53 protein-coding genes (1 of these 53 running past the window's edge) are annotated in these 54,746 nt (G+C 70.7%); 25 read left to right on the top strand and 28 right to left on the bottom strand.

All coding sequences use genetic code 11. From position 1 onward, the window contains the following. Positions 1-1,746 carry the 5' portion of an RNB domain-containing ribonuclease gene (locus ACLFRB_RS03660; protein WP_411067644.1) on the bottom strand. The gene continues 87 nt to the left of window position 1, outside the view, so the window shows 1,746 of its 1,833 coding nt (coding positions 1-1,746); the start codon lies at positions 1,744-1,746; its stop codon lies off the left edge, out of view. A 373-nt stretch (positions 1,747-2,119) separates the two neighbouring features. On the opposite strand from ACLFRB_RS03660, the gene ACLFRB_RS03655 reads away from it, so the two are divergent. Then, complete coding sequence (locus ACLFRB_RS03655; protein WP_411067643.1) at positions 2,120-3,031, top strand: phosphorothioated DNA-binding restriction endonuclease; 912 nt, start codon at positions 2,120-2,122, stop codon at positions 3,029-3,031. Between the two features lie 10 nt (positions 3,032-3,041). On the opposite strand, the gene ACLFRB_RS03650 is transcribed toward ACLFRB_RS03655, so the two are convergent. Beyond that, positions 3,042-3,419, bottom strand: a complete 378-nt coding sequence (locus ACLFRB_RS03650) for an HIT family protein (protein ID WP_411067642.1) — start codon at positions 3,417-3,419, stop codon at positions 3,042-3,044. Between the two features lie 70 nt (positions 3,420-3,489). Beyond that, a complete protein-coding gene (locus ACLFRB_RS03645; RefSeq protein WP_411067641.1) occupies positions 3,490-4,005 on the bottom strand; it encodes a hypothetical protein in 516 nt (171 codons plus the stop codon). Positions 4,006-4,264: 259 nt separating this feature from the next. On the opposite strand from ACLFRB_RS03645, the gene ACLFRB_RS03640 reads away from it, so the two are divergent. Further along, positions 4,265-4,471 (top strand): hypothetical protein, encoded by a 207-nt coding sequence (locus ACLFRB_RS03640; RefSeq protein WP_054965119.1) that lies wholly within the window; start codon positions 4,265-4,267, stop codon positions 4,469-4,471. Positions 4,472-4,532: 61 nt separating this feature from the next. On the opposite strand, the gene ACLFRB_RS03635 is transcribed toward ACLFRB_RS03640, so the two are convergent. Further along, complete coding sequence (locus ACLFRB_RS03635; protein WP_411067640.1) at positions 4,533-4,808, bottom strand: hypothetical protein; 276 nt, start codon at positions 4,806-4,808, stop codon at positions 4,533-4,535. A 373-nt stretch (positions 4,809-5,181) separates the two neighbouring features. On the opposite strand from ACLFRB_RS03635, the gene ACLFRB_RS03630 reads away from it, so the two are divergent. The 3 genes from ACLFRB_RS03630 (at position 5,182) to ACLFRB_RS03620 (ending at position 7,245) form a co-directional block, all read left to right on the top strand. Continuing rightward, positions 5,182-5,532 (top strand): encapsulin-associated ferritin-like protein, encoded by a 351-nt coding sequence (locus ACLFRB_RS03630; protein WP_411067639.1) that lies wholly within the window; start codon positions 5,182-5,184, stop codon positions 5,530-5,532. A gap of 3 nt (positions 5,533-5,535) precedes the next feature. Beyond that, positions 5,536-6,336 carry a family 1 encapsulin nanocompartment shell protein gene (locus ACLFRB_RS03625; RefSeq protein WP_411067638.1) on the top strand — a complete coding sequence of 267 codons (801 nt, stop codon included), beginning with the start codon at positions 5,536-5,538 and terminating at the stop codon, positions 6,334-6,336. 177 nt (positions 6,337-6,513) lie between these two features. Beyond that, on the top strand, positions 6,514-7,245 hold the full coding sequence (locus ACLFRB_RS03620) for a hypothetical protein (protein WP_411067637.1): 732 nt from the start codon (positions 6,514-6,516) through the stop codon (positions 7,243-7,245). Positions 7,246-7,260: 15 nt separating this feature from the next. Here ACLFRB_RS03620 and ACLFRB_RS03615 read toward each other — a convergent pair whose 3' ends face one another. From ACLFRB_RS03615 to ACLFRB_RS03600, 4 genes are all read right to left on the bottom strand, one after another. Then, a complete protein-coding gene (locus tag ACLFRB_RS03615) occupies positions 7,261-7,635 on the bottom strand; it encodes a DUF2237 family protein (protein WP_411067636.1) in 375 nt (124 codons plus the stop codon). A 137-nt stretch (positions 7,636-7,772) separates the two neighbouring features. Further along, a complete protein-coding gene (locus tag ACLFRB_RS03610; protein WP_411067635.1) occupies positions 7,773-9,638 on the bottom strand; it encodes a PAS domain S-box protein in 1,866 nt (621 codons plus the stop codon). A 348-nt stretch (positions 9,639-9,986) separates the two neighbouring features. Further along, positions 9,987-10,832, bottom strand: a complete 846-nt coding sequence (locus tag ACLFRB_RS03605; RefSeq protein WP_411067634.1) for a hypothetical protein — start codon at positions 10,830-10,832, stop codon at positions 9,987-9,989. Between the two features lie 467 nt (positions 10,833-11,299). Further along, on the bottom strand, positions 11,300-12,649 hold the full coding sequence (locus ACLFRB_RS03600; protein ID WP_411067633.1) for a M18 family aminopeptidase: 1,350 nt from the start codon (positions 12,647-12,649) through the stop codon (positions 11,300-11,302). 361 nt (positions 12,650-13,010) lie between these two features. Between ACLFRB_RS03600 and queA the strand changes: the two genes are divergently transcribed. Beyond that, entirely contained in the window at positions 13,011-14,045 is a 1,035-nt protein-coding gene (gene queA / locus ACLFRB_RS03595) for a tRNA preQ1(34) S-adenosylmethionine ribosyltransferase-isomerase QueA (RefSeq protein WP_411067632.1), read from the top strand. Between the two features lie 237 nt (positions 14,046-14,282). Then, positions 14,283-15,404 carry a tRNA guanosine(34) transglycosylase Tgt gene (gene tgt / locus ACLFRB_RS03590; RefSeq protein ID WP_411067653.1) on the top strand — a complete coding sequence of 374 codons (1,122 nt, stop codon included), beginning with the start codon at positions 14,283-14,285 and terminating at the stop codon, positions 15,402-15,404. A 16-nt stretch (positions 15,405-15,420) separates the two neighbouring features. Here the strand turns inward: tgt and rnk are convergent, their stop codons facing one another. Next, positions 15,421-15,834 carry a nucleoside diphosphate kinase regulator gene (rnk, locus tag ACLFRB_RS03585; protein WP_411067631.1) on the bottom strand — a complete coding sequence of 138 codons (414 nt, stop codon included), beginning with the start codon at positions 15,832-15,834 and terminating at the stop codon, positions 15,421-15,423. Between the two features lie 248 nt (positions 15,835-16,082). Here rnk and purU point away from each other — a divergent pair, with 248 nt between their 5' ends. From purU to ACLFRB_RS03565, 4 genes are read left to right on the top strand one after another with little or no spacing between them, the layout of a single operon-like run. Next, the gene (gene purU / locus ACLFRB_RS03580) at positions 16,083-16,943 is read left to right on the top strand and encodes a formyltetrahydrofolate deformylase (RefSeq protein ID WP_411067630.1); all 861 of its coding nucleotides are present in this window, start codon (positions 16,083-16,085) and stop codon (positions 16,941-16,943) included. Positions 16,944-16,980: 37 nt separating this feature from the next. After that, a complete protein-coding gene (locus ACLFRB_RS03575) occupies positions 16,981-17,946 on the top strand; it encodes an alpha/beta hydrolase (protein ID WP_411067629.1) in 966 nt (321 codons plus the stop codon). Between the two features lie 55 nt (positions 17,947-18,001). Continuing rightward, positions 18,002-18,508 carry a WbuC family cupin fold metalloprotein gene (locus tag ACLFRB_RS03570; protein ID WP_411067628.1) on the top strand — a complete coding sequence of 169 codons (507 nt, stop codon included), beginning with the start codon at positions 18,002-18,004 and terminating at the stop codon, positions 18,506-18,508. Positions 18,509-18,511: 3 nt separating this feature from the next. Further along, positions 18,512-20,053, top strand: coding sequence for a cryptochrome/photolyase family protein (locus ACLFRB_RS03565; protein WP_411067627.1), 1,542 nt, complete (start codon positions 18,512-18,514; stop codon positions 20,051-20,053). A gap of 85 nt (positions 20,054-20,138) precedes the next feature. On the opposite strand, the gene ACLFRB_RS03560 is transcribed toward ACLFRB_RS03565, so the two are convergent. Continuing rightward, entirely contained in the window at positions 20,139-20,720 is a 582-nt protein-coding gene (locus ACLFRB_RS03560) for a nucleoside deaminase (RefSeq protein WP_411067626.1), read from the bottom strand. Positions 20,721-20,906: 186 nt separating this feature from the next. Here ACLFRB_RS03560 and queG point away from each other — a divergent pair, with 186 nt between their 5' ends. The 7 genes from queG to queF all read left to right on the top strand — a co-directional run bounded on the left by queG (position 20,907) and on the right by queF (position 27,903). Continuing rightward, a complete protein-coding gene (gene queG, locus ACLFRB_RS03555; RefSeq protein WP_411067625.1) occupies positions 20,907-22,064 on the top strand; it encodes a tRNA epoxyqueuosine(34) reductase QueG in 1,158 nt (385 codons plus the stop codon). Positions 22,065-22,115: 51 nt separating this feature from the next. After that, complete coding sequence (locus ACLFRB_RS03550; protein WP_411067624.1) at positions 22,116-24,548, top strand: EAL domain-containing protein; 2,433 nt, start codon at positions 22,116-22,118, stop codon at positions 24,546-24,548. Between the two features lie 113 nt (positions 24,549-24,661). Next, the gene (gene queC, locus ACLFRB_RS03545) at positions 24,662-25,357 is read left to right on the top strand and encodes a 7-cyano-7-deazaguanine synthase QueC (RefSeq protein ID WP_411067623.1); all 696 of its coding nucleotides are present in this window, start codon (positions 24,662-24,664) and stop codon (positions 25,355-25,357) included. Between the two features lie 3 nt (positions 25,358-25,360). Further along, positions 25,361-25,888, top strand: a complete 528-nt coding sequence (locus ACLFRB_RS03540; RefSeq protein WP_411067622.1) for a 6-pyruvoyl trahydropterin synthase family protein — start codon at positions 25,361-25,363, stop codon at positions 25,886-25,888. Further along, positions 25,878-26,594, top strand: coding sequence for a 7-carboxy-7-deazaguanine synthase QueE (gene queE / locus ACLFRB_RS03535; protein WP_411067621.1), 717 nt, complete (start codon positions 25,878-25,880; stop codon positions 26,592-26,594). Before ACLFRB_RS03540 ends, queE begins: the two co-directional genes overlap by 11 nt. A 137-nt stretch (positions 26,595-26,731) precedes the next feature. Further along, a complete protein-coding gene (locus ACLFRB_RS03530) occupies positions 26,732-27,337 on the top strand; it encodes an outer membrane beta-barrel protein (RefSeq protein WP_411067620.1) in 606 nt (201 codons plus the stop codon). Between the two features lie 104 nt (positions 27,338-27,441). Further along, a complete protein-coding gene (gene queF / locus ACLFRB_RS03525; RefSeq protein ID WP_411067619.1) occupies positions 27,442-27,903 on the top strand; it encodes a preQ(1) synthase in 462 nt (153 codons plus the stop codon). Between the two features lie 87 nt (positions 27,904-27,990). Here queF and ACLFRB_RS03520 read toward each other — a convergent pair whose 3' ends face one another. After that, the gene (locus tag ACLFRB_RS03520; protein WP_054965096.1) at positions 27,991-28,182 is read right to left on the bottom strand and encodes a hypothetical protein; all 192 of its coding nucleotides are present in this window, start codon (positions 28,180-28,182) and stop codon (positions 27,991-27,993) included. Between the two features lie 204 nt (positions 28,183-28,386). On the opposite strand from ACLFRB_RS03520, the gene nhaA reads away from it, so the two are divergent. Continuing rightward, positions 28,387-29,778: a Na+/H+ antiporter NhaA gene (gene nhaA / locus ACLFRB_RS03515; protein WP_411067618.1), complete on the top strand. Its 1,392-nt coding sequence runs from the start codon at positions 28,387-28,389 to the stop codon at positions 29,776-29,778. A gap of 69 nt (positions 29,779-29,847) precedes the next feature. Here nhaA and ACLFRB_RS03510 read toward each other — a convergent pair whose 3' ends face one another. Further along, the gene (locus tag ACLFRB_RS03510; RefSeq protein WP_411067617.1) at positions 29,848-31,089 is read right to left on the bottom strand and encodes an MFS transporter; all 1,242 of its coding nucleotides are present in this window, start codon (positions 31,087-31,089) and stop codon (positions 29,848-29,850) included. A gap of 260 nt (positions 31,090-31,349) precedes the next feature. Between ACLFRB_RS03510 and ACLFRB_RS03505 the strand changes: the two genes are divergently transcribed. Continuing rightward, positions 31,350-32,072 (top strand): BPSS1780 family membrane protein, encoded by a 723-nt coding sequence (locus tag ACLFRB_RS03505; protein WP_411067616.1) that lies wholly within the window; start codon positions 31,350-31,352, stop codon positions 32,070-32,072. Here the strand turns inward: ACLFRB_RS03505 and ACLFRB_RS03500 are convergent. Next, the gene (locus tag ACLFRB_RS03500; protein ID WP_411067615.1) at positions 32,027-32,242 is read right to left on the bottom strand and encodes a hypothetical protein; all 216 of its coding nucleotides are present in this window, start codon (positions 32,240-32,242) and stop codon (positions 32,027-32,029) included. The genes ACLFRB_RS03505 and ACLFRB_RS03500 overlap by 46 nt on opposite strands. A 72-nt stretch (positions 32,243-32,314) precedes the next feature. On the opposite strand from ACLFRB_RS03500, the gene ACLFRB_RS03495 reads away from it, so the two are divergent. From ACLFRB_RS03495 to ACLFRB_RS03480, 4 genes are all read left to right on the top strand, one after another. Beyond that, positions 32,315-33,280, top strand: a complete 966-nt coding sequence (locus tag ACLFRB_RS03495; RefSeq protein ID WP_411067614.1) for an isoaspartyl peptidase/L-asparaginase family protein — start codon at positions 32,315-32,317, stop codon at positions 33,278-33,280. A gap of 589 nt (positions 33,281-33,869) precedes the next feature. Continuing rightward, on the top strand, positions 33,870-34,610 hold the full coding sequence (locus ACLFRB_RS03490; protein ID WP_411067613.1) for a BPSS1780 family membrane protein: 741 nt from the start codon (positions 33,870-33,872) through the stop codon (positions 34,608-34,610). A 119-nt stretch (positions 34,611-34,729) separates the two neighbouring features. Continuing rightward, a complete protein-coding gene (locus tag ACLFRB_RS03485) occupies positions 34,730-36,133 on the top strand; it encodes a hypothetical protein (protein WP_411067612.1) in 1,404 nt (467 codons plus the stop codon). Positions 36,134-36,276: 143 nt separating this feature from the next. Beyond that, positions 36,277-37,740, top strand: a complete 1,464-nt coding sequence (locus tag ACLFRB_RS03480; RefSeq protein WP_411067611.1) for a tetratricopeptide repeat protein — start codon at positions 36,277-36,279, stop codon at positions 37,738-37,740. Here ACLFRB_RS03480 and ACLFRB_RS03475 read toward each other — a convergent pair. From ACLFRB_RS03475 to ACLFRB_RS03460, 4 genes are all read right to left on the bottom strand, one after another. Further along, entirely contained in the window at positions 37,737-39,227 is a 1,491-nt protein-coding gene (locus ACLFRB_RS03475; protein WP_411067610.1) for a rhomboid family intramembrane serine protease, read from the bottom strand. The genes ACLFRB_RS03480 and ACLFRB_RS03475 overlap by 4 nt on opposite strands. Before the next feature lie 113 nt (positions 39,228-39,340). Further along, entirely contained in the window at positions 39,341-40,564 is a 1,224-nt protein-coding gene (gene glcF / locus ACLFRB_RS03470; protein ID WP_411067609.1) for a glycolate oxidase subunit GlcF, read from the bottom strand. Between the two features lie 2 nt (positions 40,565-40,566). Then, positions 40,567-41,640 carry a glycolate oxidase subunit GlcE gene (glcE, locus tag ACLFRB_RS03465; RefSeq protein ID WP_411067608.1) on the bottom strand — a complete coding sequence of 358 codons (1,074 nt, stop codon included), beginning with the start codon at positions 41,638-41,640 and terminating at the stop codon, positions 40,567-40,569. A 3-nt stretch (positions 41,641-41,643) separates the two neighbouring features. Further along, complete coding sequence (locus ACLFRB_RS03460; RefSeq protein WP_411067607.1) at positions 41,644-43,128, bottom strand: FAD-linked oxidase C-terminal domain-containing protein; 1,485 nt, start codon at positions 43,126-43,128, stop codon at positions 41,644-41,646. Positions 43,129-43,337: 209 nt separating this feature from the next. On the opposite strand from ACLFRB_RS03460, the gene ACLFRB_RS03455 reads away from it, so the two are divergent. Continuing rightward, the gene (locus ACLFRB_RS03455) at positions 43,338-44,522 is read left to right on the top strand and encodes a pyridoxal-phosphate-dependent aminotransferase family protein (RefSeq protein WP_411067606.1); all 1,185 of its coding nucleotides are present in this window, start codon (positions 43,338-43,340) and stop codon (positions 44,520-44,522) included. 237 nt (positions 44,523-44,759) lie between these two features. Here the strand turns inward: ACLFRB_RS03455 and hslO are convergent, their stop codons facing one another. From hslO to ACLFRB_RS03400, 11 genes are all read right to left on the bottom strand, one after another. Beyond that, positions 44,760-45,635, bottom strand: a complete 876-nt coding sequence (hslO, locus tag ACLFRB_RS03450) for an Hsp33 family molecular chaperone HslO (protein ID WP_411067605.1) — start codon at positions 45,633-45,635, stop codon at positions 44,760-44,762. 203 nt (positions 45,636-45,838) lie between these two features. Continuing rightward, on the bottom strand, positions 45,839-46,336 hold the full coding sequence (locus ACLFRB_RS03445) for an Hsp20/alpha crystallin family protein (RefSeq protein WP_411067604.1): 498 nt from the start codon (positions 46,334-46,336) through the stop codon (positions 45,839-45,841). A 135-nt stretch (positions 46,337-46,471) separates the two neighbouring features. Next, positions 46,472-47,077: a beta-class carbonic anhydrase gene (locus ACLFRB_RS03440; protein ID WP_411067603.1), complete on the bottom strand. Its 606-nt coding sequence runs from the start codon at positions 47,075-47,077 to the stop codon at positions 46,472-46,474. A 132-nt stretch (positions 47,078-47,209) separates the two neighbouring features. After that, on the bottom strand, positions 47,210-47,905 hold the full coding sequence (locus ACLFRB_RS03435) for a hypothetical protein (RefSeq protein WP_411067602.1): 696 nt from the start codon (positions 47,903-47,905) through the stop codon (positions 47,210-47,212). Between the two features lie 151 nt (positions 47,906-48,056). Beyond that, positions 48,057-48,869, bottom strand: coding sequence for an indole-3-glycerol phosphate synthase TrpC (trpC, locus tag ACLFRB_RS03430; protein ID WP_411067601.1), 813 nt, complete (start codon positions 48,867-48,869; stop codon positions 48,057-48,059). Beyond that, on the bottom strand, positions 48,866-49,918 hold the full coding sequence (gene trpD / locus ACLFRB_RS03425) for an anthranilate phosphoribosyltransferase (RefSeq protein WP_411067600.1): 1,053 nt from the start codon (positions 49,916-49,918) through the stop codon (positions 48,866-48,868). Before trpD ends, trpC begins: the two co-directional genes overlap by 4 nt. 26 nt (positions 49,919-49,944) lie before the next feature. Beyond that, a complete protein-coding gene (locus ACLFRB_RS03420; protein ID WP_411067599.1) occupies positions 49,945-50,541 on the bottom strand; it encodes an anthranilate synthase component II in 597 nt (198 codons plus the stop codon). A 151-nt stretch (positions 50,542-50,692) separates the two neighbouring features. Next, entirely contained in the window at positions 50,693-52,192 is a 1,500-nt protein-coding gene (gene trpE, locus ACLFRB_RS03415; protein WP_411067598.1) for an anthranilate synthase component I, read from the bottom strand. Between the two features lie 19 nt (positions 52,193-52,211). Continuing rightward, positions 52,212-52,922: a phosphoglycolate phosphatase gene (locus ACLFRB_RS03410; protein WP_411067597.1), complete on the bottom strand. Its 711-nt coding sequence runs from the start codon at positions 52,920-52,922 to the stop codon at positions 52,212-52,214. Continuing rightward, positions 52,922-53,593 (bottom strand): ribulose-phosphate 3-epimerase, encoded by a 672-nt coding sequence (gene rpe / locus ACLFRB_RS03405; RefSeq protein ID WP_054965073.1) that lies wholly within the window; start codon positions 53,591-53,593, stop codon positions 52,922-52,924. Before rpe ends, ACLFRB_RS03410 begins: the two co-directional genes overlap by 1 nt. A 591-nt stretch (positions 53,594-54,184) precedes the next feature. After that, a complete protein-coding gene (locus tag ACLFRB_RS03400; protein WP_411067596.1) occupies positions 54,185-54,454 on the bottom strand; it encodes a hypothetical protein in 270 nt (89 codons plus the stop codon). Positions 54,455-54,746 lie beyond the last annotated feature (292 nt).

Below are 54,746 nucleotides of genomic sequence, written 5' to 3'. Positions count from 1 at the left end.
CTGGGTGGTCTTGGGCAGGGTGACGTTGGTCTCCAGGGCCAGCTCAGGAATCAGCACCCGCCCCTTGGCCCCCTGGCGCTCCACCACCACGCCCTCGCCCTGCCACTCCCCGCGCTGCAGCAGGTACACCAGCTTGTAGTGCTGGTTGGAGAGGCGCTCCGAGCGCCGGAGGGCGCGGACCCGCTCGCCCACGCCGGCAATGCGCTGATCCAGGGTTTCCCGATCGGCGGGCCGGCCTCCGGTGATGTGGGCGCGCAGCTGCTGGTGGGCCACGAGGTCGTGGTAGCGGCGCAGGGGGCTGGTGGCCTGGGCGTAGGCGTGCAGGCCCAGGCCGCTATGGGGCTCGGGGGCCAGCTGCACCCGGGAGGGACGCATGAGCCGGCGCAGGGAATAGGCCCACAGCAGCCCCTCGCCCTCCGCTTCCCCCTTGGGCGGCTCCTGGGTAGCGAAGGGGATGGCGAGGTCCTCCGCCTGGGCGAACCGGGCCACCGCGTGGCCGGCCATGACCATGAGCTCGGTCACCAGCCGGCGGCTGGCCAGCTCCTGGATGGACCGGATGACCACCTCCCCCTCCACCAGGCGCACCACCACCTCGGGCAGTTGGAAGGCCACCGCGCCGTTGGCGTGGCGCCGCTCCCGGAAGCGGTCCGCCGCCTGCGCCAGGGCGGCCAGGGGGTCCTCCGCCATGCGCCCGTCGGCCTCCTCGTAGGAGAGGCGCGTCACCCGCACCCAGCTCGGCACCACCTCGATGTCGGCCAGCTCCCCGTCTTCCTCCACCCGGAAGCCCACGGAAAGGGCCGGGGAGGGGTCCGTTAGGCCCAGGCCCAGGCGCTCCACCGCCGCCGGGGGCAGCATGGTGCGCATGCCGTCGGGCAGGTAGAGGGTGGCCCCGCGCTCCCGGGCCTCCTCGTCCAGGGGCGATTCCGGCGGCGCCACGGCGCCCACGTCGGCCACGTGCACCCAGATCCGGTCGCCGTCCAGGCTGACGGCGTCGTCCGGGTCGGTGTTGCCGGCGTCGTCGATGGCCCAGGCGGCCAGATGGGTGAGGTCCCGGCGCTCCTCCCCGGCCAGGTCCGGCACCTCGCCCTCCGCGCAGGCCGCGGGGGCGTCCTGGCGGGCCGGGTGGGGGTTGGCGAGGTGGTCCCAGTAGCCGTTCTCCAGCAGCAGGCGATGCGCCTCCTCGGGGGTCTCCTCCCGGCCCAGCTCGCGCAGGATGAAGCTGGTGCGCGAGGTCCCCAGGGCGAGGCGCTCCACCTCGGCAAGGTCGGCCGCGTCCCTAGGCTCCATGGCCCCGGCGCCCAGCCGCTCCAGCAGCGCCTTGCGCTCCGCCGCCGCCTTCGCCTTGGTCTCCCGGCGCTCCCGCTCGGCGGCCACGGTGTCGGGATCGCGGGCCACCAGGGCGTCCGGCTCGCCCTCGAACAGCAGGCCGTCCGCCACGGCCCGCCAGCTCGACCAGGCCGTGGCCGGCGTGAACTCCCCGTAGGCCAGCTCCGCCAGGTCCGCCAGGGTCAGCGACTCCCCGGCGAAGGCCTCCCAGGCCTCCTCGATCTCCCCGGTCCCGGCGTCCAGGCCCCGCACATCGGCCACCGGCCCGGGATGCAGCACCGCCACGTCCTTGGGCCGCACCCGCTTGGTGCCGCCCTCCGCCAGCTGCAGGACGACCTTGTCCCCGTCCACGTCCTGGACGCGAGCGGGCTGCTGCTTGTAGAGAACCAGGTTTCCGGGGGTGGGGGAGGAAGGGTTCATGGAAACACCTGTTGGGGGGAACGTTCTTCGGGCCCGATCATCGGGTCCCTAGAGTGTACCTGTATGACCGCCTGTGCTCGACTCCGGGTACCGGGGTTCCGCTTCCGGATTAAAGTTGCGAAACCCTGGCCTGGGTTGACCGGAAAGGGCGCGGGCGGTACAAGCTTGTAACGATTGAAGATTACGGGGGGCGACGGCCGGAACAGTCCCTTTAAGCGCGGATCTCGCGTCTTTGCGAAACCGGTCCCCAGACCTTCGGGTAAACGGCAAGGTCTCAGGAGCGAGCCCGGCTGTTGCCGGGCTGGTCCTCGGGCTCACCCCTGGAACGCCCAGCCACCACACCCAAGTCCACAACCCAAGGAACAGGAGCGGCATGGACCGGGATCAGCTCACCGAGAAGTTCCGTGGACTGACTATCTGGAAGGCCAACGGCCAGCGGGCGCCGCACAAGCCCTTGCTGGTGCTTCTGGCCCTGGGCTGTCTGCAGCGGAAGGGGCAGCAGGAGCTGCCCTATGCCGAGATCGAGGGTCCCATGAAACAGCTCCTCGAGGACTTCGGCCCGCCTCGACAGACCTACCATCCCGAATACCCCTTCTTCCATCTCCAATCGGATGGCGTCTGGGAGCTGACAACTGAAGGCGGCATCCAGTTGCCGCTGGACCGCAAGCTACCCAACGCCGGGGTATTCCGAGAATACGGTGTGAAGGGCGGATTCCCCGAGCCGATTCTGGAGATCTTCCAGGAGGACCCGGAGGCCGTCCGGGTGGTGGCCGAACTGCTCTTAGGGGCCCATTTCCCAGCCACCTACCACGAGGATCTCCTCCAGTCCGTCGGCCTGGACCTGGAGATCGCCGGAACCGCGGAATCCACCACCCGGATCCGGGACCCCAAGTTCCGCCGGGAGGTGCTCCTCGCCTACGGCTACCGCTGCGCCGTTTGCGGGCTGAAGATCGAGATGCAGGACAAGACCGTGGCCATCGAGGCCGCCCACATCAAGTGGCACCAGGCCGGCGGCCCGGACCATACGGCCAACGGCTTGGCCCTGTGCACCCTGCACCACAAGCTGTTCGACGTGGGCGCTTTCACTCTGGACCCGGATTTGGTGTTGTCCGTCTCTAGCATGGCCCACGGCAACGAGGGGTTCCAGCGGTGGCTGCTCGATTTCAATGGCGACCGGATCCACAGGCCCGCCCTCTCCGAGCTCGCGCCGCAGCCGGATTTCCTGCAGTGGCATGTGCGGGAGGTGTTCAAAGGGAAGGGGCGATATGAACTGAATCTGAATTAGGCGGGACTTCTCACCAATACCTCGCCGTTTGCGGAAACAGCCAGCGAACCCCGCCCCGCGGATCCTCCGCATCCCCGGCGTACCGGGGCATCAAGTGGACGTGCAGATGGGGCACGGTCTGGCCCGCGGCCGGGCCGTCATTGATGCCGATGTTGAACCCATCCGGCTGGAAGTCTTGCTCCGCCAGCCCCTTGGCCGCGTCGAGGGCCGCGGCGATGGAGGCCCGCTCGGCGTCCGTGGTCTGGAAATAAGAGCCCACATGGCGCCGGGTGATAATGAGCATGTGCCCGGGCGTCACTGGAAACCCGTCGGCAACCACCCGGACATGATCGTCGGACCAGAGCACGCGGTCCGCGGCCAGCTCGCAAAAGGGGCAATCCTCAGGCACTGGGGTCCCACCTTTCCGAAGGGCTGGGGGCTTGCCGAAGCGGAGCCACCGCCACGGGAGAAGACCGGGCTCAGTCCTCCGGCGCCGGCTCGTAGATGATCTGGAACTTCTTCACCTTGTAGGTCTCGGTCAGCACCACCAGCCGGATGAGGGTGGGGCCGTCCTCCCATTCCGCCATGTACCCCTTGCCGCTGCTGTCCTTGCTCGCGGGCTCGCCGTAGGTCTGTGTGAGGGCGTCGCGCACCTCCTCGGTCAGCTTCAGGCCGCGGCTGAAGGGCATGCCCTCGGCGCGGGGCAGCTCCAGCACCACCCGGGCCAGGGCCCCGTCCAGGAAGTAGAAGCCCGCCTGGTAACGCTCGCCGGCGATCTCCACCTCGGGGATGCGGACCCGCTCCTTGCCCTGCTCGGGGCGCTTGGGCTGGTCGCCTTGGTCGGGGGCGAGGCCCTGGGCCTCGGGGAAGCGGGAAAGCACTTCGTCCCGGTTCATGCCGGTGGCGGCGTCCTCCCAGAGGGGCACCCCGGCGGGGACCGCCAGGGCGGCGGCGGGCAGGAACAGGGCGGAAAGCAAGAGAAGAGTGCGGATCACGGCGTTCTCCATCCTGGCCCCGGGCCGTCGCCCGGGCGCGGTTGGGCGGTTCGGGGAATCCTGGAGGCTGGGGATTCGGCCCCAGAGTCTAGTGGGGGCGGGAGTCGCCGTCCATGCTCCCGCCCATGGAGCAGACCCCATCCGGGCTGTGGCAGGCCGGGGCGGTATGTTGGGGTGGGAGGGTCGCCCGGGCCATGGGCGCGGGCCGGCAAACCTGCCAAGATCCGGATTCCCACTGGAACCGCACGGAGCATGCCCCATGGGCGACGAGGGAGCCGAGGACATCCGCCGCATCCTCTACGAGATCGCCGCCGAGCGGGGCGGCGGCAAGACCATCGACGCGCTGCGCGACGGCTACGCGGAGCTGCTTGAGGAGGTCCTGGAGGCGGCCCAGGATGACATCGGCCGGAGCGCGGCGGCCTCGGCCCTGCGGTCGGCCATGGTGCGGGCGGGGCTGGAGGAGTAGGCCTGGGGATGCGTTCCAAGGGTTTCGGAAGCGCCCGGGGTTGGGCCTCGGGGCCGGGGCTTCAGGGCTCCTCGCATTGGTCGCAGAAGGCCTGGGCGGCCTCGGAGAAGTCCTCCCCGTAGAACTTCTCGCCGTCCTCGCGCACGAAGCGGTTCCCCGCCATGCAGTAGGCGGACCAGCCCTTCCCGTCCTCTTGCTGGATCTTGCCCGCCTTGGATCCGTTTATGTACATGTCGTGGGAGCGCTCCCCGTCCAGGGGGGAATGACACATCCACGCCAGAACCGGCCCGGCCGGGGGCAGGAGCAAGGCCGCCGCCGTCAACAGCCTAGCCAGCATCTGCTTCCCCTTTTTGACTAAGGTGTTCCCTTCAAACCTATACCCGGTGTCCCTTACGGGCAACACCCCGCAACTTCCCCTGTGGGCGCCTTTTTGCCCCGCCGGGAATGGGGGTTTCCCGGCCCGGAAGGACGCCTTCCGGGCCCGTGGGCCTTGCGTCCAGGCGCAAGAGGCGCCGGAGCGGCCCGTTCCGCGCCTGTTTTCCAACGACCCGCCCCATCCTCCTGGGGATCTGGGACAATCCTATCGCCCCGCCCCAAGGAAGTTCCGCGCCCCCGGCATCGGCTCCCCGTAACCCTCCCGATGGACGCTGCCCGCCGGGTATGGCCCGTTGGGACTGGGGAACCATCAGCCAACGTCCCGGAGGAGCCCCATGGCCGGAGCGAGCGATTCCTTCCACGAGCCGCTGGAGCGGCTTTCGGAGCACACCCTGAACATGCACCGCGCCCTGGTCTCCCTCCAGGAGGAGCTGGAGGCGGTGGACTGGTACCAGCAGCGCGCGGAGGCCGCCCCGGACGAGGAGCTTGCCGGGGTCCTGCTGCACAACATGCGCGAGGAGGTGGAGCACGCCGCCATGGTGCTGGAGTGGCTGCGGCGCAACAGCGCCGATTTCGACAGCCATCTGCGCCAGTACCTGTTCACCGAGGGGTCCATCACGGAAGCCGAGGAGGGATCCGGCGGCGGCAACGCCCAATCCACCATTGGCCCCCTGAAAGGAGCGTGAGCCGTGCACTACCTGAACCGCGAGCAGGCCGCCCTTCCCCCGGACCTGTGGGAGGGCATCGACCAGGCGGCCCGGAGCGCCGCGCGGGAGCGCCTCACCGCTCGGCGCTTCCTGGACCTGGACGGCCCCTACGGCCTGGGGCTGACCTCCATCGAGGCGGGAACCGACGATTACTGCCGCACGCCGGAGGAGGGCGAGGCCGGGGCGGTGATGAGCAAGGCCATCTCCGTGCCCATGCTGCGCAAGAGCTGCCAGCTCTCCGTGCGCCGTATCCAGGCCTACCTGGACATGGGCCAGCTGCTGGACCTGTCTCCGGTGGAGGACGCCGCGGAGGCGGTGGCCGCCCGCGAGGAGGAGCTCGTCTACTACGGCCAGCCGGACTTCCACCTCTACGGTCTGATGAACGCCCCGCACCGCAACGAGGCCAAGCTCAGCGACTGGACCCAGAGCGACCAGGCCTTGAACGACCTCCTGGCGGCGGTGGAGAAGCTGGAGGGGTCCGGCTACCAAGGTCCTTACGCCCTGGTGGCGGACCCCACCCACTACAACAACCTGTTCCGCCGCTACGAGGGCACGGACATGCTCCAGCTCCAGCACCTGAAGAGCCTGTGCGAGCTGGGGGTGTTCAAGGCCCCCGTGCGCGGCGCGGCCGTGGTGGATGCGCACGTGGGCCGGCTGGTGCAGGGCCAGGACCTGATGGTGGGCTACGACTCCAACGACGGCATCCATTACCACCTGTTCGTCAACGAGAGCATCGTCCTGCAGCTCCAGGAGCCCGGGGCGGTGTGCACCCTGACCGCCTGAGCCTCCCCTCCCCGGGGCCTTGCCCGCCCTCCGGGCCCCGTTTTCCGGACACGCCCCCGATTTGACCCCGAACAGGTAGCCGGACACACCCGGTTGTCACCGGGTGTAAAGCGGACCAACGTGGACTTGTGTCCCATCGCCATTGCCACCCGGCCGAAGAGGGTGCGAGGGGGAGCCATGAAGGGGGAGCCTGCGCGTCTGGCTTTCATGCTTGGATGCCCCAAGCGTGCCGTCGCGGACAACGAGGAAGGGATCGTCGCCAATATGGACCACGCCCCGGAAGCCGCCGCCATCCGCACCCGACCCATCCGGCATGGGGATGTCTGGGAATATTCGGTGACGGGGTTCTTCGCCGGGGGGTTCCGGGTCCTGCCCGTGTCCGGGCGGCTCACCTACGCCGCGCTGGCCGGGGACGGAGAGGGGGAGGGCCTCGCCTTCGCCTACGCCTTGCACCTGACGGGCGGCGGACGGCCTTTCGCCGACCGCGGCGCCACCTACTTCCACCAGGAGGCGGACCGGTCCCTGGTGGAGCAGGGCACCGAGGCGGACGGCCGGCTGCGCCACGGGCCCGCGCGCTACCTGCCGGGCACCCCGTTCCCCGGCTACCGGGCGCAGCGGCGGCTGGAGTACGAAAGCGGCGCGGCGGAGGAAGGGACCATCGGCGTCATCGCCGCCCGCGCGCTGGAGACCGGGATGGGGGAGCACCCGGCGTTCAAGGTGGAGGACATCCATGAGCGGACGGAGGCGGACGGTGCGCGTGTGAAGTGCCACGACACCGGCTGGTTCGTGCCGGCGCTCGGCTTCTTCGCCCGGGGCACCGCCACCATCCGCATCTACGACCCCCGCGGGCGGTTCCGGGCCTTCCAGCTGCTGGGCTACGAGCTGGAGCGCGCCTACCCCGACCGGTGATGGGGGCGGCCCCGCCTATCCGTCGATGGCGTGGGCCCGGAGATCCGCCAGCCGCACCACCTCCAGGGCGTTCTCCTCGGTGGAGGCCAACCGCACCGGCGGCGCCTGCCCGGCCTCCAAGGCCTCCTGCCAGCGGGCCGCGCACAGGCACCAGCGGTCCCCCGGCTCCAGGCCCGGGAAGCCGAGCTCCGGCACCGGGCTGGCCAGGTCGTTGCCCCGGGCGGCGGTGTATTCCAGGAACTCCGCGGTCACCTCGGCGCACACCGAATGGTTGCCCAGGTCCTGGAGGCCCGTGTCGCAGCGGCCCGTGCGGTAGAAGCCCGCCGGCGGATCGATGCCGCAGGGCTCCAGCTCGTCGCCCAGGACGTTGCGCGCTTTCTGTTCGCTCATGGAATCCTCTTGGCTCCGCTTTTGGGGGCATCCTAGTCGCCCCGCGCGACCCCGCACAACCCGCAGGAATCCGCCGCGCCTTACCGAGGGCGCGCCTGGTCAGGGGGGCGGTGCGAATGGCTTCCCCCTGGAGGGTCTCAGCCTTCCACCGGCAGGGTGAGGTGAAAGGCGGCCCCCGGCCCCGGTCTGTTGGCCTCCACCCAGAGATCGCCCCCGTGGTTCCGCGCTACCGACCGGCAGATGGGGAGCCCCAGGCCGGTGCCCTCTTCCTTGGAGGTGAACAGGGGCTGGAACACCTCCTCCTCGAGACCGGGGGGGATGCCGGGGCCGTTGTCCCGGATCTCCACCTCCACCCGGGCGTTGCGCCATCGGGTGGTGACCCCTAGCAGGGCCTCGTCCCCCTGGTGCTCCCGGGCGGAATCCACGGCGTTGTTCACCAGGTTCAACAGGCATTCCTGCAGGGCGACGGGATCCCCGAATACCCGGGGCAGCTCGTCGGCCAGCTCCAGCTCTACACGGGGAGACGCCTCGCCACCGGCGGAATCCCTTCCCGGAAGCACCGAATGGAGGAGGGCGTTGATATCCGTGGGGCGGAATTCGGGGCGCTCCCCGCGCAGGTAGTGGCGGACATCGTCGATGATTCCTCTGGCCCGCTCGCCCTCGCTTCGGATCTGTTCCAGGCCGCCAGCCACCTCGTCGGTATCCGGCTCGTCCCGGCGCAGACGTCGCAGGCAGCCCTCCGCGTAGGAAGCGATGGCGGCCAGGGGCTGGTTGAGCTGATGGGCCAGGATGCGGCCCATCTCCCCCACCGCCGACGCCCGCCGTTGCCGCTCACCCTCCAGCAGCTTGCGCTCCGTGATGTCGGAGAAGGTGGCCACGAAATGGGCCACCTGCCCACTTTCGTTCCGCACGGCGGTGACGGTCTCCAATTGGGGATAGAGGCTGCCGTCCTTGCGGCGGTTCCAGATCTCTCCCTCCCAGTGGCCATGGGCCTCCAGGGTCTCCCGGAGGTTCCGATAGAAGTCCTCGCCGTGGACCCCGGATTGCAACAGCTCCGGGGTCCGGCCCAGCACCTCCTCGGCCCGGTAGCCGGTGATGTCACAGAACGTCTGGTTGACGCGCAGGATCCGCCCCTCGGGGTCGGTAATCATCACCGCGTTCCCGCTGCGGAACACCTCCGCCAGCAGGCACAGCTCCTCCAGCAGCTCGTGGTACTCGGTAACGTCCTCCACCAGCCCCAGGAACCAGGGCCCCTTGTCGCCGAACCAGCCCGGAAGGGCGGATGCGGCCAGCCGACCCCACACCACGTCCCCGTCCCCGGTCACGTAGCGCTTTTCCTGGCCATAGCCATCCCGCTCCCCGGAGACCAGCTCCTCGAAGGCCTGGCGGCCAGCCTCGCGATCCCTCGGATGGGTAAATTCCAGGAAGCTCTTGCCGTACAGCTCCGCCGCCGGGCATCCCAGCATGCGCTCCAGGGCCGGGTTGGCCGCCCGGATCCGCCCCTCGGGGTCGGCCACCCCGATGCCCAGGGCGGCCCGCTCGAAGATGGTCCGGAATCGTTCCTCGCTCGCCTCCAGGGCCGCCTCGGTCTGCTTCTTTTCCGTGACGTCGCGATAGAACCAGGCCCGGCCCCAATAGGTTCCCCGCTCGTCCCGGACCCCGCGGGAATGGCGCTCCAGGACCCGGCCGTCCTTGAGGCGGACCTCCACCCCGGTCTCCGGCTCCTCCAAGGCGTCGTACAACCGGAGGATCTCCCCGCGGAAAGCGTCCGGATCCGCCACCCGGTCCAGCACGGCCTGTATGGCGGCGAGGCCCTCCCCGCTTTCCATGACCGGCCGGGGGATGTCCCACATCTCCAGGAACCGCTGGTTCCAGGCCAGCATCCGGTTGTTCCAATCGGCCACCAGGATGCCGTCGGGAGACGTCTCCAACTGCGCCTCCAACAGGGCGTTGGTGAACAGCAGCTGCTCTTCCGAGTGACCCGCCTGATCCTTGCCTCGCACTACCGACCTCTTTCGGGGTGGGGATACATCCCCGGAGTAAACCTGCCTATTCCCTCAGAGATCCTTCCCCGGGCAAAGGTTCAGCGGCACGGGAAACGGATACTCCCGGCGCGTTACCGGGCAAGGCCCTCCACAGGCGCCGGGGGCATCCCCACCAGCCCGCCGACCCCGCACAAACAAAGGATTAAAAATACACGACTGTTTTTCAATGGTTTTTACTTGATCAAAGGGTGGGCAGGGCCCGATCAGGCCCATCCAATAGGGGTCGGAAGACCTTCCCTCCACATAGTTTTCCACAGGATAGGTGGAAAACTCCCTACCAGGGATAGGGGGGAACCCGAGAGGGTCTCAGTAAGCCCCCGCCCCTTCTTGGGCCACCTGCTTGTTGGCCTTGTCCAGGGCAAGCAGGGCCCGGGCGATGTGGGCGCGCCGCTCGGCGTCGAAGCGCAGCTCCAGGCGCTTCTCCAGGCCCGCGTTGCGGTAGGCGTTGCGGAAATCGGCGAACAGGGCGCGCACCACCAGAAGGTAGTGGGGCCAGCGGAACAGCAGTCCGGGGTCCTCGTCCGCCGTGCCGACGGGGAGGGCGTTGATGATGCGCCGCACGAACACCGGGTAGGGTTCGGCAGGCTCGGCGAACATGGGGGCGAGCTCGGCGGCGAAGCCGTTGGCCAGGTCCCGGGCGCGGGGGTCGCGGGCCAGGCGCACCCAGAGGCCCTCGCTGCCCCCCTCGGCGACGATCTCCTCGCACACCTCCCGGGCGCGCCGCCGGTATTCCTCCAGCAGCGCGGTGCCGGCCAAGTCCTCCAGGGCCCGGAACAGGCCCGGCAGGAGCCGGCGGGAGATGCGCGGCCCCTCGGGATCGTTGGGACCGGGTGGGCCGTCCGTCAGAAAGGCCTCGAAGCGCGCCACCAGAATCCGCTCGAACAGGAGCTGCCGGCGGTTCGACAGCATGCCCGTGCTGCCCATGGAGGAGAGGCAGTCTGGGCCCTTGAGGAAGGACAGCTCGTCCATGAAGGCGTTGGTGAGGCGGGCGATGTCCTCGGGGTCCAGGCGCCGGTCCGGCTGCTCCATGGCCGCTTCCTCCAGGCGGTTGCGCAGCATCTGCACGGCCTGGTCCGCCGTCTCGCAGCTGCTCAACGAAGGACAGTTGTCCGGAGGACAAAGCTGCTTGATCGGATAGTAGGAATGGCTCACGGCAACTTCCAGCCAGGACACAAGGGAACCGGAAGCCACAACTATACCGGAAAACCACCCCGTTCTGGACAGTCCCAAACGAGGTTTTGGTACATGCGGCGCAGTCCCATCCGGACACCCGTACCGGGTAGGCCCGTAGAGGATGCCCCCCGGCCCAGTCCACAACCCGGCCAGCGCTGTCAAGGGCCGCGGGGAGCCCGGCCACGCAAGGACTTACGAGTAAGTTACTGTTTTTAAAGAATCTGTTTTGATTAAAGATTAGGCAGGACGTCTTTCGTCCCCTTTCTCCTGGGAACCGACCCCTTTCTTCCACAAGGTTTTCCACAGGCTGCGTGGAAAACTTCGCAAAGGGCCTAGGGGGTTTCCCCAATCCCGTCAGGAATCGGCCCTACTCGGGAAGGCCCTTCGCCGGACCCCTTACCTGGACAGATTCTGGACAGACCGCCGGACACCCCGCCCGGGTCCGGCTAGGGCAGGATGTCCAGGGACGCGCCCGCCCCGCCTTGCCCCGTGGTGTAAAAGGTCTCCAGTACCCGGATCAGGGCGCCGTGGTCCAGGGCCCCCGCGCTCTCCCGCAGGGAGTGCATGGCCCACATGGGGTTGCCCACGTCCATCGTGCGCAGGCCGAGACGCGCCGCCATCATGGGGCCGATGGTGGAGCCGCAGGGCAGATCGTTGCGGTGGATGTAGCGCTGGTAGGGAACGCCGCTCGCCTCGCAAAGGTGGGCGAAGAAGGCCTCGCCCAGCTCGTCGGTTGCGTAGCGCTGGGCGGCGTTGATCTTGATCACCGGGCCCTCGTTGACCTTCACGGGGTGCTGGGGCTCGTGGTGGCCGGGGTAGTGGGGATGGGTGGCGTGGGCCATGTCCGCGGACAGAAGCCAGCTGCGCGCCAGGGCCGACCGGTAGCCGCCCTCGCTCAGCTCCAGCTCCTCGGCGATGCGCGCCAGGACGCTCTCCAGGAAGTTGCCGGCGGCCCCCTTGTAGGACTCGCTGCCCACCTCCTCGTGGTCGAACAGCGCCGCCACGGCCACGCCGGCATCGGCGGTCTCCTCCGGCAGCGCGGCCAGCGCGGCGTGGCAGGAGGCCAGATTGTCCAGCTGGCTGTCGGCGAGGAACTCGTTGTCCGGGCCCCAGAAGGCGCCGGGCTGGGTATCCGCCACCGCCAGGCCCCAGGAGACCAGGTCCTCCGCTTTCACCCCCGCCTGCTCCGCCAGCAGCCGGCGGAACTGCCGCTCCGGCGGCAGCTCCTCGGACAGGGCGCTCAGGAACAGGGGCAGCTGCTCCTGGTAGTCGAGCTTGAGCCCCTCCTTGTTCACCTCCCGGTTCATGTGGATGGCGAGGTTGGGCAGGCGAACCAGGGGCCGGCCGAAGCTCACCAGCACGGGCGACACGCCGGTCTCGGCGTCCCTGTCCCGCACGAAGACCCGGCCCGCCAGGGTCAGGTCGCGATCGGTGAAGGTGGCCAGGATGGGGCCGCCGTAGATCTCGGTGCCCAGGGCCGCCAGGGGGCCCTTGGCGAAGGCCGCGTTGGGCTTGACCCGGAAGCCGGGGGAGTCGGTGTGGGCCCCGACGATGCGGAACCCGGCGTCCTCCAGGGCGGCGTTGCCGATGCGGAAGGCGATGAGGCTGGAGTCGTCCCGGACCACGTAGTAGGCCCGCCCCGGGAGCAGGTCCCAGGTCTCCTCCTCCCGCAGCCGCCGGTAGCCCCGGCGGTCCAGCGTCTCCATGGCGTTGGCCACGGCGTGCCAGGGGCTGGGGCTGGCGTCGATGTAGTCCAGGAGGTCCTGGGCGGTCTGGCGGCGGTCCTGCTCGTTCATGCGCTGCGCCTTCTTGCGGGGAAAAGCCCCATCCTACCGAACCGGGCGCCAAGGGGAGGAGTCCCCCGGCAGGAATCCGTCGCGACGGCCTCGGATGGGCAACGGCCTCGCGGCCACTGGCCGCTCCCACAAGCTCTGCTCCCCGACGGGCGATGGCCGCGATTTCCGGCCACGCGGGTTCGGCCGGTGCGTGGGGAATGGGGGATGTGGGAGCGGCTACCAGCCGCGACTCGTCCCAGGGGCCCATTGGTCGCGGTCACGGACCGCTCCCACAGCGGCCCAAGGAAGGGAAGCCGGGCGGCGGATGCAGCCCCTGTCGCCACCCCGTACAATTGGCCGTCCCTGCAAACCGACGAATCCAATGCGCATCGACGAATTCGATTTCCAGCTTCCGGAGGACCGCATCGCCCAGCATCCCGCCCGCCCGGCGGACGCCGCGCGCCTGCTGGAGGTGCGGCCCGACGGCCTCGGCGATTACGGGGTCCGCGACCTGCCCCGGCTGCTGCGGCCCGGGGACCTGCTGGTGTTCAACGACACCCAGGTGATCCCGGCGCGCCTGGTGGGCCACCGCGACGCGGTGCGGGTGGAGCTGACCCTGCACAAGCCGCTGGGCGGGCCGCGCTGGGCCGCCTTCGCGCGCCCGGCCAAGCGGCTCCGGCCCGGCCAGACGGTGCGCATCGCCGAGGGCTTCGCCGCCGAGGTGGCCGAGAAGCGCGACGGCGGCGAGGTGGTGCTGGCATTCGACCGCGACGGCGCGGCGCTCATGGCCGCCCTGGACGCCCATGGCCACATGCCCCTGCCGCCCTATATCCGCGGCGGCGAGGACGAAGCGGCCGACCGCGCCGACTACCAGACCCGCTTCGCCGCCAAGCCCGGGGCGGTGGCGGCCCCCACCGCCGCGCTGCACTTCACCGACCGGCTCATGGCGGAGCTGGAAGCCGCCGGCATCGACTGGACCACCGTCACCCTGCACGTAGGCGCGGGCACCTTCCTGCCAGTGAAGGTGGAGGATACGAAGGACCACGTCATGCACGCCGAGTACGGGGTGGTGGAGGCGGCCACGGCGGAGCGGATCAACGCCGTGCGCGAGGCGGGCGGGCGCATCGTGCCGGTGGGCACCACCAGCCTGCGCCTGCTGGAGACCGCCGCCGGCGCGGACGGCGTGCTTTGGCCCTGGAGCGGCGAGACGGACATCTTCATCACTCCGGGCTACCGCTTCCGGGCCGCGGACCTCATGGTCACCAACTTCCACCTGCCCAAATCCACCCTGCTCATGCTGGTGGCCGCCTTCTCCGGCCTGGAGCGGATCAAGGCCGCCTACGCGCACGCGGTGGAGGCCGGGTACCGGTTCTACTCCTACGGGGACGCGTGCCTGCTGCATCCAGGAGAAGATTGAACCGCCAAGGACGCCAAGGCCGGCAAACAAGAAAAAATGGGCCACCCGGCCGGATCAGGAAGGCGGGTTGTGGGAGCGGCTATCAGCCGCGACTTGCTTGAGCGGCCATTTGTCGCGGCCAATGGCCGCTCCCACAGAACCCATAACCAACATATCGTAGTTTCCGCCTTTTTTTTTCTTGGCGTACTTGGCGTGCTTGGCGGCTCACCGAAGTCGTCGTTTTCGCCTTTTTGAGGGATCTCCGTGACCGAAACCCCCGACTTCCAATTCGAGCTCCTCGCCACCGACGGCGCCGCCCGGCGCGGCCGGGTGCACACCGGGCGCGGCCCCATCGACACCCCCGCCTTCATGCCCGTGGGTACCGCCGGCACAGTGAAGGGCATGCTGCCCGAGCAGGTGGCGGCCACCGGGGCGCAGATCCTACTCGGCAACGCCTACCACCTCATGCTGCGCCCGGGCGCGGAGCGGGTGGCGGAGTTCGGCGGCCTGCACCGGTTCATGAACTGGGACGGCCCCATCCTCACCGACTCCGGCGGCTACCAGGTGCTGTCGCTCACCGGCCTGCGCAAGCTCGACGAGAACGGCGTCACCTTCCGCAGCCACATCGACGGCAGCTACTGGGAGATGACCCCGGAGTCCTCGGTGGAGATCCAGCGCCTGCTCGACGCCGACATCACCATGGTCTTCGACGAATGTCCGCCCTATCCCTGCGAGGCGGACGAGGCCAAGCGCTCCCTGGACCTGACCCTGCGCTGGGCGGAGCGCTCCAAGGCCGCCTTCGAGAACCGGCCCGGCTACGGGCTGTTCGGCATCGTGCAGGGCGGCGTACACGACCACCTGCGCGAGGAATCGGCGCGGCGGCTGGTGGAGATGGGCTTCCACGGCTACGCGGTGGGCGGCCTGGCGGTGGGCGAGCCGGCGGCGGAGCGCAACCACACGCTGGAGGTAACCACGCCGGTGCTGCCCGCGGACAGGCCGCGCTACCTGATGGGCGTGGGCAAGCCGGTGGACCTGGTGGACGCCGTGGAGCGCGGCATCGACATGTTCGACTGCGTGCTGCCCACCCGCTCCGGCCGCCGGGGGCTGGCCTTCACCTGGGACGGCGACCTCAAGCTCACCAACGCCCGCTTCCGCGACGACCACGAGCCCCTGGACCCGCGCTCCAGCTGCCCCGCCTCCCGCGACTACTCCAAGGGCTACCTCCACCACCTGTTCCGCTCCGGCGAGCTGCTGGGGTGGGTGCTGCTCACCTGGCACAACCTGCACTTCTATCAGGAGCTCATGGCCGCCATGCGGGGCGCCGTGGAGGAGGGCCGGTTCGAGGAGTTCGCCGCTGGATTCCGGGAGCGGCAGGGGTAGGCCAGGGGATGCCGCTTCAGCGGTGGTATTCGCCCTTGGGCTCGGGCTGGTAGAGCACTTCCTCCACCTCGAGGTGGAGGGTCTGGCCGGTGGGCGAAGGCCAGTCGATGTGCTGGCCCTGGGAAAGCCCCAGCAGGGCGCTTCCGGCCGGGGCGAGCACGGAGACGCGGCCGGCGCCGGCGTCGGCGTCGCGGGGGTAGACGAGGGTGTACTCCTGGACCCGGCCGTCGTCCTGGGCGCGCACCCGCACCGTGGAGTTCATGGTCACCACCCCTTGCGGGACCTCCTCGGGATCCACGATCTTGGCCCGGTTCAGCTCGCCGATGAGGCGGTCGAGGCCGGGCTGGTCGTCGTAGGCGCCGCTGTCGAGGAGCCGCTCGATGCGCTCCACGTCGAGGCTCGAGAGGATGATGGGGGGTTGCGATGCCATGGGAGGCCTCCCTGGTAGGGGCCCGGCGTCCCGCCGGGCAGGGGTACGGTGCCGGACGAAGCAAACCAATATCCCGCCCCGCGCCGCCGGCCGGCGAGGGGCCTTATTGAGCCACTATAGGCCGCTACCAGCTCCGGGGGAATATCCGCGTCGGCCGGGCGCCCGGGAGCCGGTTGCGGCCGGTCCGCCCGCCACCCATAGTGGCAGGGGAGGCACGCGATTCGGTCGCGGCAAAGGAGCGCCCCGCCTTGTCCCACGCACGCCTGCTCATCACCTGCAGCGATCGGCCGGGCATCGTGGCCGCCGTATCCGGGTTCCTGACCCAGTACGGGGGCAATATCACCGCCCTCGACCAGCACACCACCGACCCGGACCAGGGCTGCTTCTTCATGCGGGTGGCCTTCCGCAGCCCCGATGTGGAGCCGCCGGGCAACTGGCTGCGGGCGGAATTCCGCCGGGAGGTGGCCGAACCCTTCGAAATGGACTGGCACCTCTCCTTCGCCGCCGAGCACAAGCGCATGGCGATCCTGGTCTCCCAGCCCGACCACGCCCTGCTGGAGCTGCTGTGGCGCTGGTCGCGGGAGGAGCTTCCGGCGGAGGTCGTGGGGGTCATCAGCAACCACCCCGACCACCGCGAGGCGGTGGAGGCCTTCGGCCTGCCCTACCGCCACATCCCCGTGGAGCAGGGAGCCCAGGACGAAGCCGAGGCGGCCATGCTCGACCAGCTGGGGGAATGGGGGGCGGAGCTGGTGGTGCTGGCCCGCTACATGCGGATCCTGTCGCCGGGGTTCGTGGCCCGCCACCCCAGCCGGATCATCAACATCCACCACTCCTTCCTGCCCGCCTTCGCCGGCTCCGACCCCTACCGCCAGGCCTTCGAGCGGGGGGTGAAGCTCATCGGCGCCACCGCCCACTACGCCACCAGCGAGCTGGACGCCGGGCCGGTGATCGAGCAGGACGTCATCCGCGTCTCCCACCGCGACGGCGTGGCCGACCTGCGCGAGCGCGGCCGCGAGGTGGAGCGCAGCGTCCTGGCCCGGGCGGTGCGCTGGCACCTGGAGGACCGCGTCGCCGTGTGGGGCAACCGCACGGTGGTGTTCGGGACCTGACTATCCGGGGCCCCGCAATGGCAAAGGGAGGGGAACCATGCCCATCGGCGCGGTAAGCGCGGCCCTGGGACTGGCGCGGCCACCGGCGGTGGAGGTGCCCCCGCCGCCGCAGGTGCCGCAGGAGCCGGCGGCCCTGCAGCGCTACATCGAAGAGCGGGAGGGGGCGGTGCCGGACCTCCGGTCCCACTTGGCCAAGACCATCCGCTGGGCGAACCCCGCGCGCCCCGCGCGGGCGCCCGTCGCCATCGTCTACCTGCACGGCTTCGCCGGGTCCCACCGCGAGCTGGTGCCGGTGTGCGAGCGTCTCGCGGCGGAATGGGAGGCCAACATCTTCCATACCCGGCTCGCCGGGCACGGCCGCGACGGCGCGGCCCTCGCCGAGGTGGGAACGGCGGACTGGCTGGCCGATGCCCGGGAGGCCCTGGCGGTGGGGAAGCGGCTGGGGGAGCGGGTCGTGGTGGTGGGCACCTCCACCGGCGGGACCCTGGCCACCTGGCTGGCGGCCGCCGTGGACCCGCCGGAGGTGGCCGCCTACGTCCTGGTCTCCCCCAACTTCGGCCCCCGCCACCCCCTGGCGGAGCTCCTGCTGCTGCCGGGCGCCGAGTGGTGGTCGCCGTGGATCCACGGCGCCACCCACCGCTTCACCCCGGCCACCGAGGAGCACGCCCGCCTGGTCACGCCGGCTTTCCCCACCCCGGCCCTGGTGCCCATGATGCGCCTGGTGGGCCTGGTGCGGGCCCTGGACCTGGGGCGTGCGTGCCGGCCCACCCAGGCGCTGTACTGCCCCGGGGACCGGGTGGTCGCGCCCTCGGCCATCCGCGCCGCCTACCGCCGGCTGGGGGCCGCCCGCAAGGAGCTGGTGCCCGTCGAGGAGCCCGAGGACCCAGCCCGCCACACCCTCGCCGGGGACCTGCTGAGCCCCGCCACCACCCCCGAGGTGCTGGCGGCCATCCGCGGCTTCGTCGGGCCGGTGCTGGCCGGGGAGGCCCTGGCGGAGGCCTGAGGGGCGGTCATGCGCCGGGATCGGCGCCCCGGGCCCAACCAATCGGGAGGAGACCTTGCCCATCACCCCCATCGACCACCAGCGGGTCGCCCGCCTGAGCGACGCCGCCCAGGGGCGGGAGCGGCTGCGGGCCAACGACAACCTGCACCCGGAGCTGGCCGACCCGGTGCAGCGCATGCTCAACGCCCTCGAGCCGGGGACCTACGTGCGCCCCCATCGCCACGACGATCCCCCCAAGTGGGAGCTGTTCCTGGCGCTTTCGGGCGCGGCGGCCTGCCTCACCTTCGACGAGGCCGGCACCGTCACGGAGCGCTGCGAGATCCGCGCCGGCGGGCCGCTGTACGGGGTGGAGATCCCCGCCGGGGCGTGGCACAGCGTGGCCGCCCTGGAGCCGGCCACGGTGCTGTTCGAGATCAAGCCGGGCCCCTACGCCCCGCTCGCCGACAAGGACTTCGCGTCCTGGGCCCCGGCGGAGGGCGAGGCCGGGGCGGCGGCCTTCGAGGAGTGGCTGCGCCACGCGCCGGCGGGTGCGGCCCCACCGAGGATCGCCGCGGGGGAATGAGCGATGGGGACCCCCGGACCACGGGTACTGGCGGTGGTGCTCGGCGACCAGCTCGATCCGGACGCGGCGCTCCTTGAGGACCTGGATCCCGCCCGCGACGCCGTGTGGATGGCGGAGGTCGCGGGGGAGGCGGAGGCGGTCTGGTCGCACAAGGCGCGCCTCGCCTTGTTCCTGGCCCCCATGCGGCACTTCCGGGACCATCTGGCGGCGCGGGGCCTGCCGGTACGCTACCAGGCCCTGAACGACCACCCGCACCCCTCCCTGGGCGCGGCGCTGACCGCGGAGCTGTGCGGCTCCCCGCCGGCGGTGATGCGTGTCACCCAGCCCGGGGAGCACCGGGTCCTGGAGGCCCTGCGGGAAGCGACCCATGCGGCGGATGCGGCCCTCGAGGTCCTCCCCGATCGGCACTTCCTTTTCGACGGCGGCTTCTTCGCGGGTTGGGCCGACGGGCGCAAGGCGCCGCGGATGGAGCACTTCTACCGGGCCGCCCGCCGGGCCACTGGGATCCTCATGGAGGGCGACCGGCCCACCGGGGGCCGCTGGAATTTCGACGCCGAGAACCGCGGGGCCTTCGGCCGCGCCGGCCCGCCCGCCGTGCCCACGCCGGCGGCCTTTGCCCCCGATGCCGTTACCCGCGGAGCCATGGCGACGGTGGCCACGCATTTCCCGGCCCATCCCGGGTCCCTGGAGGGGTTCGATTGGCCGGTGACCCCGGCCCAGGCGCGGAAGGCCCTGGCGGATTTCATCGACCACCGCCTGCCCACCTTCGGCGCCTACCAGGACGCCATGTGGGCCGGCGAGCCCTATCTGTTCCATTCCCGCCTGTCGGCGGCCCTGAACCTGAAGCTGCTCCCGCCCGGAGAGGTCCTCGCCGCCGCCGAGACGGCCTACCGGGACGGCCGCGCCCCGCTGGCCGCGGTGGAGGGCTTCATCCGCCAGGTCCTCGGCTGGCGGGAGTTCGTCCACGGCATGTACTGGCGCCACATGCCGGATTGGCTGGCCTGGAACGCCCTCGGCGCGGAGGGCCCCCTGCCCGCGCTCTACTGGACCGGGGACACGGCCATGGCCTGCCTCCGCGCGGTGGTGGGGCAGACCCTGGAGCGGGGCTACGCCCACCACATCCAACGGCTCATGGTCACCGGGCTGTTCGCCCTGCTGGCGGGGGTGCGCCCCCGGGCGGTCCACGAGTGGTACCTGGCGGCCTACGTCGACGCGGTGGAGTGGGTGGAGCTGCCCAACACCCTCGGCATGTCCCAATTCGCCGACGGCGGGCTGAGGGCCTCCAAGCCCTACGTGGCCAGCGGCCGCTATATCCAGCGCATGAGCAACTACTGCCGCGACTGCCCCTTCGAGCCCGGCCGAGCGACGGGGGAGGGGGCCTGCCCCTTCACCACCCTGTACTGGGATTTCCTGGACCGCCACCGCGCCCGCTTCGCCCGCCACCCCCGCACCGCCCTGCAATGGCGCAACCTGGAGCGGTTTTCCGAGGAGGAGCTGGGGGCGATCCGGGAGCGGGCCGAGCGGGTCCGGGCCAGTCTGGCCTAGGCGGGCTCCCCGGGGCTCGCGGCCGGGGCGGCCGGTCCTTCGGGCACGCTGCGGAATGAGGAGGAAAGGAGCGTTTCCGTCCCGCTCAGGGCGCCCCCCGCCGGGCGTTGTAGATGGCGCCGCCGCTTTCGGCATAGTCCCGGATCACCCGGGCGGCCTCGGTCCGGAAGACGTCCCGCCGCACGGCAATACCCCGCGCCTCGAGCTGGGCGCCCCAGTCCGCCGGCTTGGGCCCCTCGTCGAAGCCCGCCGCCTCGGCGTCCGCCGAACGGGCCCCGCACACCAGCGAGCGCACCCCGGCCCAGATCAACGCGCCGAAGCACTGGATGCACGGCTCGGCGCTGGTCACCAGCTCGAAGTCCCAGCCCGCCCCGGCCCCCAGGTCGTAGCTGCCCAGGCGCTGCTGGGCGAGGGACAGGGCCACCACCTCGGCGTGGGCCACGGAGAGGTTGGCCGGCTCCACCAGGTTCACGCCGGGGGCCACCAGCCGGCCGCTGGCGCGCTCCACCACCGCCGCGCCGAAGGGTCCGCCGCCGTGGGCCACGCTGGCGTCGGCCAGGGCGATGGCCAGGCGCATGCGCGCCTCGGCGTCGGGGAAGCAGGCCCCCTCGGGGGCCATGTGCGCCACCCAGTGGGGGAGCTGCAGATGGATCACCGGGTCGCTCATGGGGCTCCTTCGCTTCTTGTTTTCCGGGCAACCCCATTATCCCGTCACCGCCCCGCCAAGGCCATGGACCGCCCAACGGATCGGAAAGGGACGGCCGCCCCCTGCAAAATCCCGCCGGGACGAGCAGAATAGGGGCCCGCCGGACGGTCCAACCGTCCGTAACCGTCCCCAACCCGGGAAGCACCCATGGGCGACCCCAAGGAACGCATCCGGGCCAAGGCCCTGGAGGTGGGCTTCGACGCCGTGGGCTTCGCCCGCGCCGAGCTGTCGGCGGAGGCGCGGGCCCACCTCGCCGAGTTCCTCGCCCGGGGCCACCACGGCGACATGGGCTGGCTGGCGCGCAACACGGACCGCCGCGGCGACCCCCGCACCCTGTGGCCGGAGGCGGCCACGGTGATCGTGCTGGGCATGAACTACGGCCCCGACCACGACCCCCTGGAGGACCTGGCGCACCGGGACACGGGCACGGTCTCCGTGTACGCCCGCGGCCGGGACTACCACGACGTGGTGAAGAAGCGGCTCAAGCAGCTGGGGCGCTGGCTCATCGATGAATTCGGCGGCGAGATCAAGGTGTTCGTGGACACGGCCCCGGTGATGGAGAAGCCGCTGGGGCAGGCCGCCGGGGTGGGCTGGCAGGGCAAGCACACCAACCTCGTGTCGCGGTCCTTCGGCTCGTGGCTGTTCCTCGGTGAGGTCTTCACCACCCTGGAGCTGGCGCCCGGCGCCCCGGAGGGGGATTTCTGCGGGAGCTGCCACCGCTGCCTGGAGGCCTGCCCCACCGACGCCTTCCCGGCGCCCTACCAGCTCGACGCCACGCGCTGCATCTCCTACCTGACCATCGAGCATCCCGGCCACATCCCGTGGGAGCTCCGGCCCGCCCTGGGCAACCGCATCTACGGCTGCGACGACTGCCTGGCGGTGTGCCCGTGGAACAAGTTCGCCTCCCGGGCCCGCAACGAGTGGCTGCAGGCCCGGGAGTCGCTGAAGCGCCCGGCCCTGGCGGAGCTGGCCCGGCTGGACGACACCGCCTTCCGCGAGCGCTTCTCCGGCTCGCCGGTCAAGCGCCTGGGCCGCGACCGCTTCGTGCGCAACGTGCTGATCGCCCTGGGCAACAGCGGCGAGCCCGGGCTGGCGGCCGTGGCCGCAGGGCTCCTGGCGGACGGCTCCGCCCTGGTGCGGGCCATGGCCGTCTGGGCGCTGGGCGAGCTGGATCCCGCGCGGCTGGCCGCGGAGGCGGCCCGGCACCGCCCCGGGGAGGCGGACCCCGACGTGCGGGCGGAATGGGAGGCGGCCCTCGCCGGGCGGGACGGGCCGGCCCCGGGGTCCCCGCCGAAGGATTCATAAGGTATAAAGGAGGGGCTTACACGACGGGAACCCCGTGCCGAAAGGATCCCCATGGCCGCTTCGCTGGAGCACCTGATCGGCCCGCCGATCCTGCGCGAGACGCCCCACGCGGTCGTCCTCATCGACGCGGCGCAGACCATCCGCTATTTCAACCCGGCGGCGGAGGAGATGTTCGGCCACCCCGCCGCGGCGATGGTGGGCGAGCCCCTGGACCGCCTGCTCCCCGAGGAGGCGCGAACCGCCCACCGGGAGATGGTGGCGGGCTTCGCGAGCAGCGGCGAGACCACCCGCCGCATGGGCGAGCAGATGGGGATCCAGGGGCGCCGCCGGGACGGCTCGCTCTTCCCGGCCGAGGCCAGCATCGCCCGCATCGACCTGAACGGCGAGACCCATTTCGTGGCCATCCTTACCGACCTGACCAAGCGCCAGCGGCTCCAGGAGCAGCACCGCCGCCTCGCCGAGATCCTGGAGGCCACGCCCGATTTCGTGGCCATCGCCGACACCGACGGGGAGATCCTCTACCTCAACCGCTCCGCCCTGCGCCTCCTGGGGGCGCCGGAGGACGGCCCCACCCGGCACCGGGACCTGGCCGACATCCACCCCCGACGGGTGGCCCGGGAGGTGCTCCGGGTGGCCCTCGACGCCGCCGACCGCACGGGATCCTGGGAGGGGGAAACCGCCCTCCTAGGCGCGGGGAACCGGGAGGTGCCCGTGCGGCAGACCATCCTGGCCCACCGCGACCGCAACGACGGCAGCCGGTACTTCTCCATCATCGCCCGCGACCTGCGCCCTTCCCTGGAGGCCCAGGAGGAGCTGCACAAGCTGTCCCGCGCGCTGGACCAGGCGGCGGACATGGTTTGGATCACGGACACCGCGGGGCGCCTGGAATACGTCAACCCGGCCTTCGAGCGCACCACGGGCTTCTCGGCGGCGGAGGCGCAGGGCCGGCGGATGGGCCAGCTGCTGCGCTCGGACCGGGACGAGCGGGCCTTCTATGCCCGGTTGCGGGAGCAATTGCGCCGGGACCGGCCCCACCGGGAGGTCCTCGTCTACCGCGCCCGCCACGGCCGCGAGATCCACATCGACGAGACCCTCTCGCCGGTGCACAACGAGGCGGGGGCGGTCACCCACTACATCGGCACCGGACGCGACGTCACCGAGCGGCTCGCCCTGGAGGAGCGGCTCCGCCGGCTGGCCTACTTCGACCCCCTCACCGGCCTGCCCAACCGCGCCCACCTGGAGGAGCGCCTGTCCCAGGCCCTGACCACGGGGGAAGAGGGCAAGGCCCTGATCCTGCTGGACCTGGACGGCTTCAAGTACCTCAACGACACCCTCGGTCACTCGGCCGGGGACGAGCTGCTGCGCCTGGTGGCGCGGCGGCTGGAGGACCAGACCGAGGACTCGGACCTGGTGGCCCGCCTGGGCGGGGACGAGTTCGTGCTGTTCCTCGACCGGCCGGCGGATGCGGAGGAGGCCGGGCGGATGGCGGAGACGGTGCTCGGCGCCCTGCGCCGCCCCTTCCAGGTGGCGGGGCATTCCTTTCCGGCCGGGGCCAGCCTGGGCATCACGCTCTTTCCCCAGGACGGGCGGGAGATCTCCTCCCTGCTGCAGCACGCGGACACCGCCATGTTCGAGGCCAAGAAGGCGGGCGGCAGCCAGTACCGCTTCTTCTCGCTGAGCCTGTCGCGCGCCGCGGCGGAGCGGTTCTACGTGGAGAAGAGCCTCCGGTGCGCCCTGGACGACGGCGGGGTCCAGGCCCATTTCCAGCCCATTCTCGACCTGGCGGAGGGCCGGGTGGTGGGGGCCGAGGCCCTGGCCCGCTGCTGGTGCCCCGACGCGGGGTGGGTCTCCCCGGCCCGGTTCATCCCCGTGGCGGAGGAGACCGGCCTCATCCACGAGGTGGGCGCACAGGTGCTGGAGCAGGCCTGCGCGGCCTTCCGCGCCTGGTGGGACGCCGGCTTCCCCCTGGAGCGGGTGGCCGTCAACCTCTCCCCCGTGCAGCTGCACGCCGACTCCCTCCCCGCACGGATCGAGGGGGTCCTGGCCCGCCACGGCCTGGCGCCCCGGCACCTGGAGCTGGAGGTCACCGAGGAGACCCTGCTGGGGGACGACCCCGCGCCGCTCCAGCAGCTCGCCACCCTGCAGGGCATGGGGATTGCCATCGCCCTGGACGACTTCGGCACCGGCTTCTCCTCCCCCGCCTACCTCAAGCGCTTCCCGGCCAGCCGCATGAAGATCGACCGCAACTTCATCAGCGGCATCGACAGCGACCCCGACAACCAGACCATCCTGCGCTCCCTGCTGGTGCTGGCCGACGGCTTCGGCTACCGGGTCACCGCCGAGGGCGTGGAGACCCGCGCCGAGGCGGACTATCTGGCCGGCCTGTTCTGCCAGGAGGTGCAGGGCTTCCTCTTCGGCCATCCCCAATCGTCCGCCGATTTCCTGGAGACCCTGCGCCGCCTGGGCACCACCGTGGAGCACTGAGGCCTACGCCACCCCGACCTAGCGGAACCCGGGCGGGCCTGTGCGATAATTCCTGAACCTTGGGGAACGCAACGGCTCCAAGGGGATGCCCCCCCACACGAGGAACTGGACGCATGCCCACCCTGGTGGTCTGCTCGGGCGGACTGGACTCGGTAACCCTGGCGGAGCAGGTGGCCGCCGAGGGCGACCTGGCGGGCCTGGTCACCTTCGACTACGGCCAGCGCCACCGCACGGAGCTGGCTTACGCCCGCCGGGCCGCCGAGCGCCTGGCGGTGCCCCACGACGTGGTGGACCTCGCCGCCCTGGGTCGCCACCTGTCCGGCTCGGCGCTCACCGATGCGGTGGACGTCCCGGAAGGCCACTACGCCGCCGACAACATGTCCGTAACCGTGGTGCCCAACCGCAACCCCATCCTGTTCACCATCGCCTTCGGCATGGCCAACGCGCGCGGCTGGGACCGGGTGGCGGCGGCCGTCCACGGTGGCGACCACTTCGTCTACCCGGACTGCCGGCCGGAGTTCGTGGACGCCTTCGCGGAGATGGAGCGCCGCGCCCTGGCCGGGCTGGGCGAGGTGGCCTTCCACACCCCCTTCGTTCATTCCTCCAAGGCGGACATCGTCGCCGAGGGGGCGCGGCTCGGGGTGCCCTTCGCGGAGACCTGGTCGTGCTACCAGGGCGGCGAGGTCCACTGCGGGCGCTGCGGCACCTGCGTGGAGCGCCGCGAGGCCTTCCACCTGGCGGGGGTGGCCGACCCCACCGCCTACGCCGACCCCGACTACTGGCGCCACGCCGTGCGCGAGAAGGCCTGAGCCATGTTCACCCTCGCCTTCACCCGCCGCTACAGCATGAGCCACCGGCTCCTGTCCCTGTACAACGGCCCCTGCGGCGTACCGCACGGCCACAACGAGCACGTCACCGTGCGCCTGCAGGCCCGCCACCCGGAGCCGCTGGACGGCGAGGCCAACCTGGTCACCCCCTTCCACGCCGCCAAGAAGCGCTGGCACGCCTGGATCGACGAGCGGGTGGACCATGCGCTGCAGCTCTCCGACCGCGACCCCCTGCTCACCTACTTCCGCGAGCAGGAGCCCGCCCAGCTCGACCGCATCCTGGTGACCCCCGGCGACCCCTCCACCGAGGCGCTGGCCGCCTGCTTTATGGCCAAGGTGAACGCCTTCCTCCTGGACCAGGGCGGCGACCTGCGCTGCGTGGAGGTGACCATCGAGGAGACCCCCACCAACACGGTCACCTTCGACGGCGACCCGGAGCTGGTCCTGCCCGCCGGCCGCTTCCCCGACCCGCCCTGGTGGCGGCGCCCGGACGGCAGCATCAATGACCTCTGAGGGCGAAGCGCGCCTGCGCATCTCCGAGATCTTCGGCCCCACCGTGCAAGGGGAGGGCCGCCATATCGGGCAGCCCACGGTGTTCGTGCGCACGGGAGGCTGCGACCAGGTCTGCAACTGGTGCGACACGCTGTTTGCGGTACTGCCGGAATACCGACGGGAATGGGCCGCCATGCCCACCGGCGAGGTGCTCGCCGAGGTGGACCGCCTCGCCGGCCACCCCGTCCTGGTAACCCTCTCCGGCGGCAACCCGGCCTTGCAGCCGCTCGGCGGCCTGATCGCGGCGGGCCACGAGCGCGGCCACACCTTCACCCTGGAGACCCAGGGCACCATCGCCGCGGAGTGGTTCGCCGCCCTGGACAGCCTGACCCTCTCCCCCAAGGGCCCCTCCAGCGGCCGCATCACCCGGCTCGCCGAGCTGGAGGCCTGCCTCGACGCCGCCGGCAACGGCCCGGTAACCACCTTCAAGGTGGTGGTCTTCGACGAGGCCGACTACGGCTACGCCCGCGAGCTGGCCGCCAACTACCCCGAGTACCCCTTCTACCTCCAGGTGGGCAACCCCGAGCCCGCGTGCGAGCCCGATCCCGCCGACCTCATGGCCCGCTTCCGCTGGCTGGTGGAGCGGGTCACGAGCGACCGCTGGTACGCCGCCACCGTGCTGCCGCAGCTCCACGTGCTGGCCTGGGGCAACCAGCGGGGCGTGTAGGGCCCTCCGCCCCCCGAACCATACCTCTCAGGAATAGGGGTCGCCCCCGCTACCCGCAGGAGCGCTCCCGATTGGTCCCTCCCTCCGCCGCGCCTACAGTGGTGCGGATCTTCGGACCCATATGAGAGGGGGGAGCCATGCGCACCCATCACCGCGTTTTCGGGCTGGGGGCGGCCCTGCTGCTTGCCCCCGGGGTCGTCGCTGCCCAGGGATCCAACCCCGCGCCGGGCTGGCAGGGGTTCTACCTGGGCGGGGGCGTGGGCGATTTCCAGTACGAGGAAGAGGGCGAGGTGCAGGGCGCCCAGTATTCCTTCGACGAATCGGACACCGCCTACAAGCTGTTCGCCGGCTACCGGTTCCTGCCCTTCCTGGGGGTGGAGCTGGCCTACGCCGACCTGGGCGAGCCCGGCGGGGACGCGCTCGGCGACCGCCTGGACGCCGACGCCGACGCCTGGTTCGGCTACGTGACGGGCTACCTGCCGGTGGCGGACGCCTTCGACTTCTTCGGCAAGGTGGGGATGGCCGCCTGGGAGGTGGACACGGACCTGGATACCGGAACCAACCAGACCGACTTCAGCGTCTCCCACGACGGCACGGACTTCGCCTGGGGACTGGGAGCGCAGGTGAACCTGCCCGCGAACGTTTCCATCCGCGGCGAGTACGAGCGCATCGAGCTGGGCGACGACGGCAACCGCGACCGCGACGCCTCCCTCATCAGCGCCTCGGTCCTGTTCCACTTCTGACCGTCGGGCGCGGCGGGTCGGCCATCCGGCCCGGGCGCTGGTATGATGGGGCCCGAATTCCAACCCGCGGGGCGCCGCCCCGCGCTCCCGAGCCGCCGCGACCCATGCCCGACTACCACGACCTTCGCTACCTGGGACAGACGGACTCCCCCCTGCCGGAGAGCCCCGAGCAGGCCGAGCTGGAGGCCGTCCCCGACCCCCACGCGGACATCGACTACCTGGTCCGCTTCGCCGTTCCCGAGTTCACCTCCCTGTGCCCGGTGACCGGGCAGCCCGATTTCGCCCACCTCGTGGTGGACTACGTTCCCGACGGGCGGATCCTGGAGAGCAAGTCCCTCAAGCTGTTCCTGGGCGCCTTCCGCAACCACGGCGCCTTCCACGAGGACTGCACCCTGCTCATCGCCAGGCGCATCCAGGGCGCCATCCAGCCCAAGTGGCTGCGCATCGGCGGCTACTGGTTCCCGCGCGGGGGCATCCCCATCGACGTCTTCTACCAGACCGGCGAGCCCCCCGCCGGGGTGTGGATCCCCGACCAGGGCGTGCCCCCGTACCGCGGGCGGGGCTGAGGCCTACGGGGGGCCGGGACGCGCGCGCCCGCCCGTGGCGCGGCCGCGGCCCGCACGGAGGCGGAACAGGCGCGATGTCCGGCCCGGCTAGCTGGAGGCGGACTCGGGCGGCTCGGCCTTGGCGAAGCAGTAGGCGGGAAAGACGATCGCCACCAGGACCAGGGGCAGGGCGAGCTCGAAGGAGACGCTGGCGGCGATCACCAGCAGGATCGCCTCGATGACGAGCTGCACGGGGAACTGGCAGAAGACCTTGGGCTGCTTGGGTGCCGGTGGGGCCAATTGCTCCTCCTCGAGTATGGGATTCGGGAAGGGCCATACCTTAGCGGCTCGCGGCCAGCGGGTCGAGTCCCAGGCGGCTCACCCGCGCCTGGAGGCCCCAGAATAATTCCTTGATGGAATGCCCCATAGCCGACTTGCATGGAAGCCGGCCACCTGCTAAACAGTGCCGCTTCTTCTCGATCCGCACGCAACCAGGGAGCCAAGATGAACAAAGAGGGGGACTATCAGGCCCCGCTCGAGCCCACCTTCGAGCGCATCGCCACGCCGTTCGAGGAGTTCATCCACCAGGAGAGCGCCAGCGGGCTGCTGCTCATCGCCACCACCCTCCTGGCGCTGGTGGTGGCCAACAGCGTCCTGGGGCACTTCTACCAGGAGCTGCTGCACATCCCCATCGCCTTCAGCATCGGGCCCTGGACCCTGGAGCACTCCCTCCACCACTGGATCAACGACGGCCTGATGGGGCTGTTCTTCTTCGTGGTGGGCCTGGAGATCAAGCGCGAGGTGCTGGTGGGCGAGCTGGCCTCGTTCCGCCAGGCGGCGGTGCCCATCGTGGCCGCCATCGGCGGCATGGTGGTGCCGGCGGCGATCTACTTCCTCATCAATCCGGAAGGCCCCATGGCCGCCGGCTGGGCCATCCCCATGGCCACCGACATCGCCTTCGCGGTGGGGATCATGGTCCTGCTGGGCTCCCGGGTGCCCAAGACCCTGCTCACCTTCCTGGTGGCCCTGGCCATCGTGGACGACCTCGGCGCGGTGGCGGTGATCGCCCTGTTCTACACCGAGGACATCGCCCTGGGGGCCCTGGCGCTTGGCGGGCTGTTCCTGGGCACGCTGGTGGCCTTCAACCTGCTGGGGATCCGCAAGCCGTGGCCCTATTTTCTGGTGGGCATCTTCCTCTGGCTGGCCATGCTGCAGTCCGGCATCCACGCCACCCTGGCCGGCATCCTCACCGCCTGGACCATCCCGGCGCGGCCCAAGTTCGACCCGCGGACCTTCAGCCGCCTGGTGCGCCAGCTCATGGACCGGTTCGACCAGAAGGTCAGCCCCGGCCGCAACCTGATCCACAACCCCGACCAGCACGCCCTGGTGCAGACGCTGGAGAACGGGGTCCACAAGGTGGAGACCCCGCTGCAGCGGCTGGAGCACCTCTTCCACCTGCCCGTGGCGCTGCTGGTGATCCCCGTCTTCGCCTTCGCCAACGCGGGCATCCCGCTGCACCTGGACGAGCTGGGCAACGTGCTCTCCGAGCCAGTGACCCTGGGCATCATCCTGGGGCTCGTGGTGGGCAAGCCCCTCGGCGTGGCCGGCGGCGCGCTGCTGGCCGCCCGCCTGGGGATCGGCGAGCTGCCCGCCGGCGTCCGCACCGCCCACGTGGTAGGGGCGGGGATGCTGAGCGGCATCGGCTTCACCATGTCCATCTTCATCGCCAACCTCGGCTTCGCCGGCATGGAGGAGACCATCGTCCTGGCCAAGACCGGCATCCTGGCGGCCTCGCTGGTGGCGGGCGCGGGCGGCATGTTCTGGCTGCTCGCGGCCTCCCGGCGCGACCAGGAGGGGCCGGAGGCGGCGCCCCAGGGGCAGGGCGAAACCGCCTGAACGGCCCTTTCCCGCGGCTGCGCTCCCTGCGCCCCGCCGGCTTCCGGCGGGGCGTTTGTCGTCGGCGGCTCAGGACCCCGCGTCCGGCCCCGTGGGTCGCAGGCGCAGGGCCACCAGAACCAGTGCGATGGCCCCGGCGATGTAGAGAACCAGCAGGAGGGCCAGGGCCTCCACGGCCAGGCCCCGGTCGATGAGCAGGCCCACGGCTGCGGGGGCGACGGCCGTGGAAAGCACCATGGCCGATTGCACCACCGCCCGGATGGCCCCCAGGTGGGCCACTCCGTACAGTTCGGGCCACAGCGCGCCCAGCAGGGTGCCCGTGGCCCCCATGGAGACGCCCATCAGCGCCAGGTACGCCGGCGCGGCGGCCGCTTGATCGAAGGCGGCCAGCACCGCCAGGCCCGCGGCCATGGGCAAGGGAAGCAACGGCAGCAAGCGGCGCGCCCCCACCCGGTCCACCAGGGGACCCGACACCAGCAGCCCCAGCACGTGAGTGGCGGCGAAGGCGGCGAAGCTGGAGGCCAGCCAGGACAGGGGCCAGCCCTTGGCGTCGGCCAGGTGCACCTGATGGAAGAACAGGGCGGTGGCGATGAAGGGCGCCGCCAGCACCGCCGGCAGAAGGAGGTAGAAGCGGGGATCGCGCAGCACCTGCCCCCGCGTCCATTGGCCCCGGGCGTCCGGCCCCCGGTCGGGGTGGGCGGATTCGGCGGCGCTCAGCTCCCGGCGCCGCGCGGTGTGGCCGCGCAGCAGCCACAGGAGCAGGGGCAGGGCCACCCCCAGCAGGAGCCCCGCCGCGGCCGTCCAGGTGCCCCGCCAGCCCAGGACGGCGGTCACGGAGACCGCCGCCGCGGGCAGCAGCGCCTCCCCCAGGGGCATGCCCATGCCGGCGATGCTCACCGCCTTGCCGCGCCCCGCCTCGAAATACCGGCCCATGCTGGTGAAGGCCATGTGGGTCATTAGCCCCTGGCCCGCGAAGCGCAGCAGGAACATGGCCACCGCGAGCGCCAGGACGCCGCCGGCCACCGCCATCAGCAGACTGCCCGCCGCCACGCCGACCGACACCAGGGCGGCCACCAGCCGCAGGTCCAGGCGATCCAGCTGCTGCCCGGCCCAGAGGAGGAGCACCCCGCTGGCCAGGGTGGCCGCCGAATAGACTCCGCCAAAGGCACCGTGATCGAGGTCGAAGGCGGCGCGGATCTCCCCGCCGAACAGGGAGATGAAATAGGTCTGCCCGAAGCCCGACAGGGCGACGGCCAGCAGGCCGAAGGCCAGGAAGCGCACATTGGCGCGGACGAAGCGGAGGTACTCCAAGGCGGTACTCCCGGGGTCCGATCGGAACGGGCCCGGATTGTACCGGAGCCCGCCCGCCGGGACGTACCCGCGATCGCTCCCCGGACGGCCCTGTCCCGGAAGGCTTCCCTTTGTCCGGCAGCCCGTCCTCGGGCCTTGACAGTAGGGAGGGTCCGCCGATTGACGGCGCCTAGGGGGCGACTTACGTTGCCGAATAGGGAGGCGGACACATCCATGCCGAACCGCTCCGCACCACCAACCACCGGGGGAAGGAAGGCACCATGGCGAATTCTCGTGTTGCGGCGGCCCGGGGGGCCGGCTGGTACGCCGACGGCTGGTCCGCCTTCCGGGCCGCGCCGGGGCCCTGGGTCCTCGCCGCCGCCGGCTACATGCTCATCACCCTGGTCCTCAACTTCGTCCCCCTGATCGGGCCCATCGTCGGGGCGGTGATCGGGCCCGGCCTGCTGGCAGGACTCCTGCTCATGGCCCGGGCGGTCGAGGACGGTGGGGAGGTGCGGGCGGGCATGCTGTTCCAGGCCCTCGGGGACGGCCAGAGCCGGGGCCCGCTGCTGGTGCTCGGCGCCGTGGCCCTGGCGGGCACGCTCCTGGCGGGGCTGATCCTGGTCTACACCGCCCCCGGCGAGGTGGCCCCGGGAGGCGGCATGGAGCCCGGCGAGCCCATGCCCGGCGGTCCTCCGCCCACGGGGGCCCTGATCGCCACCTTCCTCGTCATGCTGGCGGTCAGCTTCGCCCTGTTCTTCGCCATCCCCCTGGTGACCTTCCGCGATCTCGACCCGTTAGCCGCCATGCGGGAGAGCTTCGCGGCCTGCCTGCGCAACCTCGGGGCCGTGCTGGTCTTTCTGGTGCTCTATCTGATCCTGGGATTCGTCGCCTTTCTGCCCATGGGGCTGGGCTTCCTCCTCCTGCTGCCGGTCGGGATGGGCGCCGCCTACCAGGCCTACCGGGAGGTCTTCCCGGAGCCCCCGGAGGAGCCCGCCGAATAGTCGCGGCCGGTACGGCGCACGGGCACGAGCAGCAGGAAGGGCAGGGGCAGCGGGCCGAAGAAGAACCCCAGACCGCCCCATAGGGCGGGGTTCCTGCCCCGGCGCGCGGCCCCCCAAGCCAGCAGCGCGGCGAAGGCCATTGAGACGATCCAGATCCAGGGACTGCCCATGGGAACCCCTCCCGGGGTGGCACCGTCTACCCACCATGCACGCCGGAGGCGAGACCGTCAGCGGGGGAACCCATGTACGCCATTGTGGTTCACGGAGGCGCGGGCAGCTGGCCGCCGGAGCGGGAGCGGGAGATCACCTACGGGGTCCGCGTGGCGGCCGAGGCGGGCAGGGACCTGCTGGCGGCGGGGCACTCGGCCCTGGAGGCAGTGACCGCCGCGGTGCGCGCCCTGGAGGACGACCCCCTGTTCAACGCCGGCACCGGCTCCACCCTGAGCCTGCCGGGAAGCGTGGAGATGGACGCCGGGGTCATGTGGGGACCCGAACAGGCCACCGGCAACGTCGCGGCCCTGCCGCGGGTGCGCAACCCCGTCCTGGTCGCCCGGGCGGTCATGGAGCGCAGCGACCACGCCCTGCTGGCCGGCCCCGGGGCCCTGCGGTTCGCCCGGAGCCTGGGCCATGCCGATTACGACCCCGTCACCGCGGCGGCGCGCAACCGGTGGAGCCGACTGCGCGCGCGGCTGGAGGACAACCCCGGGGAGTTCGGCCGCCTCTCCGGGCTCTTGCGGGACCACCCCGACCTCGACGGGGATACCGTGGGGGCGGTGGCCGTGGATGGGCGGGGCGCCCTGGCCGCGGCCACCTCCACCGGCGGGGTGGCGCTGAAGCTGCCCGGACGGGTGGGGGACTCCCCGCTCCCCGGCTGCGGGCACTACGCCGACGACCGCTGCGCCGTGGGCGCCACCGGGCAGGGCGAGCTCATGATGCGGCACGGTACCGCCCGGGTGACGGCCTGCCGGGTCGGCGCCGGGGAAAGCCTCCACGAGGCGGTCACGGGGGCCCTCGACGATCTGGGGCGCCATCTGGGATCCGAGGTGGGGATCATCGGCGTTGACGCCGCCGGAGAGCCGGTTATCGCCCACCGCACCCCCCACATGCCCCATGCGGTGGCGCTGGAAGGCACCGAGGAAATCCACAGCGCCCTGGCGCGCACCAGCGGCGCGGAGGACGCTTCCCCCGGACCCCCCGCCCCTGCCTAACCTGTCCCGGAGGCCCCCAGACCGGAACCCGCTCTCCACAGGCGAGCACTCACTCACGAGCCATCCGGCCCTTCTCCGGCCACTCGGGGGATGTTGCGCCCAAAAAGTTGTTTTTTTGACATGTTTTATTTGCCCATGAACTGTACCAGACCGCCGAGCCCCTTGGCGCACCGGGACTAAGCCGACCTTTCCCGGAAATCCTCACAGGATTTTCCACAGGGCTTGTGAAAAGGGCGAAGGCCCCGGCGACCGCCTTCCACAAGCGAGCATTCACTACCCCGGGCGGGGGCCACCCCACCCGTCCCGCGCACGCCCAAATTTAAATTATTGTTTTTCCAGTAAAAAATTAATGCCCAGGAAATAACCCAAAGGGCCCAAGTCCCCTCCTGGCGGTGCCTCCGCGGGGCTTTCCCGGGAAGCTCCACAGGGTTTTCCACAGGATCTGTGGGGAATGTCCCCACCGGGGACCGCACGGCCCAGGAAGGCCCCCGCGCCCCGGTCTCCGGGCCGAGCTGACCTGCCGGCCGGTCCGCCCTATAATGTGCGCTCCCCGGGGCGGACGCCCTGCCGGTTATCTCCAGGAGGCCGCATGGATTCGCAACGTGTCGGAATCGGCCGGGCCTTCGCCTGGTTCGTCCAGGGCTGGAACGGCTTCCGCGCCCAGCCGGGCCCCTGGATCGCCCTGTTCCTTCTCTACGTGGTCGCCGTCCTGGCCCTGAACCTCGTGCCCGTCCTCGGCGGACTGCTCGCCACACTGCTGGCCCCGGCCTTCGGGGCCGGCCTGCTGCTCGCCGCCCGCGATGCCTCCCGCGGCGACCCGGTGCGGCTGGGCCACCTCTTCGAAGGCCTCGCCGACGCCCGCTCCCGGGGCCGCCTGTTGGGCCTGGGCGGCCTGGCCCTCGCCGCCTCCTTCCTCCTGGCCGGCCTGTTCCTCGGCATGGCGGAGACCCTGCCCGAGCCGGACGCCCCGCCGACCCAGGGGCCCTTCCTGGTGGAAAGCGGTCTCGCGGGCTTGGTGGTCCTGCTGCTCGGGATGGGCGTGGTGGCAGCCTTCTACTTCGCCACCCCCCTGGTGACCTTCACCCCCAGCCGCCCCCTCGGGGCCCTGGGCGCCAGCCTGCGTGCCGTCCTCCGCAACCTCCTGTCCCTGCTGCTGTTCGGGCTGGTCTACGCCGCCCTCGCGGCCGTGGCCGCCATCCCCTACGGGCTGGGCTTTCTGATCCTCGGGCCGGTGGGGGCGGGGGCCGCCTACGCCAGCTTCACCGAGGTCTTCCCCCACGCCCACGACGATCCCCAGGAACCGGAGGAGGAGGTCTCCCTGCCGGCCTGAGCCGCTGCCCGACCCGGCCGACACCGTAACTCCCCGATCTGGCGCCTCCCGACGACAGTTGCGCGGGCCATGACAGACCTCTAGGGTTGGCCCCTCGGGTACCAAAGGGGGGGAACCCGATGCGCTCGACCCATTGCTCCACGCACCCCGGACAGGCGGCGGGCTGGTTCTGCGCCGCCTGCGGGGTGCGCCTGTGTGAACGCTGCCTCGAGAAGACCGGCCGCCGCTGCCCGCGCTGCCAGCAGCCGCCCGAGCGGCTGGGACAGGGCGCGGACTGGAACTTCCCGCCCGATCCCGGAACGGCGCTCTACCCGCTCCGGGGCTGGGCCCTGGCCCTCCTGGCGGCCTCGGGGATCCTGGGGCCGGCCCTGGCCCTGCCCGTGCTGGGCATCTTCGTGGGCCTGGCCGTCACCGTGGCGGTGCTGCATTTCGGCTTTCAGGTCCTCGACCGCACGGCGCGGGGGAACCCCGCCGACGCGCCCTCCTTCCTGCAGCCCCACGGGCCGACCCTGGTCCGCGTGGTGGCCCTGCTGGGCGCCCTGATGGCCCATGGAGCCCTGGGGGTTGCCTCCCTGGTGGCGGCCGGGCCGCTGGCGCTCCCGCCCTGGGCCCTGGCCTGGGCGGTTCTCCTTCCCGCCACCGCCCTGGTGATCGGGCGGGAGGAGGGCCTGTTCGCCGCCATGCAGGCCGGCCTCAATCCCCTCCGCCTGGCGGCCGTCATCCGCACCATAGGACGCCCGATCCTGGGGACGGGCCTCACCCTCCTTCTGCTGGCGGGGGCCACGGGGCTCGCCGTGGTCTTGCTGATGGGCCGGATCCCCCTCTGGGGCCTTCTCGCCCTGGCCACGCCCCTGGCCACCTATACGCTGGTCTTCGCCTTCCGGGCGGCGGGGGAGCTGGCGGCTCCCCACCACCGGGAGCTGGGGTACGTCACTCGCCAGCGGCCCAAACCGCCGGCCCGCCCCCCGAAAAAGCCCGAGCCTTCCCGCCGCGAGCGGATCACGGAGCTGGTTCGCGAGGAGCGGCTCGCCGAAGCGACGGAGCTCCTGCGCGCGGAGGTCGCCGACCACCCCACCGACCTGAACCGCTGGGAGCAGCTCTACGAGGTGCTGCGCGCCCGGGAGGACAACAAACCCTTCCTGGCCGGGAGCCGGGCCTTCCTCACCACCCTGCTGGGGGCGGGGCAGGAGGCACGGGCCCTGGAGGTCGCCCAGGACGCCCTCAACGTGGACGAGGAATTCCGGCCCGCCCGCCCCGAGCAGATCCGCCGCCTGGCCCTGGCGGCCCGGCGGGCGGGACGGCCCCGCCTGGCCCTGCGACTGATGAACCGCTTCAGCCACCACCACCCCGACCATTCCGATACTCCCCTGGTGTTTCTGCTGTCCGCGCGCATCCTCCGGGAGGATTTCCGCCAGACGGAGCAGGCCCGCCAGACCCTGGACCACCTCCTCCGGCTCTTCCCGGACCACCCCGCCTCCGCCGAGGCCCGCAAGATCCTCGCCGACCTGGGCGAGACCTCCTAGCCCACGGGCGCCGGGCCCTATTCCTCCGGGACGCGATCCGGACCCTCCGCGGGGACGGGGCCCGGGTTCGTTGCGGACGGTTTTGACCGACCGTATGCTTGTTGCTTGGACAGCTGTCCAAAAACCAGGGGCCGGGAGGAGGCATGCAGCCCATACCGTGCAAGTACCATCCGCGCACCGCCGCGCGCTGGCACTGTCCCCGCTGCGAGGTGTCCCTCTGTCCGGGCTGCGTGCGCCGGCCCTCCGCCCCCTTCCAGGAGAACCCGGATTGCCCCCTGTGCGAGCGCCCCACGCGCTCCCTGGGGCTGGGCAACGTCATCGTGCCCTTCTGGCGCCGTCTGCCGCGCATCTTCGCCTATCCCCTGCACTCCACCCCGCTGACCTACCTGCTGGGGCTGTCCCTGCTGGCCCTGGCCACGGCCTTTCCCCTGGTGGGGCTGGCAGTGCCGCTCCTGGTGGGGCTCGCCGTTCTCCAGTACAGCTTCCGGGTACTGGCCCACACGGCGGACGGGCACATGGAGCCGCCTCCGGTTTCCGTGAGCCGGAACGAAGAGGACACCCTGCCGCGGGTGCTGGCCCTTGGCGCGGTGTACGCGGCCACGTTCCTCCTCGCTGTCCTGGCCGGCGGGTACCTGGGCATGGCCGGGTATTTCGCCGCCAGCCTGTTCTTCAGCCTCATGCTGCCGGCGAGCATCCTGTTCGTGGGTCTGGAGCAGGGGCTGGTGCGCACCCTGTTCCGGGCCCTGAACCCGGTCTCCCTGGTGGCGCTGGCGGTGCGCATCGGTCCGGCCTACCTGCTGCTGTTCCTGTTCATGCAGCTGCTGTCGGGGGCCGGCCCCCAGCTGGCGGTGCTCCTCGCCGCCCTGGCGCCCTCCTGGGCGGTCCCCGCTGCCATCGCCTTCGGCTGGAGCTACATGCACCTGGTGACCTTCCACCTCCTGGGCTACGTGATCTACCAGTACCACGAGGAGCTCGGCTACGAGGTGGACGTGCGCGCCGACGAGTCGGGCGGGGAGGCGCGTCCGGCCCTCTCCGGCGGCACCGACGAACTGCTGGGACAGGTGGATGTGCTGCTGAAGGAAGGCGAGCTGGGACGCGCCGAAGAGCTGCTGCGCAAGCGCATCGACCAACAGCCCACGGACCTGGAGGCCTGGCAGCGCTACTACCGGGTGCTGCAGGCGGGCGGAGACGACGGCCGCCTGGTGGAGGAGAGCAAGGACTACATCTCGGCCCTGCTGCTGGGGCGCCGGGCGGGACCGGCCATGCGCGTGGCGGCGGAGGCCCTGGAGCGGGAACCCGGCTTCCGCCCGGCCAAGGCCGAGCAGGTCCTCCCGCTGGCCCGGGCGGCCCGCGAAGGCGGGCAGCCCCACCTGGCCCTGCGGCTCGTGAACGGGTTCGGGAAGGCCCATCCCGGGCATCCCGATCTGCCCGCCCTCACCATGCTCGCCGCCCGGATCCTGTCCGAGGACCTGAACCAGAGCGCCAGGGCCCGCCCCCTCCTGGAAGGCGTGCTGCGCCACTTCCCCGAGGATCCCGCCGCGGCCGAGGCCCACCACTTGCTCCGGGCCATTGGCACCCCCGAGCCGGCTACCGGGGGCGGGTCCTAGCCGGCGGGGTCCGGGTGCCCCAGCAGCTCCTGCGCCTCCAGGGCCTCCTCGGCATCGGGGAAGCGCTCCACCAGGGCCTGGAGGTAGCCCCGGGCCCGCTCACGCTGCCCCTGGCGCGTCAGGGCCCGGGCCACCACCATCAGCGTCCGCGGCAGGCGGGGGTGCATCCGGCCCTGCCGCAGCAGGGCATCCACCATGGGCACCGCCTCCTCGGGGTAGCCGCCGGTGGCGAACCGGCTGGCGAGCTCCACGAACTGCCCAGGGTCGAAGCGGGTCCGGGGCTTGGCCGTGGCCACGTAATCCCGGAAGGTCTCCCGCTTGAAGCGCAGGGTGGCCGGGTCGTTCTCGGGCAGCGCGAAGATCCGGTGGGCCATGCGGTGGAACTCGTCGCTGTGCGGCTGGTACCGGGCCACCGTGTAGAGGTTGGACAGGGCCTCGCGGTGACCCGGGCGGCGCTCCAGCAGGGCCGCGAAGCGGGCCCGCGCGGCGTCCAGCTCCAGCTTGGCCAGGTGCTCCAAGCCCTGCTCCAGGTCCGCCGTGTCCCGCTCCTCCTGCTCGTCGCGATCGAGGAACTCCAGGTCCACCCGTCCGGCGGCGTGCAGGCCCGCCCCCAGCAGTCCCCCGCCCACCAGGCCGCCGATATGGGCCACGTAGGCCACCTGGGAGACCCCGCCGAACAGCAGCTGATAGGCCTCCAGGGCCACCCAGACGGGGAGCAGCAGGACGGCGGGGGCCCGGGCGAAATCGAAGTAGAAGCCCAGGGAGTAGAAGAAGGGGATGCGCCGGCGCCCGAACAGCACCACGTAGGCCCCCATCAGCCCCGATATGGCCCCGGAGGCGCCCACCAGCGGCACGGCGCTGTGGCTGTACACGGCGGCGAAGGCCCCGGTGGCCAGGAGGCCTCCGAGCAGGTAGACCCCGAAAAAGAGCAGGCCCCCCACCACCGCCTCCACCACATAGCCCACCAGCACCAGGAACACCATGTTGCCGACGAGGTGGCCGGTGCCGCCGTGCAGGAACATGTGGGCCAGGGCGTCCTCCGGGGCGGGCTGAGCCGGCTTGAAGCCCCATCGCTGGGAGGCCACCGCCTCCAGGCGCTCCTCGAAGGCCGCCCGCGCCCGGCGCCATTCGTCGTGCACCGGGTCCTCCGGGGCGACCACCTCCCCGCCGTGCAGCCCCTCCAGGAAGCGCCCGTCGCCCTGCAGCTCCCAGAGCGCCCAGGCCCGGGCCTCCGGCCCCTCCTCCACGGCCTCGCGGACCTCGCGGGCACGGCCGTAGCGGCCCCGCTCCTCGAGGAAATCGGCGTAGCGGGGCAGCTCGATTTCGGGAAGCGGGGAGCCCAGGTAGAGCTCCTCCGACGCCCGAGAATGACGGTGGTCGTCGTGCTGCAGCAGGAAGAACACCGCTAGGTTCACGGCCACCACGAGCAGGGTGACCACCGGCGGGCGCCGCCAGTCCGGCTTGCGGGCCAGAGGCAGGATCAGCATCCCCGTCCCCCTTTTGATGCGGGTGTCCGAGCCCCTTCGGGACCGTGTCCGGAATGGACCGGACAGTCCTTATCCTGGCAAAGATCCCGCTTTCCCGCTATTTGGAGGAGGCTTCAGGCGGTGGGGGGCAGGGAGGCGTCCAGCAGCTCGACCCAGTGCCGGACGGGGACCGGGCTGGCCGCGGCCAGATGGTGCAGGCAGCCGATGTTGGCGGTGGCGATGGCCTCCGGCTCCCCGGCGCGCAGGTTGGTCAGCTTGCGATCGCGCAGGGAGGTGGCCAGCTCCGGCTGGAGAAGGGAGTAGGTGCCCGCCGAGCCGCAGCAGAGGTGAGGCTCCGCCACCGGCGTCAGCTCCAGCCCGAGCCGGCGCAGGAGGTCCTCCACCACACCGTTCAGGCCCTGGGCGTGCTGGAGGGTGCAGGGGGACTGGAAGGCGACGCGGGGCGGCCCCTCCGGCCGGAGGGGGGCGAGGTCCTCGGCGGCCACGACCTCGCCGAGATCGCGGGTGAGGGCGCTGATGCGGGCGGCGCGCTCGGCGTAGTCCGGGTCGTCGCGGAGGTGGTGGGCGTACTCGCGCACCAGGGCCCCGCAGCCGCTGGCGGTCATGACCACGGCCTCGGCCCCGGCCTCGATGTGGGGCCACCAGGCGTCGATGTTGGCGCGCATGCGCTCGGCCGCCGCTTCCGGGGCGCCCAGGTGCTGGTCCACGGCGCCGCAGCAGGCCGCCCCCGGCGCCGTCACCAGGGAGATGCCCAGGCGGTCCAGGATCCGGGCGGCGTGGGCGTTGATCTGCGGCGACAGGGCGGGCTGCACGCAGCCTTCCAGAACCACCATGCGGCGTGGATGGCGCGGCTCGGGCCAAGCGGGGACCTCGGGCTTCTCGGGGACCTTGGCCTGCAGACCGGCGGGCAGCAGCGGCCGGGCGGCCCGGCCGGCGCGCAGCAGGGGGGCGAAGCGCCCCGGCTCGGGCAGCACGCGGCGCAGCAGGCCGCGGAACAGGCGCTCGCCCCAGGGGCGCCGCACCCGCTCCTCCACCAGCTCGCGGCCGATGTCCACCAGCTTGCCGTACTCCACCCCGGAGGGGCAGGTGGTCTCGCAGTTGCGGCAGGTGAGGCAGCGGTCGAGGTGGCGCTGGGTGTGACGCGTGACCTCGCCGCCCTCGAGCATGTCCTTCATGAGGTAGATGCGCCCGCGCGGGCCGTCCAGCTCGTCGCCGAGGAGCTGATAGGTGGGGCAGGTGGCGTTGCAAAAGCCGCAGTGCACGCAGTTGCGCAGGATGCGCTCCGCCTCCGCGCCTTCCACGGTGGCCTGCAGCTCGTCGAGGATATTGGTCTGCATGGCTAGAGTGCCCCGTACATCCGGCCGGGATTCAACAGCCCGTGGGGATCCAGGGCCCGCTTGAGGGTTTTGTGGACGGTCAGCAGCGGCCCCGACAGCGGGGCGAACACCTCCCCCGAGCGGTCCCCGCCGCGGAACCGGGCGGCGTGGCCGCCCGCCTCCGCCGCGGCGACCCGCACCACCTCGTCCGGGACGTCGCCGCGTACCCAGCGCTGGGCACCCCCCCAGTCGATGAGCTGTGGGGCATCGAGATCCAGGGGTGGGGTGGCGGGGGGCACGCTCACCCGCCACAGGGGCGCCTCGCCGACGAAGAAGTCCAGGCGCTGCTCGCGCAGGTCCGCCCAGAATTCCGGGCCGCCCGCCGGCTCCTCGCCACCGAGTCGCTCCGCGGCCTCCGCCACCGCCGCCTCGTTGCCCGCCAGGCGGAGGTGGAGGCGGCCCTCCAGGTGGGCGGCGCCGGTGATGGGCAGGGGCTGCCGCCCCCACCGGGCCAGTCGCGCCAGAGCCGTGGAGGCGTCCACCTCCAGCACCCGGGTGCGCTCCGCGGCCGGCCGCGGCAGGACCTTGAGGGACACCTCCAGGAGCACGCCCAGGGTGCCCAGGGAGCCGGCCATGAGGCGGGAGAGGTCGTAGCCGGCCACGTTCTTCATCACCTCGCCCCCGAAAGACAGCACCTCGCCGGCGCCGTTCAGCACCCTGGCGCCGAGCACGGCGTCCCGCACGGCCCCGCCCCAGGGCCGCCGCGGCCCCGCCAGGCCCGCCGCCACCATGCCGCCCACCGTGGCCGCGGCTCCGAAGTGGGGCGGCTCACAGGCCAGCTGCTGCCCGTGCGCGGCCAGGAGGGCCTCCAGCTCGGCGAGGCGCGTCCCCGCCCGCACCGTCACCACCAGCTCCGTGGGCTCGTAGCTCACCACGCCGGAGTGACCGCCCACATCCAGGGGCCGCCCGCCCCCCTCCCGGCCGTAGAAGTGCTTGGTGCCGCCGCCGCGGACGGCCAGCGGCTCGCGGTCGGCGAGGGCGGCGCGCACCTCCGCCTGGAGCGCTTCGGTGCGGTCGCTGTCGGGGATCTCGGGCATTGCTCAGAACCGGGGCAGGTCGGGGAAGGGCAGCTCGCCGTGGTGGACGTGCATGCCGCCGTACTCGGCGCAGCGCTTGAGTGTGGGCACCGCCTTGCCGGGATTGAGCAGGCCTTCGGGGTCGAAGGCGGCCTTCACGGCGTGGAACTGGGCCAGCTCCGGCCCGGCGAACTGGCTGCACATGGCGTCGAGCTTCTCCACGCCCACGCCGTGCTCGCCGGTGATGGTGCCCCCCTTCTCCACGCACAGCTCCAGGATGCGCAGGCCCGCCGCCTCGGCCCGCTCCAGGTCGCCCTCCTTGTTGGCGTCGTAGAGCACCAGGGGATGGAGGTTGCCGTCGCCGGCGTGGAAGACGTTGGCCGACTGCAGGCCGTGCTCGGCGCAGATCTCGCCGATGCGGGCGAGCACCTCGCCCAGGTGCTTGCGCGGGATGGTGCCGTCGATGCAGTAGTAATCGGGAGCGAGGCGGCCGGTGGCGGGGAAGGCCGCCTTGCGGCCCGACCAGAAGGTGGCCGCCTCCTCCGCCGTCTCGGCGGTGCGCACCTCCCTGGCACCGGCGCGGAGCAGCAGGTCGCGCACCCGGGCCACCCCCTCGGAGACCTCGCGGTTGGTCCCGTCCAGCTCGCACAGTAGGATGGCGGCGGCGTCCGTGGGGTAGCCGGCGTGGACGTAGTCCTCGGCGGCGCGGATGGCCGGGTTGTCCATCATCTCCAGGCCGGCCGGGACCACCCCCTCGGCGATCACGTCCGCCACCGCCTGCCCCGCGGGGCCCAGATCGTCGAAGGCGGCCAGCAGCACCTGCTCCCGCTCCGGGAGCGGGGTCAGGCGCACGGTGGCCTCCATCACCAGCCCCAGCATGCCCTCGGAACCGTTCATCAGGGCCAGCAGGTCGTAGCCCGGGCCGTCGAGGCCCTTGCCGCCCAGCTCCAGCCACTCGCCGGCCATGGTCAGCACCTTGAGGCCGAGGACGTTATGAACCGTCAGGCCGTATTTCAGGCAGTGCACGCCGCCGGAGTTCTCCGCCACGTTGCCGCCGATGGTGCAGGCGATCTGCGAGGAGGGATCGGGGGCGTAGAACAGCCCAAAGGGCTCGGCGGCCTGGGACACCGCCAGGTTGCGCACCCCCGGCTCCACCCGGGCGCAGCGGTTGTCGGGGTCCACCTCCAGAATGCGGTTGAACCGGGCCATGGACAGCAGGACGCCGTGCTCCAGGGGCATGGCGCCGCCGGACAGGCTGGTGCCGGCGCCGCGCGCCACCACGGGCACCCGGTATTCGTTGCACACCGCCAGGACCTGGCGGACCTGCTCGTGGGTCTCCGGGATCACCACCACCATGGGCAGCTGGCGGTAGGCGGAGAGGCCGTCGCACTCGTAGGGGCGGAGCTCCTCCTCGGCGGTGATCACCGCTTCCTCCGGCAGGAAGCGCCGGAAGCGCCGGGCGAGGAGGTCGGCCTCGGCGGGATCGGTGGTGGCTGCGGTTCGGTTCATCCAGAACGCCTGTATTCCTTAGCGGGGCGGTCGAGTATAATCCGCCCTTCCCAGCCTGAACAGTCGGCGCGGGGACGAGATCGTCCCCGATACCCGGGGCGCCTGCGCGCGATTCCTCGCGGCCCCCTCGCTTGCCCCTTCAGAACGGGGCAATTTAAAATCATTCCCATTTTCCGACCATGGAATACGACGACACAAGGGCTTCCCCAATGACCGCCAATTCCTTCCACCCGCCGGAGCGCACCCTCATGGGCCCCGGGCCTTCGGATGTCCACCCGCGCATCCTCGAGGCCCTGTCGCGCCCCACCATCGGCCACCTGGACCCCGTGTTCGTGGGCATGATGGAGGAGGTGAAGGGCCTGCTGCAGTACGCCTTCCAGACCGACAACGCCCTCACCCTGCCGGTCTCCGCGCCGGGCTCCGCCGGCATGGAGATGTGCTTCGCCAACCTGGTGGAGCCCGGCGACACCGTGGTGGTGTGCAAGAACGGCGTCTTCGGCGAGCGCATGAAGGAGAACGTGGAGCGCTGCGGCGGCACTCCGGTGATGGTGGAGGAGGAGTGGGGAGCCCCCGTGGACCCCGCCCGCGCCGAGGCCGCCCTGAAGGAGCACCCGGAGGCCAAGATCCTGGCCTTCGTCCACGCCGAGACCTCCACCGGCGCCCAGTCCGACGCCGCCACCCTGGCCAAGCTGGCCCGCGACCACGACTGCCTGACCATCGTGGATACGGTGACCTCCCTGGGCGGCAGCCCGCTGAAGGTGGACGAGTGGGGCTTGGACGCGGTCTACAGCGGCACCCAGAAGTGCCTTTCCTGCGTCCCCGGCCTGTCCCCGGTCACCTTCAGCCAGCGCGCCGTGGACGCCATCCAGGCCCGCACCACCAAGGTGCAGAGCTGGTTCCTCGACCTGAACCTGGTGATGGGCTACTGGGGCAGCGGCGGCGGCAAGCGCGCCTACCACCACACCGCGCCCATCAATCCGCTCTACGGCCTCCACGAGGCGCTGACCATCCTCCGGGAGGAGGGGCTGGAGAACGCCTGGGACCGCCACCAGCGCATGCACGAGGCCCTGAAGGCGGGCATCGAGGCCATGGGCCTGTCCTTCTTCGTGGCCGAGCCCCACCGCCTGCCGCAGCTCAACTCGGTGACCATCCCCGCCGGAATCGACGACGAGGCGGCGGTGCGCTCCCGCCTGCTGGAGCAGTACAACCTGGAGATCGGCGCCGGGCTCGGCTCCATGGCCGGCAAGATCTGGCGCATCGGCCTCATGGGCCACTCCGCCAACCCCACCAACATCCTGAACTGCCTGGGGGCGCTGGAGGGCGTGCTCTCCGACATGGGCGCCGACATCACCACCGGCAAGGCGGTATCCGCGGCCATGGCCAAGCTCGGCTGAACGCCGCGCCCCTCCCGGTGTACGCAAAAGGGCGGCCCCGCGGAGCCGCCCTTTTTTTCTGCCCCCTTCCTTTTTCCGGGACCTCGGCGAACAGCCTCGGGGCCGCTCGGGAGGGGCCATGGCCCGGTAGGAGCCCGCTTTAGCGGGCGGTCCGCGATGGGGCTCGGGGCCGTTTAACGCCATCGCCCGCTACAGCGGGCTCCTGCGCCGGCGTCTTGGGGGAGGCTGCCGAAAGACCTAATGGGTGGTGTCGGAGCCGTCGGCGGGCGACATCCTGGCGAACAGCTGCTCGGCGTCCACGGCGTCGAAGACGTAGGCCTTCCCGCAGAAGTCGCAGCTCACCCGCACCTCGCCCTCCTGATCCAGGGTCTCCTGGACCTCCTGTTGGCCCAGGCCGCGCAGCATCCCGGCCACCTTCTCCCGCGAGCAACCGCAGCGGAAGTTCACGTACTCGGGGTCGAAAACCCGGACCTCCTCCTCGTGGAACAGGCGGTAGAGGAGGTCGTTGGCGGGCAGGCCCAGGAGCTCGCGGCTGGTCAGGGTGCTGGCGAGGTGGACGGTGCGGTCCCAAGCATCGGGATCCTGGTCCTCCTGGTCCGGCATGCGCTGGAGGAGCAGCCCCCCGGCGTGGCTGCCGTCGGCGGCCAGCCAGATGCGGGTGGGCAGCTGCTCGGAGCGGCGGAAATACTCCTCCAGGGCGGCGGCCACGCTGCCGCCCTCCAGGCCGACGATGCCCTGGTACATCTGCCCCTCGTCGGCCGGCTCCAGGGTCAGCACCAGATAGCCGTTCTCCCCCATGCGCTCCTGGAGGTCGCCGTCGGCGGGTACCGGCCCGTGCCAGCGGGCCAGGCCGCGCACGGTCCGCTCGCTGGAGGCCTGCACCACCACCAGGGACAGGGGGCCGTCGCCGCGGGCCTCCACCTTCAGCGTGCCCCGGAACTTCAGGGTGCCAATGAGCAGCACGGAGGCCGCCATGAGCTCGCCGAGCACATCCCGCACGGGGGCGGGGTAGTCGGTGTTCTCCAGAGCGGCCTTCCAGGTGGCGCCGAGGTCCACGTGGCGCCCGCGAACGTTGGTGTTGTCGAACAGGAAACGGTTCAGGGTATCGTGCATGGTGCCTTCTGGGATGGGCGGATGAACGGGAAGTTCCCATTTTCGCGCACGCGGTCCGTCCGGCCAATGCACCGACGCGCCTGCCCAGGAGCGGCGCTCCCCGATTCCCACCCGGACCGCAACCGGCGCCCTCCCTTCATAGAGAAACGCCCGACGAGGGGAAGCCGCCGGGCGCCGGATCCTCACCGGATTGGGGGAACGGGCTATTCTACCTTGATGCGGCGGCGCTTGGCCTGCTCGCGCTTGGGCAGGGTCAGCTCCAGGATGCCGTCCTCGAATTGGGCCTTGGCGTTGTCGCCGTCCACCTCCCCCGGCAGGGCCACGGTACGGGCGAAGGAGCCGCTGGCGATCTCGCGGCGATAGTAGTCGCCTTCCTTCTCGCCCTCTTCCTTCTCCTGGCGGGTGGTGGCCTTGATGGTCACCGTGTTCTCGGAGAGGGAGACGTCCAGGTCGTCCTTCTTCACTCCCGGCAGCTCGGCCCGGACCAGGATGTCGCTTTCCCGGTCCTGAACGTCCACCCGCGGCGTACGGCCCTCGAAGGGCGCCAGCTCGCCCATGCGACCGGGGAAACCGCCGGCGAAGGGCCGCATCCAGCCCCGCGGCATGAGCTCCTCGAACATCCGCTCCATCTCGTCGAAGGGGGTCATTCCCCGGGACGGGGACCGCTGCACTTCCTGACCCTGTTTCTGCTCTTCCGCCATGGCAAACCCTCCTCTCGGTTGGCTGCTTGCAAAGCTTTCTTTTACCCATCTAGGGACGCCGGGCCGACGAAACAACCCCCGGAAGGGCCCTACCGGGGCCGCAACCGGGGGCGAGGGGAGAAGCGGAGGTGCGCCCTATTTCGCGCCCATCTCCTTGGCGCTGTTTACCTTTTCGGAGAGGCGCTGGTGGGGCGGGCGGAGGTGGCCGGTCTCCACCTCCCAGATCCAGCCGCTCACCGTGACGTGGTCGGGGATCAGGGGGTGGTTGCGCACGTACTCCACCTGCTCGGCGCAGATGTCGTCCACGGACTTGTTGTCGAACATGCGGATCCACTTGCCAAAGGAGCCCTGCTCCAGCTTCAGCTCCGGCGTGGCGGGGTCGATCTGGACATTGTCCGTGTCCACGCCCTTGTCCTTGAAGGCCTTCAGGAGGGTGTCCGTGTGGGCCGACATCATGCCGCACTCGGTGTGGTTGATGATGACGATCTCTTCGGTGCCGAAGAAGTTGCAGGTGAGCATGGCCGAGCGGATGGCGTCGTCGGTGATGACCCCGCCGGCGTTGCGGAAGACGTGGGCGTCGCCATTATCCCCCCGGATCCCCAGGGCCTCGTCCACGGGGAGCCGCTCGTCCATGCAGGCGCACACCCACAGGCGGCGGTTGTTGGGAATCCCCATCTGGCGGCGCAGGGACCAGTTGCTCTGCTGCTGGAAATCGCTCTCGAGCTGGTGCTTGAGGGTCATGGGACATCCTCCTGGTTGGCCTGACACGCAGCGGACAAAACTGTCCCGCTGTCCTGTTGGGACCATAGTGGAGGAAGATTCGTGCTTTCCCTATCAGGGAAATCCCTTAGGAAAGAAAGGGTTGGTATCGGGTCAGTCGGGGTTGTCCCCGAAGAGGCGGGGGTTCTTGGCGGCGAGGCGGCGCAGCAGGCGATCCGCCAGCAGGGAGTCGCCGTCGCGGACGTAGCGGTGGCCGCTCCAGCCGGCCAGGGCGGCCCCGGTGGCATTCACCATGAGGTCGGTCATGGTGTCCCGCAGCCCGGACTTCTGCATGTTGAAGCCGAAGCCCCAGTCCATGAGGAACTCGAAGATCTCCCACAGGGTGCCCAGGGTCACGGCGAAGCCGAAGGCGGTGAGGCCGAAGTAGACCGGCGGCAGGACCACCCGCCGGGTGAAGTGGAAGGTGTAGACCAGCAGGAAGCCGGTGAGCCCCAGCACCACGGCGGACAGCCCGTGCAGCAGGATGTCCCACCACCAGAAGCGGACGTAGAAGTCTTGCAGCTCCCCCAGGCCGAAGGAGGCGTACAGGAACAGGGAGGTGATCAGGGTGAGCTCCACGGGCAGCTGCACCCCCAGCTCCCGCTCCAGGGCGGCGGGCAGGAAGGTCAGAATCAGGACCACCAGGGCGGTGAAGGCCACCAGCCAGCGCTGCTCGGCGAGGGCACCCACGAGGGCGCCGAGCAGGGCCAGCTGCAGCAGCACGGCTATCAAGAATTGTACCCGCTCGGGCCGGGTCCAGCCGGCCCAGCGCGCCTTGAAACGGGTAAAGGCGCCATCCATGCCTGCCATACCTGTCTCGCCTCCCATTCACTGCCGCGACCGCAACGCCCCCTTACGGGTCCGGCACGGATCGCTCGGCCCCCACGACCCTGAAGGGCGGCGTAGGTGGGCGCAACCCGTTACGGGCACGGCGATGCCAGGAGAGGCGGCGGGAATGCTCTCAGTCGGTGAGGAGCTCCGTGAGGGCGGCGCCGGGGTCGTCGGCGCGCATGAGGGATTCGCCCACCAGGAAGGCGGGGATGCCGGCGGATCGGAGGGTGTCGATGTCGGCGCGGCCGTGGATGCCGCTCTCCGCCACCAGGGTGACGCCCTCCGGGACCCGCTCGGCCAGGCCCAGGCTGGTCTCCAGGCGGGTCTCGAAGGTGTGGAGGTCGCGGTTGTTGATGCCCACCAGCTCGGCGTCCAGGGCCAGGGCGCGGTCCAGCTCGTCGGCGTCGTGGACCTCCACCAGGGCGGCGATGCCCTCGGCGGCGGCGCGGTCCAGGCAGGCGGCCAGGGTGTCGTCGTCCAGGGCGGCGACGATGAGCAGCACGCAGTCGGCACCGAGCAGGCGGGCCTCGCTCACCTGGTAGGGGTCGATGGTGAAGTCCTTGCGCAGCACGGGCAGGCCGCTGGCCTCGCGGGCCTGGCGCAGGTAGTCATCGTCGCCGCCGAAGAAGTCGCGGTCGGTGAGCACGGACAGGGCGGCGGCCCCGCCCCGGGCGTAGGCGGTGGCGATGGCGGCGGGGTCGAAATCGCTGCGGATCACCCCCGCCGAGGGGCTGGCCCGCTTCACCTCGGCGATCACCGCCGGCAGGGCCTGGCGCTCCTTGGCCCGCAGGGCGCCGATGAAGTCCCGCGCCGCGGACGCATCCCCCTCGTCCAGCCGCGCGCGCAGCTCCGCCTCCGGCAGGGCGGCGCGGCGCTCGGCCAGCTCCTCCGCCTTGCGTTCCAGGATCCGCTCCAGGACGGTTGCGCGGCCACGTTCCGTCATTGCGCCTTGCGGGCCTCGCGGGTGAAGGCGGCCAGCTCCTCCAGCTTGCCGCTGGCGGCGCCGCTGTCGATGGAGCGGGCGGCGGCCTCCACGCCGTCCTCCAGGCTGTCGGCCACGCCGCTCACGTAGAGGGCGGCGCCGGCGTTGAGCAGCACGATGTCGCGCCTCGGTCCCCCCTCGCCATCGAGGACCGCCCGCAGGATGGCGGCGTTGTCGTCGGCGTCGCCGGCCTGCAGGGCGGCGGCCTCGGGCCGTTCGAAGCCGAACTGCTCGGGGTCGATGTCGTGGTGGAGGATGTCGCCGTCGAACAGCTCCGCCATGCGGGTGGGCCCGAGGGTGGAGAGCTCGTCCATGCCGTCGTCAGCGTGCACCACCAGGACGTGGCGGCTGCCCAGCTCGCGCAGCACCTGGGCCAGGGGCTCCAGCCAGTGGCTGTCGAAGACGCCCAGCACCTGGTTGGGCGCCAGGGCCGGGTTGGCCAGGGGGCCGAGCAGGTTGAACAGGGTCCGGACGCCCAGCGCCTGGCGCGGGCCCACGGCGTGCTTCATGGCGCCGTGGTGGCGGGGGGCGAACAGGAAGCCGATGCCCACCTCGTCGATGGCCCGGCCCACCTCGTCGGCCTCGATGGCCAGGTCCACCCCGAGGGCGGTGAGAACGTCGGCGCTGCCGGACTTGGAGGACACGCTGCGATTGCCGTGCTTGGCCACGGTGGCTCCGGCCCCGGCGGCGACGAAGGCGCTGGCGGTGGAGATGTTGAAGGTCCCGCGCAGGTCGCCGCCGGTGCCGCAGGTATCCACCAGGTTGGAGGCGCGCACCTCGATGCGGGTGGCGAACTCCCGCATCACCGCCACCGCGCCGGTGATCTCCTCCACCGTCTCGCCCTTCATGCGCAGGGCGGTGAGGAAGCCGGCGATCTCCTCCGGGGCCGCTTGGCCCCGCATGATCTCGCGCATGACCTCCTCCATGTCGGCGCGCGCCAGATCCTCGCGCTCCACCAGGCGGGCGATGGCGTTCTTGGTGCGGACGTTGAGGTCCATTTCGCCGGACATGGGGCTCCTTTCCGCGGCGGGCTTCGTCAGGCTTCCACCGGCCGGGACGCGCTGTGTCCGGTGCGGGCCAGGAAGTTGGCCAGCAGGTCCTTGCCGTAGCCGGTGAGGATGGATTCGGGATGGAACTGCACCCCCTCCAGGTCCAGCTCGCGGTGGTGCAGGCCCATGATGGTGCCGTCCTCGGTCCAGGCGTGCACGATCAGCTCCGCCGGCAGGCTGGCCCGCTCCACGATCAGGCTGTGGTAGCGGGTGGCCTCGAAGGGGTTGGGCAGGCCGCTGAACACGCCCGTGCCGTCGTGCAGGATCTCCGAGGTCTTGCCGTGCATGACCTCGGGGGCGCGCACGATCCGCCCGCCGTAGGCGCTCGCGATGGACTGGTGGCCGAGGCAGACGCCGAGGATGGGAATGCGGCCGGCGTAGGCCTTCACCGTCTCCACGGAGATGCCCGCCTGGTCGGGGGAGCAGGGGCCGGGGGAGAGGACGATGCCGTCCGGGGCCATGCCGCCGATGTCGGCCACCCCGATGGCGTCGTTGCGGCGGACGACCACCTCCGCCCCGAGCTCGCCCAGGTACTGGACGAGGTTGTAGGTGAAGGAGTCGTAGTTGTCGATCATCAGGATCATGACGGCACCGCCCTCGTGCGTTGCGCCGGAACGGCCGGCGGATCCCTCTTGGATGCGCGGGATCCGGGGAAATGGTATCACGGAGGTGGATGGCCCGGAGGCCCGGAAGTTCCGGCCGGGACCGGGCCGGAACGGGGTTTCCGGCGGGCCGCTAAGCCCCCTCCCCGGGAGATTCCAGCCCCTGAGCGGCCATGGCGGCGGCGCGGAACAGGGCCCGGCTCTTGCTCATGGTCTCCTCGTACTCGGCGGCGGAGTCGGAATCGGCGACGATCCCGGCGCCGCTCTGCACGTGGAACCAGCCGTCCTTGATCACCGCCGTGCGGATGGCGATGGCCGTGTCCATCTGGTCCGCGGCGTGGCTGATGTGGCCCACGGCCCCGCCGTAGACCCCGCGGCGCAGGGGCTCGAGCTCCTCGATGATCTCCATGGCCCGCACCTTGGGCGCCCCGGAGAGGGTGCCCGCCGGCAGGGCGGCCCGCAGGGCATCGAAGGCGTCCTTGTCCGGCTGGATGTGGCCGTGGACGTTGGAGACCATGTGCATGACGTGGGAGTAGCGCTCGATGGCGAAGGGGCTGTCCACCGCAACGGTGCCGGTGACCGAGACCCGACCGGCATCGTTGCGGGCCAGGTCCAGCAGCATGAGGTGCTCGGCGCGCTCCTTGGGGTCGGCGAGCAGCTCCTGCTCCAGGTGGCGGTCCTCCTCCTCGGAACGGCCGCGGCGCCGCGTCCCGGCGATGGGGCGGACCGTGACCCGGCCGCCCTCCAGCCGCGCCAGGATCTCCGGGGAGCTGCCCACCACCTGCGCCTCGCCGGTGTCGAGGAAGTACATGTACGGGCTGGGGTTGAGGGTGCGCAGGGCGCGGTAGACGTCGAAGGACGGCGCGGGGAAGGGCACCGACAGGCGCTGGGAGAGCACCACCTGCATGATGTCGCCCGCGCGGATGTACTCCTTGGCCCGCTCCACGGCGGCCTCGTAGTCCGGGCGGCTGGTGTGGTGGTGGAAGTCCTCCTCGCGGATGGCCACCGGCGCCGGCAGGGAGCGCTCGGGCAGGGGGCGCCGCAGCGCGGCCACGCTGGCCTCGATCTGCTCGCAGGCCCGCACGTAGGCGGCCTCCGGGTCGTCGCCGGGGTCCGCCGGCTGGATCAGCTGGAGGGTGCCGCTGAGGTTGTCGAACACCAGCAGCTGCTCGGTGCGCACCAGGAAGGCGTCGGCCATCCCCAGCGGGTCCGGGTTGGTCTCCGGGATGGCCTCGAAGTGGCGCACGGTGTCGTAGCTGAAGTAGCCCACCGCACCCCCGGCGAAGCGCGGCAGCCCTTCGACGGGCGCCACCCGCACCTCCTTCACCCAGGCCCGCAGCCGGTCCATGCCGGCGCCGTGGGTCTCCTCCACCACCCGATCGTCGAAGTGGCGGCGGAAGGTGCCCTCGCGCAGGGTCACCCATTCGCGCGCGGGCAGCCCGAGGATGGAGTACCGCCCCCACTTCTCGCCGCCCTCCACCGACTCCAGCAGGAAGGAGCGCGGCTTGCCGGCGAGCTTGAGGAAGGCCGACACCGGGGTCTCCAGGTCCGAGAGGACCTCGCGCACCACCGGGATGCGGTCGTAGCCCTGCTCGGCGTAGGCGCGGAACTGTTCCCGGGAGGGACGGTACATGGCGGGGGTCCGGAGGCTCCTAAGCGGTCTCGGCGGTGCGGCCGCCCGGTTGGATCAGCTCCAGGACGGCCGCGAAGTCGTCCACCAGGCGCTGGGCGCCCAGGGTGGTAACGTCCTCGCCGCGGTTGTAGCCGTAGGTGACGCAGATCACCCGGCAGCCGGCGGCCCGGGCCGACTCCACGTCGTTGCGGGAGTCGCCCACCAGCACGGCCTCCCCGGCGCTGACGCCCAGGCGCTCCAGGGCCGCGTTGACCGGGGCCGGATCGGGCTTCTTCTTGTCCACGCTGTCGCCGGAGATAACCACGTCCAGGCGGGGGGCCAGTCCGGAGGCCTCCAGCAGGGGCTCGGTGAAGGCCGCCGCCTTGTTGGTCACCACGGCCAGCGGCAGGCCGGCCTCGCGCAGCCGGTCCATGGTCTCCACCACCCCGGGAAAGGGATGGCTGCGGTCGGCGAAGCAGTCGCCGTAGTGGACCATGAACCGCTCGTGGGCCTGGTCCAGCAGGGCCTCATCGCAGCCGCCGGTGGCCTCCAGGGCGTAGCGCACCAGGGCACGCACGCCGTCGCCGATCCAGGCGCGAACCTGGCCCTCCTCCACGGCCTCGCGGTGGAAGTCGGCCAGGGTCCGGTTGGTGGCAGTAGCCAGATCCCCGGCGGTTTCCAGGATGGTGCCATCCAGATCGAACAGGACCGCCCGCGCCGCCAGCGGCCCCTCCTGCCCAGCGTCCGTCATTACCGCTTCACCCCCGCCAGCGCCTCGCGGAATTCCTTCATGCGGGCGGCGTAGTCGTCGGCCTTGAAGACGCCGGAGCCGGAGACGAAGACGTCGGCGCCGGCCTCGGCCACCCGGGCCACGTTGTCGGCCTTGATGCCGCCGTCCACCTCCAGCTCGATGGCCCGGCCGGAGTTATCGATGCGCTCGCGGATGGCGCGGATCTTGTCCATGGCCGACTCGATGAAGGCCTGGCCGCCGAAGCCCGGGTTCACCGACATCACCAGGATCAGGTCCACCTCGTCCATGAGGTAGTCGAGCATCTCCACCGGGGTACCCGGGTTGAGGGAGATCCCCGCCCGGCAGCCCTGGCTCTTGATGAGCTGGAGGGTGCGGTGGGGATGCCGGCTGGCCTCCGGGTGGAAGGTGATGATGTCGGCGCCGGCCTTGGCGAACTCGGGAACGATATCGTCCACCGGCTCGATCATCAGGTGCACGTCCAGCGGCATGTTGGTCACCGGGTTCAGGGCCTCGGCGACCATGGGGCCGATGGTCAGGTTGGGGACGTAGTGGTTGTCCATCACGTCGAAGTGGCAGTAGTCGGCCCCGGCCTTCTCCACCGCCTGGACCTCGGCGCCCAGATTGGCGAAGTCCGCCGACAGGATGCTCGGAGCAATCTTGAAATCCGCCATTTCCGTCCCCTCAGATACCGTAAATCAATAAGAGCCCCGCCGTCCCGGAGGGGCGGGGTGGTCGCGTTCATCATGCGGAGCCGGAATTTTACCCGTAAGCAAGCCGGAATGCGAATGCCGGGCCCGTTCAGGGCTTTCAGCCAGGACCCTTGTTGATGACTCTGGGAGGATTGTGGTGCCTCAACGATTAAGCGGCAGGCTTATGTTGTGGAACTTAGATGTTTTTTCCGCGCCTCAACTCAGTAAGGCCGTGTATCCTTCAAAAGCAGCGAACCTTGAGAAAGGCTATGCGATTGCCGGCTGCAACGGGAAGATTTATTTTTTCTAGCGAATTAAATCAAAATTTAACAACCTAGCCTTATAAAGACCTATCAATAGTTTAGATAAAACAATATCAATTAAAATTAAAAAAGATAGGGCTTCGGACACGGAATTTGACCCTTCAAATCCTTCAATGGACCTTTTTAGCCCTGAGTTTATCTCCGTTAAACAAATACAAATTTCCTCTTTACCCGAAGAAAAATTCGGCTCCCGCATGTCAGCTATACTTATCAAACTAGTCGGTATATTTTTTATATTGGGTCTTTCTTCCTAGCTTTCACCCCAAGCGGAATGAACTTGCCAAACCGAAATTTCTCCTTCCTCGATGCTAAATTTTTGGTTTATACAAACATCAAGTTCTAAATCATCAAGGAAATCCTTTAATTCTTTGCCATTATGAGTGTTTTTAAAAAATCCATCCAAACTTTCTGTTATTTCCTTGATATACTCCAGCCTTGACAAAAAGGCTTTCTTCTCTTCCTCTGAAAGTTCAAGAAAATCTTGCGAATTTTCTATCGCTTTTGGCAAATCAATTCCCATTTTCTACCTTAGTGGAGTTTTGGAACTACCATATTGGCGACTTCTTCCCATTGAGGCAATTCGGCCGGAAGGGGGTTACAATACCGTCGAACCCTTTTAACCCGCTTCCGCAGTCCCTTTTGAGCTTCTAAAATTGCTTGGTAATGCCCAGCGTCTGGCCCAAATTTACCTCCCTCTAAATACTGAGGAATTCTTTTGCTCATTAATCTCTTATAATAGGGCGCTTCCCCAAATCGAGTGGGTTAGCTCGTGAGCGTGGCTTTCTCCGGATAAAGGTCGAGGCCGCCCAGGT

It is taken from the genome of Thiohalorhabdus sp. (assembly GCF_046545655.1).
In the GTDB taxonomy this organism is placed as follows: Bacteria; Pseudomonadota; Gammaproteobacteria; order Thiohalorhabdales; family Thiohalorhabdaceae; genus Thiohalorhabdus.
This window is presented reverse-complemented; position numbering and strand designations above follow the sequence as displayed.

What these genes read in the sequence shown, in the direction of transcription:
- ACLFRB_RS03575 (WP_411067629.1), top strand. Translation starts at nt 16,981, where the DNA reads ATGCCCATCGGCGCGGTAAGCGCGGCCCTGGGACTGGCGCGGCCACCG.
- ACLFRB_RS03640 (WP_054965119.1), top strand. Translation starts at nt 4,265, where the DNA reads ATGGGCGACGAGGGAGCCGAGGACATCCGCCGCATCCTCTACGAGATC.
- ACLFRB_RS03560 (WP_411067626.1), bottom strand. Translation starts at nt 20,720, where the DNA reads ATGAGCGACCCGGTGATCCATCTGCAGCTCCCCCACTGGGTGGCGCAC.
- ACLFRB_RS03630 (WP_411067639.1), top strand. Translation starts at nt 5,182, where the DNA reads ATGGCCGGAGCGAGCGATTCCTTCCACGAGCCGCTGGAGCGGCTTTCG.
- ACLFRB_RS03500 (WP_411067615.1), bottom strand. Translation starts at nt 32,242, where the DNA reads ATGGGCAGTCCCTGGATCTGGATCGTCTCAATGGCCTTCGCCGCGCTG.
- glcE (WP_411067608.1), bottom strand. Translation starts at nt 41,640, where the DNA reads ATGCCCGAGATCCCCGACAGCGACCGCACCGAAGCGCTCCAGGCGGAG.
- ACLFRB_RS03505 (WP_411067616.1), top strand. Translation starts at nt 31,350, where the DNA reads ATGGCGAATTCTCGTGTTGCGGCGGCCCGGGGGGCCGGCTGGTACGCC.
- ACLFRB_RS03600 (WP_411067633.1), bottom strand. Translation starts at nt 12,649, where the DNA reads ATGAACGAGCAGGACCGCCGCCAGACCGCCCAGGACCTCCTGGACTAC.
- trpD (WP_411067600.1), bottom strand. Translation starts at nt 49,918, where the DNA reads ATGTCCGGCGAAATGGACCTCAACGTCCGCACCAAGAACGCCATCGCC.
- ACLFRB_RS03445 (WP_411067604.1), bottom strand. Translation starts at nt 46,336, where the DNA reads ATGGCGGAAGAGCAGAAACAGGGTCAGGAAGTGCAGCGGTCCCCGTCC.
- ACLFRB_RS03540 (WP_411067622.1), top strand. Translation starts at nt 25,361, where the DNA reads ATGTTCACCCTCGCCTTCACCCGCCGCTACAGCATGAGCCACCGGCTC.
- ACLFRB_RS03455 (WP_411067606.1), top strand. Translation starts at nt 43,338, where the DNA reads ATGACCGCCAATTCCTTCCACCCGCCGGAGCGCACCCTCATGGGCCCC.
- ACLFRB_RS03550 (WP_411067624.1), top strand. Translation starts at nt 22,116, where the DNA reads ATGGCCGCTTCGCTGGAGCACCTGATCGGCCCGCCGATCCTGCGCGAG.
- rnk (WP_411067631.1), bottom strand. Translation starts at nt 15,834, where the DNA reads ATGGCATCGCAACCCCCCATCATCCTCTCGAGCCTCGACGTGGAGCGC.
- trpE (WP_411067598.1), bottom strand. Translation starts at nt 52,192, where the DNA reads ATGTACCGTCCCTCCCGGGAACAGTTCCGCGCCTACGCCGAGCAGGGC.
- ACLFRB_RS03565 (WP_411067627.1), top strand. Translation starts at nt 18,512, where the DNA reads ATGGGGACCCCCGGACCACGGGTACTGGCGGTGGTGCTCGGCGACCAG.
- glcF (WP_411067609.1), bottom strand. Translation starts at nt 40,564, where the DNA reads ATGCAGACCAATATCCTCGACGAGCTGCAGGCCACCGTGGAAGGCGCG.
- ACLFRB_RS03435 (WP_411067602.1), bottom strand. Translation starts at nt 47,905, where the DNA reads ATGGCAGGCATGGATGGCGCCTTTACCCGTTTCAAGGCGCGCTGGGCC.
- ACLFRB_RS03530 (WP_411067620.1), top strand. Translation starts at nt 26,732, where the DNA reads ATGCGCACCCATCACCGCGTTTTCGGGCTGGGGGCGGCCCTGCTGCTT.
- ACLFRB_RS03635 (WP_411067640.1), bottom strand. Translation starts at nt 4,808, where the DNA reads ATGCTGGCTAGGCTGTTGACGGCGGCGGCCTTGCTCCTGCCCCCGGCC.
- ACLFRB_RS03480 (WP_411067611.1), top strand. Translation starts at nt 36,277, where the DNA reads ATGCAGCCCATACCGTGCAAGTACCATCCGCGCACCGCCGCGCGCTGG.
- queA (WP_411067632.1), top strand. Translation starts at nt 13,011, where the DNA reads ATGCGCATCGACGAATTCGATTTCCAGCTTCCGGAGGACCGCATCGCC.
- hslO (WP_411067605.1), bottom strand. Translation starts at nt 45,635, where the DNA reads ATGCACGATACCCTGAACCGTTTCCTGTTCGACAACACCAACGTTCGC.
- ACLFRB_RS03440 (WP_411067603.1), bottom strand. Translation starts at nt 47,077, where the DNA reads ATGACCCTCAAGCACCAGCTCGAGAGCGATTTCCAGCAGCAGAGCAAC.
- ACLFRB_RS03420 (WP_411067599.1), bottom strand. Translation starts at nt 50,541, where the DNA reads ATGATCCTGATGATCGACAACTACGACTCCTTCACCTACAACCTCGTC.
- queF (WP_411067619.1), top strand. Translation starts at nt 27,442, where the DNA reads ATGCCCGACTACCACGACCTTCGCTACCTGGGACAGACGGACTCCCCC.
- nhaA (WP_411067618.1), top strand. Translation starts at nt 28,387, where the DNA reads ATGAACAAAGAGGGGGACTATCAGGCCCCGCTCGAGCCCACCTTCGAG.
- ACLFRB_RS03485 (WP_411067612.1), top strand. Translation starts at nt 34,730, where the DNA reads ATGCGCTCGACCCATTGCTCCACGCACCCCGGACAGGCGGCGGGCTGG.
- ACLFRB_RS03655 (WP_411067643.1), top strand. Translation starts at nt 2,120, where the DNA reads ATGGACCGGGATCAGCTCACCGAGAAGTTCCGTGGACTGACTATCTGG.
- rpe (WP_054965073.1), bottom strand. Translation starts at nt 53,593, where the DNA reads ATGGCGGATTTCAAGATTGCTCCGAGCATCCTGTCGGCGGACTTCGCC.
- queG (WP_411067625.1), top strand. Translation starts at nt 20,907, where the DNA reads ATGGGCGACCCCAAGGAACGCATCCGGGCCAAGGCCCTGGAGGTGGGC.
- ACLFRB_RS03615 (WP_411067636.1), bottom strand. Translation starts at nt 7,635, where the DNA reads ATGAGCGAACAGAAAGCGCGCAACGTCCTGGGCGACGAGCTGGAGCCC.
- queE (WP_411067621.1), top strand. Translation starts at nt 25,878, where the DNA reads ATGACCTCTGAGGGCGAAGCGCGCCTGCGCATCTCCGAGATCTTCGGC.
- trpC (WP_411067601.1), bottom strand. Translation starts at nt 48,869, where the DNA reads ATGACGGAACGTGGCCGCGCAACCGTCCTGGAGCGGATCCTGGAACGC.
- ACLFRB_RS03400 (WP_411067596.1), bottom strand. Translation starts at nt 54,454, where the DNA reads ATGGGAATTGATTTGCCAAAAGCGATAGAAAATTCGCAAGATTTTCTT.
- ACLFRB_RS03475 (WP_411067610.1), bottom strand. Translation starts at nt 39,227, where the DNA reads ATGCTGATCCTGCCTCTGGCCCGCAAGCCGGACTGGCGGCGCCCGCCG.
- queC (WP_411067623.1), top strand. Translation starts at nt 24,662, where the DNA reads ATGCCCACCCTGGTGGTCTGCTCGGGCGGACTGGACTCGGTAACCCTG.
- ACLFRB_RS03495 (WP_411067614.1), top strand. Translation starts at nt 32,315, where the DNA reads ATGTACGCCATTGTGGTTCACGGAGGCGCGGGCAGCTGGCCGCCGGAG.
- ACLFRB_RS03620 (WP_411067637.1), top strand. Translation starts at nt 6,514, where the DNA reads ATGAAGGGGGAGCCTGCGCGTCTGGCTTTCATGCTTGGATGCCCCAAG.
- ACLFRB_RS03490 (WP_411067613.1), top strand. Translation starts at nt 33,870, where the DNA reads ATGGATTCGCAACGTGTCGGAATCGGCCGGGCCTTCGCCTGGTTCGTC.
- ACLFRB_RS03460 (WP_411067607.1), bottom strand. Translation starts at nt 43,128, where the DNA reads ATGAACCGAACCGCAGCCACCACCGATCCCGCCGAGGCCGACCTCCTC.
- ACLFRB_RS03410 (WP_411067597.1), bottom strand. Translation starts at nt 52,922, where the DNA reads ATGACGGACGCTGGGCAGGAGGGGCCGCTGGCGGCGCGGGCGGTCCTG.